Source organism: Alicyclobacillus tolerans (assembly GCF_900142255.1).
GTDB lineage: Bacteria > Bacillota > Bacilli > Alicyclobacillales > Alicyclobacillaceae > Alicyclobacillus_I > Alicyclobacillus_I tolerans.
In genome coordinates, this window is record NZ_FRAF01000017.1 from 1 (window position 1) to 57,337 (window position 57,337).

Annotated in this window: 67 protein-coding genes (1 of these 67 cut by a window edge); 55 read left to right on the forward strand and 12 right to left on the reverse strand. The window is 45.7% G+C overall.

Annotation, left to right across the window (positions count from 1 at the left end; all coding sequences use genetic code 11):
- The 3 genes from BUA75_RS10095 to BUA75_RS10105 form a co-directional block, all read right to left on the reverse strand.
- The coding region (locus BUA75_RS10095; protein WP_072874488.1) for an RNA polymerase sigma factor at positions 1-420 on the reverse strand (420 nt) is incomplete at its 3' end.
- Between the two features lie 148 nt (positions 421-568).
- Complete coding sequence (locus tag BUA75_RS10100; protein WP_072874489.1) at positions 569-790, reverse strand: hypothetical protein; 222 nt, start codon at positions 788-790, stop codon at positions 569-571.
- Complete coding sequence (locus BUA75_RS10105; RefSeq protein ID WP_072874490.1) at positions 784-1,113, reverse strand: hypothetical protein; 330 nt, start codon at positions 1,111-1,113, stop codon at positions 784-786. Before BUA75_RS10105 ends, BUA75_RS10100 begins: the two co-directional genes overlap by 7 nt.
- Positions 1,114-1,452: 339 nt before the next feature.
- Here BUA75_RS10105 and BUA75_RS10110 point away from each other — a divergent pair, with 339 nt between their 5' ends.
- The 6 genes from BUA75_RS10110 (at position 1,453) to BUA75_RS10135 (ending at position 4,419) form a co-directional block, all read left to right on the forward strand.
- Positions 1,453-2,034: a methyltransferase family protein gene (locus BUA75_RS10110; protein WP_072874491.1), complete on the forward strand. Its 582-nt coding sequence runs from the start codon at positions 1,453-1,455 to the stop codon at positions 2,032-2,034.
- Positions 2,035-2,078: 44 nt separating this feature from the next.
- Complete coding sequence (locus BUA75_RS10115; protein WP_072874492.1) at positions 2,079-2,609, forward strand: hypothetical protein; 531 nt, start codon at positions 2,079-2,081, stop codon at positions 2,607-2,609.
- A 106-nt stretch (positions 2,610-2,715) separates the two neighbouring features.
- On the forward strand, positions 2,716-3,156 hold the full coding sequence (locus BUA75_RS10120) for a hypothetical protein (RefSeq protein WP_072874493.1): 441 nt from the start codon (positions 2,716-2,718) through the stop codon (positions 3,154-3,156).
- A gap of 89 nt (positions 3,157-3,245) precedes the next feature.
- Positions 3,246-3,452 (forward strand): hypothetical protein, encoded by a 207-nt coding sequence (locus tag BUA75_RS10125; RefSeq protein WP_072874494.1) that lies wholly within the window; start codon positions 3,246-3,248, stop codon positions 3,450-3,452.
- A 45-nt stretch (positions 3,453-3,497) separates the two neighbouring features.
- Complete coding sequence (locus tag BUA75_RS10130) at positions 3,498-3,953, forward strand: hypothetical protein (protein WP_072874495.1); 456 nt, start codon at positions 3,498-3,500, stop codon at positions 3,951-3,953.
- A gap of 67 nt (positions 3,954-4,020) precedes the next feature.
- Positions 4,021-4,419: a VOC family protein gene (locus BUA75_RS10135; protein ID WP_072874496.1), complete on the forward strand. Its 399-nt coding sequence runs from the start codon at positions 4,021-4,023 to the stop codon at positions 4,417-4,419.
- A 63-nt stretch (positions 4,420-4,482) separates the two neighbouring features.
- Here BUA75_RS10135 and BUA75_RS10140 read toward each other — a convergent pair whose 3' ends face one another.
- Both BUA75_RS10140 and BUA75_RS10145 read right to left on the reverse strand, forming a co-directional pair.
- The gene (locus BUA75_RS10140; RefSeq protein ID WP_072874497.1) at positions 4,483-4,878 is read right to left on the reverse strand and encodes a hypothetical protein; all 396 of its coding nucleotides are present in this window, start codon (positions 4,876-4,878) and stop codon (positions 4,483-4,485) included.
- Positions 4,879-5,038: 160 nt separating this feature from the next.
- The gene (locus BUA75_RS10145) at positions 5,039-5,266 is read right to left on the reverse strand and encodes a hypothetical protein (RefSeq protein ID WP_072874498.1); all 228 of its coding nucleotides are present in this window, start codon (positions 5,264-5,266) and stop codon (positions 5,039-5,041) included.
- Positions 5,267-5,921: 655 nt separating this feature from the next.
- Between BUA75_RS10145 and BUA75_RS10155 the strand changes: the two genes are divergently transcribed.
- From BUA75_RS10155 to BUA75_RS10210, 12 genes are all read left to right on the forward strand, one after another.
- Positions 5,922-6,368, forward strand: a complete 447-nt coding sequence (locus tag BUA75_RS10155) for a helix-turn-helix domain-containing protein (protein WP_072874500.1) — start codon at positions 5,922-5,924, stop codon at positions 6,366-6,368.
- A 62-nt stretch (positions 6,369-6,430) separates the two neighbouring features.
- Positions 6,431-6,991: a GIY-YIG nuclease family protein gene (locus tag BUA75_RS10160; RefSeq protein WP_072874501.1), complete on the forward strand. Its 561-nt coding sequence runs from the start codon at positions 6,431-6,433 to the stop codon at positions 6,989-6,991.
- A 45-nt stretch (positions 6,992-7,036) separates the two neighbouring features.
- Positions 7,037-7,228 carry a DUF7669 domain-containing protein gene (locus BUA75_RS16535; RefSeq protein ID WP_423219873.1) on the forward strand — a complete coding sequence of 64 codons (192 nt, stop codon included), beginning with the start codon at positions 7,037-7,039 and terminating at the stop codon, positions 7,226-7,228.
- A gap of 114 nt (positions 7,229-7,342) precedes the next feature.
- Positions 7,343-8,038 (forward strand): nuclease-related domain-containing protein, encoded by a 696-nt coding sequence (locus BUA75_RS10165; RefSeq protein ID WP_072874502.1) that lies wholly within the window; start codon positions 7,343-7,345, stop codon positions 8,036-8,038.
- Positions 8,039-8,120: 82 nt separating this feature from the next.
- Positions 8,121-10,073: an ATP-dependent nuclease gene (locus tag BUA75_RS10170; protein WP_006446616.1), complete on the forward strand. Its 1,953-nt coding sequence runs from the start codon at positions 8,121-8,123 to the stop codon at positions 10,071-10,073.
- Positions 10,066-11,850, forward strand: coding sequence for a UvrD-helicase domain-containing protein (locus BUA75_RS10175; RefSeq protein WP_072874503.1), 1,785 nt, complete (start codon positions 10,066-10,068; stop codon positions 11,848-11,850). Before BUA75_RS10170 ends, BUA75_RS10175 begins: the two co-directional genes overlap by 8 nt.
- Positions 11,851-12,151: 301 nt before the next feature.
- Positions 12,152-12,598: a putative iron-sulfur cluster-binding metallochaperone gene (locus tag BUA75_RS16540; RefSeq protein WP_040289969.1), complete on the forward strand. Its 447-nt coding sequence runs from the start codon at positions 12,152-12,154 to the stop codon at positions 12,596-12,598.
- A 42-nt stretch (positions 12,599-12,640) separates the two neighbouring features.
- Positions 12,641-13,144: a DUF5946 family protein gene (locus BUA75_RS10185; RefSeq protein WP_278247864.1), complete on the forward strand. Its 504-nt coding sequence runs from the start codon at positions 12,641-12,643 to the stop codon at positions 13,142-13,144.
- A gap of 102 nt (positions 13,145-13,246) precedes the next feature.
- Positions 13,247-13,393, forward strand: coding sequence for a hypothetical protein (locus BUA75_RS15895; protein WP_165611992.1), 147 nt, complete (start codon positions 13,247-13,249; stop codon positions 13,391-13,393).
- A gap of 1,216 nt (positions 13,394-14,609) precedes the next feature.
- A complete protein-coding gene (locus BUA75_RS10200; protein ID WP_072874506.1) occupies positions 14,610-15,668 on the forward strand; it encodes a DUF262 domain-containing protein in 1,059 nt (352 codons plus the stop codon).
- A gap of 197 nt (positions 15,669-15,865) precedes the next feature.
- On the forward strand, positions 15,866-16,498 hold the full coding sequence (locus tag BUA75_RS10205; protein WP_072874507.1) for a YdeI/OmpD-associated family protein: 633 nt from the start codon (positions 15,866-15,868) through the stop codon (positions 16,496-16,498).
- 182 nt (positions 16,499-16,680) lie between these two features.
- Positions 16,681-16,938, forward strand: a complete 258-nt coding sequence (locus BUA75_RS10210; protein ID WP_165611993.1) for a hypothetical protein — start codon at positions 16,681-16,683, stop codon at positions 16,936-16,938.
- Positions 16,939-17,743: 805 nt separating this feature from the next.
- On the opposite strand, the gene BUA75_RS15640 is transcribed toward BUA75_RS10210, so the two are convergent.
- Complete coding sequence (locus BUA75_RS15640) at positions 17,744-18,022, reverse strand: hypothetical protein (RefSeq protein ID WP_165611994.1); 279 nt, start codon at positions 18,020-18,022, stop codon at positions 17,744-17,746.
- Positions 18,023-18,253: 231 nt separating this feature from the next.
- Complete coding sequence (locus BUA75_RS10220) at positions 18,254-18,619, reverse strand: hypothetical protein (protein WP_072874510.1); 366 nt, start codon at positions 18,617-18,619, stop codon at positions 18,254-18,256.
- Between BUA75_RS10220 and BUA75_RS10225 the strand changes: the two genes are divergently transcribed.
- From BUA75_RS10225 to BUA75_RS10265, 7 genes are all read left to right on the forward strand, one after another.
- A complete protein-coding gene (locus BUA75_RS10225) occupies positions 18,607-18,891 on the forward strand; it encodes a hypothetical protein (RefSeq protein WP_207549746.1) in 285 nt (94 codons plus the stop codon). The two genes, BUA75_RS10220 and BUA75_RS10225, sit on opposite strands and share 13 nt — an antisense overlap.
- 433 nt (positions 18,892-19,324) lie before the next feature.
- Positions 19,325-20,026, forward strand: coding sequence for a class I SAM-dependent methyltransferase (locus BUA75_RS10230; RefSeq protein WP_341350432.1), 702 nt, complete (start codon positions 19,325-19,327; stop codon positions 20,024-20,026).
- Between the two features lie 167 nt (positions 20,027-20,193).
- Positions 20,194-20,478 carry a YbaK/EbsC family protein gene (locus BUA75_RS16280; protein ID WP_242650301.1) on the forward strand — a complete coding sequence of 95 codons (285 nt, stop codon included), beginning with the start codon at positions 20,194-20,196 and terminating at the stop codon, positions 20,476-20,478.
- A gap of 429 nt (positions 20,479-20,907) precedes the next feature.
- Complete coding sequence (locus tag BUA75_RS15645) at positions 20,908-21,180, forward strand: hypothetical protein (RefSeq protein WP_129583605.1); 273 nt, start codon at positions 20,908-20,910, stop codon at positions 21,178-21,180.
- 143 nt (positions 21,181-21,323) lie between these two features.
- Complete coding sequence (locus BUA75_RS10245) at positions 21,324-21,551, forward strand: hypothetical protein (protein ID WP_072874513.1); 228 nt, start codon at positions 21,324-21,326, stop codon at positions 21,549-21,551.
- Between the two features lie 695 nt (positions 21,552-22,246).
- A complete protein-coding gene (locus BUA75_RS10255) occupies positions 22,247-22,816 on the forward strand; it encodes a RelB antitoxin-like protein (RefSeq protein WP_072874515.1) in 570 nt (189 codons plus the stop codon).
- A gap of 587 nt (positions 22,817-23,403) precedes the next feature.
- Positions 23,404-23,925, forward strand: a complete 522-nt coding sequence (locus BUA75_RS10265) for a hypothetical protein (RefSeq protein WP_129583606.1) — start codon at positions 23,404-23,406, stop codon at positions 23,923-23,925.
- On the opposite strand, the gene BUA75_RS16115 is transcribed toward BUA75_RS10265, so the two are convergent.
- Positions 23,889-24,176 carry a hypothetical protein gene (locus BUA75_RS16115; protein WP_129583607.1) on the reverse strand — a complete coding sequence of 96 codons (288 nt, stop codon included), beginning with the start codon at positions 24,174-24,176 and terminating at the stop codon, positions 23,889-23,891. The two genes, BUA75_RS10265 and BUA75_RS16115, sit on opposite strands and share 37 nt — an antisense overlap.
- Before the next feature lie 330 nt (positions 24,177-24,506).
- Complete coding sequence (locus tag BUA75_RS10270; protein ID WP_072874518.1) at positions 24,507-24,926, reverse strand: hypothetical protein; 420 nt, start codon at positions 24,924-24,926, stop codon at positions 24,507-24,509.
- 362 nt (positions 24,927-25,288) lie between these two features.
- Here BUA75_RS10270 and BUA75_RS10275 point away from each other — a divergent pair, with 362 nt between their 5' ends.
- From BUA75_RS10275 to BUA75_RS10350, 16 genes are all read left to right on the forward strand, one after another.
- The gene (locus BUA75_RS10275) at positions 25,289-25,681 is read left to right on the forward strand and encodes a hypothetical protein (RefSeq protein ID WP_072874519.1); all 393 of its coding nucleotides are present in this window, start codon (positions 25,289-25,291) and stop codon (positions 25,679-25,681) included.
- A gap of 465 nt (positions 25,682-26,146) precedes the next feature.
- Positions 26,147-26,593, forward strand: coding sequence for a helix-turn-helix domain-containing protein (locus tag BUA75_RS10280; RefSeq protein WP_072874520.1), 447 nt, complete (start codon positions 26,147-26,149; stop codon positions 26,591-26,593).
- An 80-nt stretch (positions 26,594-26,673) separates the two neighbouring features.
- Positions 26,674-27,642 (forward strand): hypothetical protein, encoded by a 969-nt coding sequence (locus tag BUA75_RS10285; RefSeq protein ID WP_072874521.1) that lies wholly within the window; start codon positions 26,674-26,676, stop codon positions 27,640-27,642.
- Positions 27,643-27,881: 239 nt separating this feature from the next.
- Complete coding sequence (locus tag BUA75_RS10290; protein WP_072874522.1) at positions 27,882-28,463, forward strand: restriction endonuclease subunit S; 582 nt, start codon at positions 27,882-27,884, stop codon at positions 28,461-28,463.
- A gap of 11 nt (positions 28,464-28,474) precedes the next feature.
- The gene (locus BUA75_RS10295) at positions 28,475-30,013 is read left to right on the forward strand and encodes a type I restriction-modification system subunit M (protein WP_072874523.1); all 1,539 of its coding nucleotides are present in this window, start codon (positions 28,475-28,477) and stop codon (positions 30,011-30,013) included.
- Positions 30,014-30,022: 9 nt separating this feature from the next.
- Complete coding sequence (locus tag BUA75_RS10300) at positions 30,023-31,300, forward strand: restriction endonuclease subunit S (RefSeq protein ID WP_072874524.1); 1,278 nt, start codon at positions 30,023-30,025, stop codon at positions 31,298-31,300.
- Positions 31,301-31,347: 47 nt separating this feature from the next.
- A complete protein-coding gene (locus BUA75_RS10305; protein ID WP_072874525.1) occupies positions 31,348-34,449 on the forward strand; it encodes a type I restriction endonuclease subunit R in 3,102 nt (1,033 codons plus the stop codon).
- Positions 34,430-35,185 carry a M48 family metallopeptidase gene (locus BUA75_RS10310; protein WP_242650302.1) on the forward strand — a complete coding sequence of 252 codons (756 nt, stop codon included), beginning with the start codon at positions 34,430-34,432 and terminating at the stop codon, positions 35,183-35,185. Before BUA75_RS10305 ends, BUA75_RS10310 begins: the two co-directional genes overlap by 20 nt.
- A gap of 71 nt (positions 35,186-35,256) precedes the next feature.
- On the forward strand, positions 35,257-36,039 hold the full coding sequence (locus BUA75_RS10315; RefSeq protein WP_072874526.1) for an adenylate/guanylate cyclase domain-containing protein: 783 nt from the start codon (positions 35,257-35,259) through the stop codon (positions 36,037-36,039).
- 5 nt (positions 36,040-36,044) lie between these two features.
- The gene (locus BUA75_RS10320; protein ID WP_072874527.1) at positions 36,045-36,563 is read left to right on the forward strand and encodes a Pycsar system effector family protein; all 519 of its coding nucleotides are present in this window, start codon (positions 36,045-36,047) and stop codon (positions 36,561-36,563) included.
- A 13-nt stretch (positions 36,564-36,576) separates the two neighbouring features.
- Entirely contained in the window at positions 36,577-37,326 is a 750-nt protein-coding gene (locus BUA75_RS10325; RefSeq protein WP_072874528.1) for an adenylate/guanylate cyclase domain-containing protein, read from the forward strand.
- A gap of 32 nt (positions 37,327-37,358) precedes the next feature.
- Complete coding sequence (locus BUA75_RS10330) at positions 37,359-37,733, forward strand: hypothetical protein (protein WP_072874529.1); 375 nt, start codon at positions 37,359-37,361, stop codon at positions 37,731-37,733.
- Entirely contained in the window at positions 37,723-38,670 is a 948-nt protein-coding gene (locus tag BUA75_RS10335; RefSeq protein ID WP_072874530.1) for a hypothetical protein, read from the forward strand. The genes BUA75_RS10330 and BUA75_RS10335 overlap by 11 nt, the downstream gene beginning before the upstream one ends.
- A gap of 12 nt (positions 38,671-38,682) precedes the next feature.
- On the forward strand, positions 38,683-39,222 hold the full coding sequence (locus tag BUA75_RS10340) for a hypothetical protein (RefSeq protein ID WP_129583608.1): 540 nt from the start codon (positions 38,683-38,685) through the stop codon (positions 39,220-39,222).
- Positions 39,223-39,560: 338 nt separating this feature from the next.
- Complete coding sequence (locus tag BUA75_RS10345; protein ID WP_083574276.1) at positions 39,561-41,075, forward strand: SIR2 family NAD-dependent protein deacylase; 1,515 nt, start codon at positions 39,561-39,563, stop codon at positions 41,073-41,075.
- 238 nt (positions 41,076-41,313) lie between these two features.
- The gene (locus BUA75_RS10350; protein ID WP_083574277.1) at positions 41,314-41,691 is read left to right on the forward strand and encodes a hypothetical protein; all 378 of its coding nucleotides are present in this window, start codon (positions 41,314-41,316) and stop codon (positions 41,689-41,691) included.
- Between the two features lie 207 nt (positions 41,692-41,898).
- Here the strand turns inward: BUA75_RS10350 and BUA75_RS15900 are convergent, their stop codons facing one another.
- Entirely contained in the window at positions 41,899-42,057 is a 159-nt protein-coding gene (locus BUA75_RS15900) for a hypothetical protein (RefSeq protein ID WP_165611996.1), read from the reverse strand.
- 273 nt (positions 42,058-42,330) lie between these two features.
- Here BUA75_RS15900 and BUA75_RS10355 point away from each other — a divergent pair, with 273 nt between their 5' ends.
- Positions 42,331-42,570, forward strand: a complete 240-nt coding sequence (locus BUA75_RS10355; protein ID WP_072874532.1) for a hypothetical protein — start codon at positions 42,331-42,333, stop codon at positions 42,568-42,570.
- Positions 42,571-42,828: 258 nt separating this feature from the next.
- Positions 42,829-42,960 (forward strand): aspartyl-phosphate phosphatase Spo0E family protein, encoded by a 132-nt coding sequence (locus BUA75_RS10360; RefSeq protein ID WP_083574278.1) that lies wholly within the window; start codon positions 42,829-42,831, stop codon positions 42,958-42,960.
- A 406-nt stretch (positions 42,961-43,366) separates the two neighbouring features.
- Here BUA75_RS10360 and BUA75_RS10365 read toward each other — a convergent pair whose 3' ends face one another.
- Both BUA75_RS10365 and BUA75_RS10370 read right to left on the reverse strand, forming a co-directional pair.
- On the reverse strand, positions 43,367-43,654 hold the full coding sequence (locus tag BUA75_RS10365) for a hypothetical protein (RefSeq protein WP_072874533.1): 288 nt from the start codon (positions 43,652-43,654) through the stop codon (positions 43,367-43,369).
- Positions 43,647-44,630 carry a ParM/StbA family protein gene (locus BUA75_RS10370; protein ID WP_072874534.1) on the reverse strand — a complete coding sequence of 328 codons (984 nt, stop codon included), beginning with the start codon at positions 44,628-44,630 and terminating at the stop codon, positions 43,647-43,649. Before BUA75_RS10370 ends, BUA75_RS10365 begins: the two co-directional genes overlap by 8 nt.
- A 546-nt stretch (positions 44,631-45,176) precedes the next feature.
- On the opposite strand from BUA75_RS10370, the gene BUA75_RS10375 reads away from it, so the two are divergent.
- From BUA75_RS10375 to BUA75_RS10430, 12 genes are all read left to right on the forward strand, one after another.
- Complete coding sequence (locus BUA75_RS10375; protein WP_072874535.1) at positions 45,177-45,935, forward strand: hypothetical protein; 759 nt, start codon at positions 45,177-45,179, stop codon at positions 45,933-45,935.
- Positions 45,936-45,972: 37 nt separating this feature from the next.
- Positions 45,973-47,175 (forward strand): hypothetical protein, encoded by a 1,203-nt coding sequence (locus tag BUA75_RS10380; protein ID WP_072874536.1) that lies wholly within the window; start codon positions 45,973-45,975, stop codon positions 47,173-47,175.
- Positions 47,176-48,556: 1,381 nt separating this feature from the next.
- Entirely contained in the window at positions 48,557-48,874 is a 318-nt protein-coding gene (locus tag BUA75_RS10385) for a magnesium transporter CorA family protein (RefSeq protein ID WP_072874537.1), read from the forward strand.
- On the forward strand, positions 48,871-49,266 hold the full coding sequence (locus tag BUA75_RS10390) for a four helix bundle protein (protein WP_083574279.1): 396 nt from the start codon (positions 48,871-48,873) through the stop codon (positions 49,264-49,266). The genes BUA75_RS10385 and BUA75_RS10390 overlap by 4 nt, the downstream gene beginning before the upstream one ends.
- A gap of 88 nt (positions 49,267-49,354) precedes the next feature.
- A complete protein-coding gene (locus tag BUA75_RS10395) occupies positions 49,355-49,549 on the forward strand; it encodes a hypothetical protein (RefSeq protein WP_072874538.1) in 195 nt (64 codons plus the stop codon).
- 373 nt (positions 49,550-49,922) lie between these two features.
- Positions 49,923-50,561 carry a hypothetical protein gene (locus BUA75_RS10400; protein WP_129583610.1) on the forward strand — a complete coding sequence of 213 codons (639 nt, stop codon included), beginning with the start codon at positions 49,923-49,925 and terminating at the stop codon, positions 50,559-50,561.
- A gap of 251 nt (positions 50,562-50,812) precedes the next feature.
- Positions 50,813-51,310 carry a hypothetical protein gene (locus BUA75_RS10405; RefSeq protein WP_072874540.1) on the forward strand — a complete coding sequence of 166 codons (498 nt, stop codon included), beginning with the start codon at positions 50,813-50,815 and terminating at the stop codon, positions 51,308-51,310.
- Between the two features lie 236 nt (positions 51,311-51,546).
- The gene (locus BUA75_RS10410; protein ID WP_207549747.1) at positions 51,547-52,401 is read left to right on the forward strand and encodes a tyrosine-type recombinase/integrase; all 855 of its coding nucleotides are present in this window, start codon (positions 51,547-51,549) and stop codon (positions 52,399-52,401) included.
- 163 nt (positions 52,402-52,564) lie between these two features.
- The gene (locus tag BUA75_RS10415) at positions 52,565-53,422 is read left to right on the forward strand and encodes a heteromeric transposase endonuclease subunit TnsA (protein ID WP_072874541.1); all 858 of its coding nucleotides are present in this window, start codon (positions 52,565-52,567) and stop codon (positions 53,420-53,422) included.
- Entirely contained in the window at positions 53,406-55,577 is a 2,172-nt protein-coding gene (locus BUA75_RS10420; protein ID WP_072874542.1) for a TnsB C-terminal domain-containing protein, read from the forward strand. Before BUA75_RS10415 ends, BUA75_RS10420 begins: the two co-directional genes overlap by 17 nt.
- A complete protein-coding gene (locus BUA75_RS10425; RefSeq protein ID WP_072874543.1) occupies positions 55,567-57,225 on the forward strand; it encodes an ATP-binding protein in 1,659 nt (552 codons plus the stop codon). The genes BUA75_RS10420 and BUA75_RS10425 overlap by 11 nt, the downstream gene beginning before the upstream one ends.
- A 4-nt stretch (positions 57,226-57,229) precedes the next feature.
- Positions 57,230-57,337, forward strand: the start of a protein-coding gene (locus BUA75_RS10430) for a TnsD family Tn7-like transposition protein (RefSeq protein WP_072874544.1). 1,815 nt of this gene lie beyond the right edge of the window; only the first 108 of its 1,923 coding nucleotides appear in the window; its start codon is at positions 57,230-57,232; its stop codon lies beyond the right edge, outside the window.

Below are 57,337 nucleotides of genomic sequence, written 5' to 3' on the forward strand. Positions count from 1 at the left end.
TTCATTGACCGTCCATTGATGGATACCCGCGAGAAGAAACACTTGCTGAAGATCCAGGGGCAGTTTTGAATACGCCTTCTCAAACTCTATTTTCAGGAGGACATCTGCCTCAACATTGCTGTTGTCCGAGATTTCGACCATGGATTCCGTCTTTCGCTTGTTCTCTTTATTTAAGAAACGGAACGCTTGGGTCTTCACGATTTGAAAAAACCAACTTTCAAACGCCTGCGGATTACGCAGTTCAGACAAATGACGCGCCGCCAATAGTAAGCTGTCCTGCACAACATCTTCTGCGGTGTGCCGATCTCTACAGAACTGATGTACCCAATTGACCGCCTTTGGTCGAAACAAATTGACTAAGGCAGTCCAAGCTTCGCGGTTCCCATTACGACAATCAAGTACCAACTCTGATACGCTCATGCTTCACACCTCTTTCTCGGTATTCACCCTTTATGATTCGAGATGAGGTGATTTGGTTCTCGCCAATGTTGCAACTTGTACTTTGGGCATAGCATAACATCCCAAAGTCATGTGTGTTCCTCTGACCTCCAGCTCCGTATTTGCGGGACTATTTAGGTTTCTTTTCGTCCTGTGTTCCGTCCTTGGTCGGATAAACAAGAAACTGTTTCATCACTTCTGGGGGCAAGCGTTGAATATCTGACAGCGGGATTCCATGTTCTTTACAATAATCGACCAGTTTACGAACCATTAAACGAGGCGAGTTCGGGTCTGGGGATACGGCGTATACGCCATCGGGAAAGTGGTCATCCCAATCCTTATCATTTACCACTCAGCATCTCTCCGTTTTTGCAGGTATCGTTTCAGTTTGTCTGTCGCCTCTTTGTGCCTCTGTAGCACATGTTTTGTACTCAGAGCCATGGGGACGGTTGTCTTGGCAATGGGTTCGTCGAGGAGCATTCGGCGTGGTCTCTCTTGTTCGGGCAGTCCCGCCTTTACACGCAAGTGCTCAACTTGGCTGACTGTTAATTGGCAGACCTGCGCGATGACGTGAACGGGAAGACTGTTCATCAATCGCGATGCTACCATTTCGAGGGTCTCCCGTCTAACCTGTTGCCGAAACTCGTCAATGAACCGTTCCATATCGTCCGTCACTGGTAAGCCATCTCCTTCTACCCACGCGGTAGTCTGACGTAAAGTTGCTTTCCCCGTTCCCGTCCAAACCTAACAACCGCATCACAAACTATTCATCCACTCAGCTTTAAACATCATAACGCAAGAACAAGAATATGTAAAAAGATGGAATAAGAGAGTTGGTTTCATAACTCTATTTGACAGATAGGATGGGTAGGGTGATCGGAAGAGTGAACCAGGTCATATTCGTGCTGTCATTCTCTGAAAGAAGCATTTAACGACATTTCGCCAATTTAGGGCAATTTGTACTCTATAATGATGACGTTGTTGACACGATGCGATAGAGTGTGAGGTTTATCAATGAATGTCTACTCATATGAGGGCGCATGGTTCTGGATATTGTTTTATTTGTGGGTCGTTTTAGAGACTATATCCTGGGTGCGTGCCCGAATGCTTCGACGCGGACAGCCAAGGAAGCAGAACGATGACCGTGGTTCAGCCGCGTTAATCATGATCGGGATGTATGTGCTTTTGTTCATATCGATTACTTTCTCGATACGTCACCTGGGGATTCTACCACGATGGACGCAGTATATAAGCTACGTTTTGATGATTGCGGGCATGATCATTCGATTCACTGCGATCATCCAACTTGGACGGTTCTTCTCCCCTGTTGTCGGGGTGGTTTCAAACCAAGAGATCGTGCAATCAGGGCTATACCGTCGGATTCGACATCCCGCTTATACGGGTGGGTTTATTACAGCCGTGGGCATAGGGCTTGGTCTTCGAACCTGGTGGGGAGTCCTGTTGTGTGGCATCGGCTTGTTGCTGATCTATGCGTACAGAATTCGGGTTGAGGAGAAAGTCCTGGTTCAACATTTCGGGGAGAAATACTTAGAGTATCGGAAGCGGACGTGGAGAATGTTTCCTGGAATATGGTGATGAAGTGATGGGACTAAGTGCGGGCAAAAAGGGGGGTACCCAGGATGTATTTCATGTATCAAGAAGAGACGAATGGACTATCTACGACCTTTGAAAGACGAAACCAAGTCGCACTGGCTGGGAATAGATCGGGCTTAATAGTCCAATATCTTAGGCAAAAACTGAGTAGCGGTTCAACTGAACCGTTTGAATGGTATGTACACGTTTCGGATCTCATCCGAACCCTGAGTTTAGATGGGAATGCATTGGTGATTGACGTAAAGCCGAACAGTAAAGAGCTACTGACGCTGTTCAAGATTCAAGAAATCGTGGGATTGTCGTCGAATGGTTGGACACCGATTCTACTGAAACTACAGGAGATTTTAGTGGACGAAGATGTAAGTCGTTATGACAGAACCAACTTTACACTGAATGACTATCAAGGCTCAACGGTGTATACGTTTTTATACCTGATGGGAACGGTCAAGAATGGAGAGATAATAGGTCAGTGGACTTTTCCTCGACCTGGATCAACAAATTCGGTTTTACTGTGGCGGGAAACCTGGGAGTATTTCAACAAACACATGACGTGGTAACTGTAATCGTTTCTTGTCTTACAGCGTATCCCGCAGTTTAGAAATGTAGAAAAACGCGGCGGTCAGTTATGCATGGATATTAGTTGTTATTGTGGGAGTAAGGGGGATGATGCCATTGAGAAGATGGGTAACGCTTGTAATCTTGGTTGTTGTGGTAATCGTGGGTGTTACGTGGCTACGAAACGAGAATGCGTTGAACACACCTAAACCCCAGCCATCTGTTGCAGTAAATGGGTGGAGCAGTGGAATTGGAGCGGTGAGTTCAAGTGATACGGGTTTTGACAAACAAAAGATGTCTTTTTCAGCGACCATATGGAATAACACGAACCGCACCGTGTATGTCACAAACGTAAGAGTAAAGTTGCCGAGTTCGTTACTGAACCATGTTCTTTCAGGTAGCACCCTGATTACCGTAAACAAGTCTTTGGCACCAAACGCTACTTATAAGATAACAGGACAATTCATCCTTGATACCAAAGGGATGACAAAAGAACAAATCGTAAAACTTGGGAATATTGAAGGGTTTGTAGTGAACACCAAATCTTGAAGAACGATAAAGTGTTTTGCGTGGTTACATCAAAATAACGAACACTCCCTCATATCCCTGAAACCAGAAGTTCCATTGGAGGATTGTGCATGGTCACTCCTTCAGATGATTTATCTGTAGCGCACTGGCTGGTCAACAGGCTATTTCCGTTTGAAAGCTACTTAGCTGGTTCCGTCGTTCCGCGAGGATATGAAGCCTATGCGCGAATCCTGCATCCAGCACAAAGTATATCAGGTTACGTGTCCTGGGCTGAAATTGCCACATGGGCAGGACGCACCTATCATCTTGCTATGTAATTTGAGTCCATTGCAACACCAGTGCACGGAAGCAGGGGTGCCCCAATGCCATGGGATGGTCAAGTACCCTATCACATGCCACTCAGTCATGCGGATACGCTTTCACATACACTTCGCCCCTTCACGACAACTCCAGAGAAGATATGGTATCTGGTGTGGGATGGATATGGGAGCATACTCCCAACGTCGCAACCTCGCGTACAGAGACCCCATCGCAATTATCTGCCGTACTATGGCGGTATTGATGATACACGGGATCTGGGTATTGACGAACATCGGGAACCACCTGAATATTGGTTTCCTGACGACAAGTCCTGGTGTGTTGCCACGGATGTTGATTTGTGCTGGACATATGTTGGAGGTTCAAAGGCTTGCATCGACGCAATATTGAACAGTTCGGAATTAGAATCCGTTCCAGCGGAACTCAGTCACGGGTTAACCGTTGATTCTGACATATTTAACAGGCTTTCTCCTGACGAGAAGAAGCAGTGGGGATACTGATTTGTGTGCGAATGAGGGGTTCAACCGTTGATAACAACGGACGGGACGAGTGGGAGGAGTGTTCCCTATGGCAAAAATCACGACCTTTTTAATGTTTGAAGGCAAGGCAGAGGAAGCGATGAACTTCTACACCTCCGTGTTTGATGACGCACAAATAACAAGCATTTCACGTTATGGAGCCAATGAGGATGGGGTAGAGGGAACGGTTAAACAAGCTACATTTTCAATACATGGTCAAGAGTTTATGTGCATTGACAGTTACGTGAAACATAATTTCAGCTTCACCCCGTCGATCTCCATATATGTAACGTGTGATTCAGATAATGAGATTGAAAGGCTATTTACGGCTCTTGCTCAAGATGGGAAGATTTTGATGCCCTTGACGACGTACCCTTTCAGTAGGAATTTTGGGTGGGTGGCTGACAAGTTCGGTGTGTCATGGCAATTGAATTTGGCGAATGGTTGAGAGAGCGGCGACGGCGCACCTCTCGTGTCCCGTCCCGCATGGCATCCGAACAGAGAATTGCGCCTAAATTTGCTGGTCAGGTGCGTAGATCGATATTTGCCCCTTTTCGTCAACGAAAATAACGTATAGCCCGATGGATTGCTTTAACCACAGGGGTACTTTGCGGCATTCCCTGACCATTTGTGGGGTTTCAGGGACGGCGATTGCATACTTCTTGTTCCTGTCGGTCATTCGTTTAAGGATTTGACCAAGTGCTGTGTTGTGGTCGGTGGTTATGCTGGCGGTATGTCCTTTGGCTTCAATCGTCCAATAATCACTTCTATCCTCTTCATTTACAGCGATTAAGTCTGGTTCGAAGTTGTTCTGTGCGAATGCAGTTCTGTAGCTGTGGGTGGTGAAGTAATCGGCAACAGATTCAACAACAAATGCTTCATTGGGATAGATGGAGGCTTTCTTCATTGATTTTCACCCCTTCGGTGTTTTCCATGGCTCACTTTACAAGCATTATCGCCCTGTAATGCCTGGTGTTCTTTAATTGACCGCGAGAATCAAGCGACGGAACGTCGGCTTGCAAGGGACAATACTGCCCACCCTGTACTCAATACTAAAATCGATACCCCTACACGCAAGTGATAAGAGCCTGACAAAGATGGTCCCGATAAGATTCCAACGAAGTTGATGTACCACAGCGTTTTGTCCAAAATGGAACCTTTACTCTCGCCAAAGCGAAAGTGAGCATAAAGTTCAGACCGACCAAAACCGCAACAATCGGCGTATGAATAAGTAGAAAATACTCAGCCAAGCCCGCAAGTGCTCCGAAAACGATTGAGATAACCCAACGCACCAAAATGTTCACCTCCAACGATAGACAAAACCGAAGTGACTATATTAGAAAATATGCGATCAAGAAATAAACAACGAAGGCTGTTTCAAAAACACCAACGACAGTCGAAAACGTGTTTCTTGCAGGGGATAGTTGCTTGGCGTTTCCATCGTGATCGAATGCGTCGATCAGAAAGACCCACAAACGCGACACGAAAAGGATACAAGCAGTAATGATGGTGAAAAGATTTGGCAGGAGGATGCAGGCAATAAAAAACAGAAACCACCGAACTACAAAGAGACCAAAAAGAGAAACGAATATTAGGCTTGGTGTTGCATGTAAATCGGGCTTGATGACCTGTCTACGTTTCTTTCGCAGTCCCTCGTATAAGGCTTGAATTTGGATCACCACAACAAACAGGGTGTATATAAGAATCCATATGTGACTTGACACTAAAACACCTTCTGTCAGCGCAGGAGAAGAATTCCCTGCTTTGAGAATTAAGTCGATAACCCCTGCAGAACTCCCTTATTCATGTTAAATACGTTGTATCAGAGTACGCACAACCCTATCAAATCTCCCTTTCCAGGTTATGCTACCATAGAAATAGATGGAATTGGCAGAGTGCAAGAGTTGTGTTGGTGCAGGTGAGAGCAGTCAGTTTGGAAGGGGACTTCAAGTGCACGAACTGGACTTTGAGCAAATACCCGCAAAGTTTCGTGAGTTTCTGAAACCGATGATGGAACGAGATGCACTTGACCAAAAAATCATCGATGTTATGGCGGCGAAGTCGGATGCGGACGGATTCGCACGACTATCTCAATACTACATCGCAGAAATTGTTGGAACCAATCAACCGATGGTTTCAAACCACATTAAGCGGTTAATTAAGCATGGTTTCATTCGGCAGGAAGGTAGAGGAGCGTACACTGTTCTGAAGCGAGATGTATGGCAAAATGGTGCAACTACCTCGGTCGTAAAGTACCTTCATAGCGTGAATGAGGATGGCTCCATTATAAACCTCACGCTAAAGGAACAAGCGGAGCGAACAGGACTAACCGTGGAACAGATTCAAGTGGCGCAAGGCTATATTTCGGCATTTGCTCCAAGAACGCAATCCAAGTGATGCGAATGAGGAGTTAAAGTCGTCTGACGCATGATTACGAGACAATACGAGGAGGTGTTTTCGTGGAGAATCTCTATGTGGACAACCTCCGATTTGATCATATTCGCGACATCGTACCTGATAAAGTCGATGGAAAGGTGAGGACGTTCTTTCCCCAGCAGGCATATGAAAATCGGGAGAACCTGCCGTTACATCAATATGGAACAGGTCCCTTTTGCCGATTCACAATTCCCAGGCTCTCCGTAGAAGGGGTATACCTCATTCGTGTTAACGGTGCAGTTAAGTATGTAGGTGAATGTGAGAACCTGGGTCATCGGTTCAACATGGGATACGGAAACATTTCGCCGAGAAATTGTTTCGTAGGCGGTCAGCCGACGAACTGTAGGATCAACCACCACATCTATATGGCGGCTAATGAAAGTGCCGATATCAAGCTGTATTTCCATGAAACAAAAGACAGGTTCGAGGTCGAGAGGACACTGATTGAGACGTTGAATTCCGAATGGAATATCGCGAGGGGGAAGAACGGGGCTACAGACAGAGCGGTCAACGAAGGGGCAAGGAGCAGTAAGCCAGAATCATCCGATGTACGGAGTGGCTTACCACGAAACTCGTCCTGCTGAGACGAAGTTTTAACAGCCGCTCGGTTTATTATCGAGCGGCGAGGGATAAATCGTTTTACGGTACAAGAGGTCGTTGATTTTATGAAGGAAAGACAAACCATGTACCCAGAGTCAACTATCCGAACACACGTTACTTCGCGTTGTTGTCTAAACGCTCCGAGTCATCATGGGACTGTTTACAATGACTTCGAAAGGATTGAACGCGGAGTATATAAATTGCATCGGGATGAGATGTAGTCAGCAGATATCATTCAGGGAGCTGAGGATTCAAGGTATTGTCCAAATGGGAAATCCAATTGATTACAGCAGTCCATTCGAAGAGTTTATGAGGGTAACGTTGGGGGATAATCGATGTTTTGGGCTAAATTAGCATCACTATTTAGAAGATCGGATAAACAAGACAAGGCAAGAGCGAAAGGCACCGTAGCGAATACCAAACAACAAAAGAGAAGAGTAGACCCTTCACACATTGGTGAGTTGGGAGAGTACAAGATTGATGTCCAGCTTCGCCAAATGCCAAAAGAAATTAGGTACATCAGCGACGTGCTGATTCGTAATCCCAAGTCCAGGACGGGATATTCTCAAATCGACCATGTTGTTATCACGCCATATGGTCTGTTTGTGATTGAGACAAAGAATTATAAGGGCGAAATCAAAGGGAAGCGAACTGATAAACGTTGGAATGTCAGCGGCAGATTTAATCCATACAATCCACTGCGGCAAAATTACGGGCACATCAAGGTATTAGAAAACATCTTATCTGAATTCAAGAACCTTACTTTCGTGTCCATAATATCGTTCACGCTTCGATGTCGGTTTAGCGTAGACCCAGAATTACGGAAAATCCAGTCGAACGAACTGGTGATTTATGATGTGGAACTGTCCAACTACATCGAGAGGAAGCTACTGAGATTTAGATCTGAAATGTCAGAGCCGATTTTGTCTGATTCAGACATCAACCGTGTTTACGAATTGATCAATAACGCGAATATCAGTGACCCGCAGATTCGATTTGTACATAATCGATTGGCGGCAAGAAAGAAGTAGTCATATTGATAGTGCGTCATTTTTCTGAAGGCGGAAAATAGGAGAATGTAACCAAGAGTGTATGTGGAGGTGAGGTGGTCTCATGTATATATCCAAGGTACGCATTCAGAACTTTAGATGTTTCAAGGACTGCACTATCGAATTTAATGATGGTTTGAACGTGTTAATTGGAAGCAATAACGCAGGGAAAACCACGGTAATTAAGGCGTTGGAGTTGGTCTTTAAGCGGGGAACTACCAAATCTAACTCTGTAGATGATTTTTATAAAGGAGTTGATTTGTCAACGCCTCCAGAGGTTAATATTACAGCAACCTTACGGTCCTCGAAAACGGATACGGTTGATGATAAAGCAATCGTTGCAAGTTGGCTGACGAAGTTGGAGTCGCCTTGGGAGGCTGAATTAACTTACAGATTTTTTCTTCCAGAGCAATACCATGCGTCTTACCTCGAAGAATACGATAAGACATCGAATCAGAAAGAACGCTGGAGATTGGTTGAACGAACTCTAAAGCGTTATGTTAGCAGGATTTATGGTGGAAATATAGTCAATAACATTCGTGCGGAAGCTGATTATCTGGATAAAATCCATTGCGAAACGTTAGACGCTCTTCGGGATGTTGAGAGTAAATTATCTACGGGGAAAAATAGTTTGTTAAGGCAACTGCTTGAGTATTTCAAAGATAACCACACAGAATCAACGGATACGAATACAGGCAATGATGATGATTTTGCTGAGCACTCTGAAATTTTGGTACGTAATCTGATTGGTCGCGTCAATCAAAAGGAGATTTTAGACTTCGCCGAGAAGACAGGTGCATCAGTAGGAGGGGTACCCACATTAGACGGCAGTTTGGAGGAAAGTGACGTATTATCGACTCTACGGCTCATTGTTAAAGATCAGACAGGGATTGAGATTCCCATTGTTAACAACGGGATGGGGTATAATAATCTGATTTATATTTCCATGATTCTATCTAAGTTTACAGTGATTACTTCTAACGATTACGGTGACAACGCGAAGACATTTCCGATATTACTAATTGAAGAACCTGAAGCGCACCTTCATCCAGCCCTGCAATACAATTTCTTGAAGTTTCTCAAGGAGGAAGTTACGCGTCAAAACGTCAGCAGGCAAATCTTTATTACAACTCATTCTACCCAAATCACTTCTGCTGTCGGATTAGATCCGATTATTTGTTTGGAACGAAGCGACGGTTCACAGCCGACTCCCAAGTACCCAGGCAGGGTGTTTTCCGATGAGGACCAACAATCAAAAAAATATGTTGAGCGATTTCTTGATGCAACGAAGTCGGCGATGTTATTTGCAACGTCAGTCTTGTTGGTAGAAGGAATGGCGGAGCTAATTTTACTCCCTGTATTGGCTGAAAGAATAGACTGTGATTTGGACAAACATCATGTCTCGCTGGTCAGAGTAGATGCATTGACTTTCAAGCATTTTATTAAGCTGTTTGGAGCAGGTGTCAAGCCCGAATATCAACAATATGCGTTGGAGAAGCGAGTAGGTTGTATCGTAGACACAGATCCTATGAAGAAGAGAACTGACAGAGAAGATGGAAAAATGCGGAGATGGGAACAGTGTTGGCCATTCGAAATACGTAACGATAATACCTCCTATGAATACAAAGGAAGATCAAGCGCAATAGAAAACCTTCTACTTCAAACAGGTGAGCGATCAAATGTTGGTATCTACTTCAAAGGGGAAAGAGGAAAGACGTTTGAGTATGACTTGGCGTGGGAGAATCCAAGTAACGAGCTTCTCTTCACCAAGGAAGTCGAAATTACGGAGGTAGATGAACTTAACGATTGCGACTGGGAGCAAGAGGACAAAGAAAAGGCAAAATATGCCTCAAGTTTCCTTCTCTATGCCGAGGGGCGAAAAGGTGAACTTGCATTTGACTTAGCAAGTCGAATGAAGGAGCGAACAGCAATCGAAGTAAAAGTTCCAGTTCACATTTGTAAAGCTCTTGAATGGGTATGCCACAAAGACTCCAGTACGGGTGACAATCATGAATAACGTGATAACCATCGCCTCTGATGAAAGAATAACTGATATGTATAACCATTTCAAAGTTATTGCTGGTCCAGGGGCAGGTAAGACGCATTGGCTTGTAGAGCACATCAAGAATGTACTTCAAAATGCCACGACCCTGCATAAGACCTCAAGGATTGCCTGTATTACATACACGACTATCGGTGCAGAAGAGATTAGAAAACGGTTAGGGGGATACCAGGACAAAGTAGAGGTCTCAACAATTCACAGTTTTCTTTATACAAACGTAGTGAAGCCGTACCTTTATCTTTTGAATGATGATGAAAACGGGATATCAGTTGATGTAAAAGCCATGGATGGTCATTCCGATAATGTCGCGAGTAAATGGGCGTTACGTAAATGGCATGAAAAGGCTAATAATTGGCATATCGGGGATAGTCTAAAGGTTAAGAAATATCTGGAGGGTTTACAATGGCAACTCGATGGTAATAACATCGCTCTCCGTCCAAGACCAGAGGACAAGCAGGGACTAAAGATTCGGTACTCAGACTTACCCCTGTATAAACAAGCGTTCTGGGAACGGGGAATAATTCATCATGAAGACGTGCTTTATTTTTCTCATACGATTTTAAACAAGTACCCGATCATCCTCAGTCATTTGGTCGGAAAGTATCCATTTTTATTCTTGGATGAGTTTCAAGACACAAATACAATTCAAGTAGAAATTGTAAAATGGTTCGCCAATGCTGGGAGTATAGTAGGCGTTATTGGCGATCCAGCACAGTCTATTTATAGCTTTCAAGGAGCCTCTCGCGAAGCCTTCGTTAATTTCACACTTCCAAATCAATCTACATACGTGATTGAGAACAATCGGAGAAGTGGAACCAGGATTGTAGAATTGCTGAACTTCTTGCGTGACGCGGATGATGTAACCCAATCGACTATTAGGCATAACAGTGTCCATGAGGTGTACTTCTTGGAGGAGGATGGGAATCCAACGCAGATCGTTCAGTGTTTTCATGAATTGCGGAGACATTTAGGGATGGATTCCGATTATTGCATACTGGCTCGAAAAAATGAAACTGTAAAGCTACTCCGTAATTCTAATTCGGTTGATGTCTGGAGGGTCTTTGAGGAGGCTGATTCCTCCGAACGTGAACCTTTCATCCGAGGCATTCTAACGGGTTACAAGTTGGCGATGGATAACAGACAGGAACTTGCCATTAAGGAGATCGTACGAGCACTTAGATCAAATAGGGATAGAATGCTAAGAAATCCGTTTAAGGAGAATCAACTCATCAGCTCGCTGATAAAGAGGAGTTTGGCAGTGGATCTGCTTGAATATATGGTTGGGGAACTGAACAACCTGGAAGACATTGTATTCACGGATTTCTATGAATCTCTGCGCCAATTCTTTGAGGTAAGGAATTACGGATTGAAGAAGATTACCAGCGGAAAAATCAAACAGTTTTCAGATGAAACGACCTTGACAGTGTTATTGGATAATCTAACTTTGCCTGAAGAGAAGAGTGCCAATGTAAGGACGATTCATAAGGCAAAGGGGGCAGAATTTCAATCGGTTCTGCTATACCTAACAGATTTAGATGATGTCAAAAAACTTGTTAAACCCGACATCGACTCAAAGAACGATGATACGCGGCTTTTGTATGTAGCATTAAGTCGAGCAAAGGATTTGTTATGTATCGCTTGCCCTCCGTTAGATACACAACTTAGGAACAAACTCAGATCCATGAACTTGATTCAATACACAACGGATAAAGCTCCTGTAGGCACTGCGTAACATCTGAGAAAAGCTGTATCCAGATCAGGTAGTCATGGGGATGAAGGAGACACTTGAACTGAAAACTTAGTTCGGAGATGAATCGGGTTAAGCAGATGGAGCGAGACGGCATGTGTTGAAGAAATGTCCAGGGTGTGGAAGAATGATGTGAAAGACAGGGACATGTGTTAACTTACGGGATGAGGAGCCGTCCCGCACGTTTTAGCTCATTTACATTGCTATTCGCTTTCATGATCTCCGTGTCGTTGCTCACCCTGGGCGATAGTAATTGAGAAATATCGTTTTTCGTGGAGGATTTCCAATGGATGATTGTTGCCAAATACCAGACATCAAATCTGATCCTTTAAACTGCCCAGCATGCCATCAAAATGGGAAGCGCGTTCAACTTATTACGCTCAAAGCCTTACTTACACCAAACGCCCTTCCCAACCTTAACCCAGTACTTTCTTACGCATTTTGCCTGAATTCAGACTGCTCAGTTGTTTATTTCTCCGAGGGACAGACATTCAACAAAGATGATCTTAAAATGCCTGTGTTTCAGAAAGATGGGGCGATGGATGTTCCTGTGTGCTATTGCTTTGGGTGGACGAGGGAGCGGATCGTGGAAGCAGTTCACAACAATCAGAATCCCGTCCAATACGTCACTGAACAGGTGCAGGCAGATCGCTGTGGGTGTGAAGTCAATAATCCGCAGGGAAGTTGTTGTTTGGGGAATGTGACGACATTCGTCCGCTCCATAGACGCCTGAAACCAATTTCTCGGCAGTTGCGTTGGGGTATGCACTGAAATGATGGATGCCAACCTACAGACCGCCCATTGTCCAGGGTGCGGACTGACAATGCCAAAACAGCAGATTTTGCAGAGGAATAGCTACAACGCTTCGCTGGAGTGTTATGAAAAATACAGTGAACTGACGGCTTACACGCTGAGCCATAGGGCAGACGACTTCATCCATCAGCATGTTGTGGATGCCTACGCCGCCCAGCATTCAGGTAATGGTATGAAAAATATCACCACCGCGTTCGCGTTAATTGGGTTGTATTACGCTGTGGAACATGGATACAACGGAAAACAGGTTCAGCGTGTCCACACATTGTTGGGGCGTTTGAAATACCCTTGGGACACATTATCTCTACCCCAGAGATCCTATTCCGTGACGGTCATGGATGTTTTGCACGAACCGTCTGGGGACAAGCGTGATGCCATGATTCGCGAATGGATGATCGATGTTTGGGGCTGTTGGAGACATCAGCATGAGTGGGTCAGGAGCGTTTGTCGGGGATTGTTGGGCTAAGAGGAGTTGTTTTTGAAGGGTATGGAAAGGCTCGCGCCTCACCAAGACCCTCGACCCGACAAGCACTGTCTGTTTATTCTGACTCGTCAGGAGGCTGATACCATGATTGATCAAGGCAACGGAGCAAAACCAAGCAACATAAAGAAGTGGATTCTCGAACGTCCAGATGATATGAACACGATCCGTATCATCGGAAACGTATACACCACGGTATCTGAAGATGAATTCACGGATGCATTCATCGAATGACTGGAGAGCAAAGGGTGGAGATTCTTCGGACGGACAGTTCAATTGACCGAAGAGGATGACGACAGCGACATTCTGCATGGCATTCTTTCAGACGAAGCCATGAAGGATAGGGAAACAGAGTAGATGTGGCTAAGCACATGAAAAACAGGGCGTTCAAGCTTTCTTGCGGGTCATCAGTGCGCTATGACTTAGCTTTGCGAAAGCCCTCACATATTGTAATGGGTGACCCCTGGAAATGCCATAGCCACGGGTATCACACTTCGGTGAAGCCTTTGTCCCTTACTACTGAATCCTATCCTTCGCTGATTGAGGTGGTCTTTAGGGGTTTCGCCAATCGCATTAGTCGTCATTGGGATAGGATGCCCATCCTTCCTGAAGACTTGAGCGTTTTGGTTGCACGACGACCAGACTCCCACAATCCAGAGAAGTTGAATCGTATGCACAGAGTCACATGTCCCCTATACCGCAGGGCATTGTTGAAAACCATCCACACAAGCCTCGCCAACGATAGGAATAACATTTCGCAAAAAGAGCCTTGCTGACCTGATGAGCCATCTTTTGAGCGTTTTTCCGCAGAACGTTGAAATGCAACTTTAGACTTTGCGACCACACAATGTAGAGATACGCGCATTCAGAAAATCAGAGTTCATTATGGGGAACCAAAAAGTTGTTCTGCTTGAGAACCTCCACTATATATAAAACGATTGAAGAACAACTTTTCGGTTCGATTCTATCATAATTGGATTCTGATTTACCTCAATGGACGCCCAGGAACAACTTTTGGTCTACACACGAGGTCACGTCCTCATGCTGATCCGTCCACCATCTACGTATAACGCCGCGATTAGGCATACCCTGATACCGCTACCGACGGTTTCGTGAAAGCGTGGAGAAAGGTATCGAAGGGAAAATAAGCATACGTGTCTATGAACGCCTCTTGACTTACCGAACACAAGAGAAGCTGTGCCGTTATCTCCGCCCGTGAATTTCCGCCCTTGGCGTTCTACCTCTGCCGCGATACAGCCTGCATGTACTTCAAACTGTGCCCTGTTAGGAATCAAAATATTTTCTCTAATGTCCCTCAAATAAAATACCCTTGTCCCTGAACTTTTGCGTTATAATACCGATGAAAAATGTTTAGAACGTAACTGTATTGGTTTTGTCCTTTCATCGTGAGGGCACAAAAGAAGCAGGATTTCGCCAGGGAGTGACGCAGATGAAGGCATCGAAAGTCAAACACAAGGTTTCGCAACTGCAACGGATGTATAAGGGGAAAAAGCTGTCCTTTGATTTGGCGATACAAAGAAAGGGGAACATCTGGGACGTGAAACGCCAGTCGATGTTTATCCACAGTGTTCTGGCTGGTTATCCGATTCCGAATCTATTCGCCACCAAGGACGAGAACGTATTTTACCTTCTGGACGGTAAGCAACGCCTGTCCAGCATTTTTGCTTTTCTCAATGACGAATTTGCGCTCTCTTTCGCGCAAACACCTAAGCCCAGTGTGGATGGTATTGATGTAGAGGGACTGACATTTAAGCAGTTGTCGGATGAGTTCCAACAGAGAATTAAGGAGTACCAATTTGAGATCGACGTTGTAGATGAAATCAGTCAGTCGGAGATCGAAGACATCTTTTGCCGACTCAACAATGGTGTCCCACTTCGCCCCATTGAGACGACGAGGGCATTACTCGGCAAGTCGGCTTTAGAATTCGTGGAGAACTTGGCGAAAGTTCCATTCTTCACGGATAAGATCAATTTGTCAAAAGCGGCGAGAAATCACTTCGTCGATCAGGAGTTGGTTCTGCAAATCCTCGCTCTACTCAACGACCCTCTAACGGGATTTAGCAAGAAGGAAATGAAGGACTTTGTTCAGAAGTTGCGCGATGACCATCAGCGTGATCGATTCAAATCACAATTCAATAATGTTTGCTTCTACCTGAATGAAGCCTTCCCCAGCGAGAAAGAAAAGCTCTTGCGGAAAGTGCATATCCCAATGCTCTTCAAGTTGACGCTCGACATGCAACACAGAGGGATAGAGATTCCTGCGGAGACGTTTGGAGAATGGGCGAGAGGCTTTTTGGAGGCTCCGCCTGAATCGTATGTCGAAGCGTGCAGTTCAGGAAGCGCGAAAAAGGAAAATGTCCAGAAACGCCTCAGAATCATGACCGAGGAATTCGAGAAGCATTTCAATGTCAAAGTCCGCGATGAAGTGCCGAATGCGAATGACGAAGTAGCGGCGAGCGTGGAGACGGTGGAAGAGCAGGGCGAATGAGCGGATAGATTGAGAAACGATTCAACGACGAGGGGGATGGTAAGCTCCCCCTCGATTGTGTTTAGCGTTCTGATTTATATACACACTACCGCAAATACTACGCATGTTAGGCGGATATAAATGCCGTTACTCGATGGCGCGGGTGGGCTGATCCAATAAGATGTGGTTTGACGAGGATGTAAAAGAGGGAGGATTTAATGACACACAAAGCGATGAATCCTAAAGTTGATGCATATCTCACTCAGGGTTGCATGCGTTGCAAACTGGGAGGCACTCCAGACTGCAAAGTCCATAAATGGGAGGATGAATTGAAAAGATTGAGAGCGATCCTCCTTGACTGTGGGCTAACGGAGGAATTGAAGTGGTCTCAGCCTTGTTACACATACCAGAAGCGAAACGTCGTGATGATGAGTGCATTTAAAGAATACTGTTCGTTGAACTTTATGAAAGGTTCCTTGTTGAAGGATGCCTATGGTATCCTCGTCAAACCTGGAGAGAATACGCAGGTGGGTCGTCAGATTCGCTTCACCAATGTAGAGGATATCATCAAGATGGAACCTATCTTGAAAGAGTATATACATGAAGCCATTGAAGTCGAGAAATCAGGCGAGAGACCGAAGATTAAAGGGAACCATGAACCAATGCCTGCGGAGTTTCAACGGAAGTTGGATGAAATGCCTGACTTGAAAACCGCTTTTGAGGCATTGACCCCAGGACGGAAAAGAGCATACATTTTGTATTTTTCAGTACCCAAGCAATCCAAAACTCGTGAGTCAAGAATAGAAAAATGTATGCAGAAGATTCTCGATGGAAAGGGATTGAATGATTAGGTCAATCTGTTTTAACCACCAGTACGAATCTTTAAAACGAATGATAACCAAACTGCATAAACACCCATAACAATGGATAACCATGTGATTCTCGGTATTCTACACACCTCTTTTTTCTTGAGGATGTGACTGTACGAATGATCATCAACCGCATTCATGGGTGTTACAAAGAAGGTAGCCGAGTGTTCGACTCCGCGTGGGAAGCGGAGGAATGGACGGATTCCCTGTACCCCGATACCGTAGGTGAGGGATTCGTCAATGTCGGTTATGCCACGCCAGATCAAAAGGTCGTAGATTTTCTGATCCGACAGATACCGCGCTGGGCGGAGTTCCTCAGAAGCCACAACCCATCCATGCCAGCCGTGATCGTACATTCATTGATTGATGTGGTAGATGGACAGCCACGATACAAAGTCTGGATTGAACCTCAGAATGATTGAGCCCCACTCGTTGAAAAGATGGACTGTCGTTTCCAGGCAGACAGCGAATCCCTTCCGTCCGCCGCGTTATTCCCTTCATTCCTGAACAGTACAGAACTCTTTCTTGAAGTGTACGGACACATAGGTCATACGCCATTCCTAACAAGGAGATGTTATTTGGTGTAATATGGTTGGACTTCATGCCGCAAAGGTGGTCGAGGTTTGTAGCGTATTTGACTTTTGTTATGTTGTTCTCGGACGGCTTTGAACTATTAACCGTGTGGTCTGGCTATAGTACGGTTCACAAATGGAACATTGTGTATTCCAGCGTAGTTTATCTCCTTGGCATGTTATTTCTCCGCTGGCATATCCATTTCATTCGGTCACAACCACTGCGGTGAACCCCGAAAAGTCTCAGATGATGAAAAACGAATCCAGGGTAGTTGTGTCTGCTTCAAGTTCCTCCTTCCTCACATCTCCTGTGACATAGAAAGAACGGAAACTATGGCAGTTGTGCCTGTTGAACATGTTGAACAGATGACATGAACATCACGAGATACGGTACTAAAAATGAGATCGCTATCAGCCCAACCCCCAGCATGCCCTTACCAACAAATGCGTTCCTATTGCTTCCGACTCTCAATTCCCACAAAGCCTGCAATAGCTGAAATATACCGCTTAAGAATAAAAGCAAGAATACTATCGCCAACACGAAGAGCATCAACGGAATCGACTACTTCCCAAAGCTATACTGTGTAAAGCAAGTAACGTTTTGCTATCGACTGCGTTCCCTTATTCACCACCGAGCCTATCTACCCTGAAAGTCTTAGGCATGGTGACGTGCTGTCGCCTGTATCGACGAGCTTGCCGAAGTTCCATGCGCTGTGACAGCCGAATAAACGGGACTCAGGGCTACGAGGATTCCGATGATCCAGGTTACTGTCCACAACCAGGAGGTGCTTCGTTTCCGATATAGGGTGACTCCAACGGCGATCAGCAGACTGATGAGAGCAGGAATGCGAGCCACCACACAGCTGATAAACGAGAACAGCAGTAACAGAACTGTTAATGTCCAGAGAATCGTCAGCAAAACCATTCGATACATCGGCATCACCTTTTATTGTCCCTGCCGTATCCTACATGCCCAAACCCTGTTCTTTATCAATTCCATATAAACCCAGCGACTCTTGTTCAACCTATGTTAAGATTGATAAAGGCACGGATGGGTACGGAATCGCTTACGTTTCAACTGATGTTTACATTTCTGTAACGGGTTAATGAAACATTGTGCTCCATTTCAGATTACATATAGTTCTAAACCAAAGTGCAGTTCCAATCAATGGTGGTCAAGCTTTGCTTCTATCATAGCCTTCATGTCTTGGTGGCTGTCCACACCGACAACGATGACTTTATACAGGCGATCTCCGATGTAGTAGTCGTTCAATGTGAGGGAAATCACCTTGTCAGGATGCTCATAAGAGAGGAAGTACCAATCCTCTCCGTGCCAGAAGTGTCCGTCCTGAATATCTCCGATGGAAGTGCCACCTAACCGAATGAGCGATTGTAAGTTTGGTGCGGCGGTATCCACGTTTGCGATGAACTTGTACGGAATCACGATTTTGCGCTTAAATGCCGCGATACTCGTCAATCCCGATAAACGAATCGTCAGTGCATCTTCGCCAAGTTCGATTGTACGAGGCATGGAATCGCTCCTTCTTCGGTTTGATTCCAATTTATCATGAAGTCAAGTTTTGGTCAGCTGTTTTTATGTCGGAGCATGTTCGAGGGCAGAGAGCGGTAAGGGCAGAAGATGGGGCTAAGTTAAACAGGGTTCAAGAAATGTATACAGAAATGTTTCAGGTTATGGATACGTTTGTGGTTCCATTTCAACAAACGCTTTCGGTTAAGTTTCTTGAACCTGATACGCATTTCGTCCTTCAAATCTTTCGCTCGAATCCCTTAATCAATCGTTGATCCAACGCAATCCATCTGCTATGTTCAACTTGCAAGGCTCCTCCCCGCGCGTCACGGAGAGGTTAATTGAGAATATGGCGCACAGGTGCGAATCAATGATGGGACAAGTGGGAACGGAAAAATAAGGAATTCCCTAAGCCTGTTTTACTGATCCCTGCCTCAAAAAGTCGTGTGACCTACCACCGTTAAGAGTAGGAACCCAGGTTGAATAATCTGGGAGCAATAGAAATGGAGACCCCCTGCCGTTGTGAAGTGGGGCTGAAAAAAGATTTGTCAGAGGGTGGCGAAATGCCGCCTTTTCGTCGTTTCGAGGCTAAGGTTACGCAGGACTGAGGGAACCCCTGCACCGTATTCCCACAAGCTTTGACCCAGTATATAGTGCAAAAAGGAGGGGAGCAGATTGGAAGTCATAAAGATCCTGACTGCCGAAGAATTGTATGGGATTCTCAACCAACCTGATGATGATGGAAGCTTTGTGCTGGATTTGGAGGCGGCAAGAGAAGAACGCGCGGAGGAAACTCTGAGGAAGAACTGGATGGTGGTGAATGTGGCACCGAGCAGTGATTTAAGAGTGGTAGTTGGATCTGGCGGAAGCAAGAACAACGTCGGTTGGGTGCACACAGAAGAGGACGAGTTAAATCTATTGAAACGTAGTGATTGGGAACGCATATTTACTCCAAATTCAATTTCCGCCATTCTCGCCGAACACGTTTGGGAACACTTGACGTATGAGGAGGGCATCGAAGCCGCTAAGACCTGCTATGATTTCTTAAAGCCAGGTGGATATGTAAGATGTGCAGTGCCTGATGGGTTCTTCAGAAACGAGTGGTATCAGAATCTTGTGAAGATAGGCGGTCCTGGCCCAGCCGATCACCCAGCGGCAGGTCATAAAATCGTTCATACATATCGGACACTACAAAGCATGTTCGAAGAGGCTGGATTCCAGGTGCGCCTCTTGGAATATTGCGATGAAGATGGCGAATTCCATTACAACGACTGGGACGAGAATGACGGGTTCATTTATCGCTCGAAGAGGTTCGACCACAGAAACCAGAACGGGGAACTTGAATTTGTTTCCTTGATTATTGACGCAATCAAGCCTGAGGAATGGTGCCCATCATGCAGAGGGGATTGACTGTGATGAGTCAGTTGAAAGACGCATAACAAAGTACAAAACAGGTTGTTAGGGCTGGGGTATACCAACAAGGTTGTAGAATTACCCGACAGCACACGAACCGCTTAGGAAGCGGCTGATGCATCGGATGTGAGGTTGCCCAGATTGCAAAATCCATCATCTTTCGTTTGAAGAACTCGGACTGCCCGTTATTGGAGGTTGCAAGCGGGGTCAATCTCGCCAACGATAAACTGCTGAAATCTGATGCAGATTTCGTCCGTGAACGTACAGGATTTGTCATAGGCGGAGTTCCGACGCTCGGTCACAAGGAAACCATCCCCAACATCATTGACGAAGATCTCTTCCAGTTCAAACCGATCTGGGAGGCGGCAGGGCATCTCAAAGCGGTTTTCGAATTAACGCCCGACCAACTGGTTGGAATGACCAAGGGAAGGGTGATGATGATAAAATGAGAGTTGGTTGGGACAAGTAAGTTAGGGCGAATTCCGACGTATCAAGGCATGTATATGTATGGTGTATGTCAAATGTGTTTTCTGCGTGGTACGCTTATTGCACAAATGGGCAGGAGTGTTCCATAGCGGCTCTATACGTTGTGCGATATAGCGTAAATGATTTGCGTTTACGGAAGGGTCGAGTGATAGAATGAAATAAACGATATAGGAAAGGAACACGATATGAAACTAAGTTTTAAGTACGTGCTGTTCAAAGCGCTTACCGCTTTGGTGTCCAGTTTACTTGTGGGGGTATATGTCCTCATAGGGGAATCGATTCGCTATTGGGGTACATGGCATGACCCTGTCATGGGATCAATCTGGATGTTTGCCCTCATTACGCAGTTCTATGCGATACCTGCATATTTATTAGGGGGAGTACCCTGCTCAATGCTAATTGATAGCGTCATATACAGAATAAAGTTGCATTCTTCCTTATCCAGATATTTAACGGAATTCATTCTGTATGCCCTTGCTGGCATCCTTCTCATCGTACTCATTAGGCATGTCTTTAAGTCAGGCACCGTGGTGGTTATTGTCAAAAAACCAACACCTGTTGCCGATGCATTACGATTGGCTTTCGCTGGCGGTCTTCCAGCGTTGTTGTTCTATCACACCTCGATATTACTGCGATGGGTAACCCGTCAAAGAGTGTTGCACTAAATACTGTCGTTAAGGTTAGTTTATTGTCGCTAACGGGTGCAAATGTTTAAGAAGCTTGACCCATCCAAACTGTTAAGACGGTGTATTGCACGTCTTGTTTGTACTTTTAAATTGCGAAAAATGCGGTAAGGGAACACTACGATATGACGAACCCACACGAGTCTCTTCCGCCAGCACCCCCTGCTGAATATGATCGTTTTGTTCGGGAACTTGAAGAGCGGCTCTATGACGGTTGCAGTGTGACATTCGCAGTTCCTCATCAAATTAGCACCTCATTACTGCCGATTGGACTTGAAAGCGGCAAGAGAAGAACAGGCGGAAGAACTTCTGAGGAAACACTGGATGATGAAAGAGCAGGGCCTAAAGGTTAACAGACAGGGCATAAGGTTGAAACGGCACAGAACCCCTTTCCGACATCCGCCTTTGCTGTGGACAACAAAAAAGTTTCAGGATTGATGGAATCAACGTGTCGGATATTATCAAAGTCTCTTGATGCTTGGAACATAACCACATTACTTAATCCCGTATGATATGCTAAAACGAAAAGCTGTATCACGGTAAACTGACTCAAAAATGCTACGATGACGCCCATTGGGGATAGATGAGTGGAGGATAGCATGGACAGACATTGTAGGGCTTGCGGTGAATCGCTTGTCAAGGTGTGGGTGAATTCTGGTTCAGGAACGATCATTTTGGAGGAATCGAAGAAGGGTGGACCTTTTACTAACAGAAGGTCTTCGGCAGTTGATGCTTACCTTTGTCCGAAGTGCGGACGTGTTGAACTTTTTGCACAAAATCCGAAGGTTTTTATGGATGCAAACGATCACGATGGACGGGCTTGAATGATTGAGTAAAAAGCGAAATGAATTCCTCACAAGCGCATTGGACAAACCATATGCGTGTTAGGGGCGTAGCATGACCCATGTGACCTATGCGTTTGTCGGCAGTGATCCAGCTTTAATGCGGACACGTTGGGCAGACCGTCATCAGGCATTTTATAGGTTCGCCGTTGAGTTGAAGGTCCCAGAATGAACGTGTCTTCACAGGGATTGGAGGGGGAAGGGCTATGCTACTGCGAGGCGTAGTGAGTACGATGAACGTTGTGTCGAATTTTGACGAGTTTTTCGACGCGACAGTTAGCGGTCAACCTCAGGTGGTGAAACGGGATGGAGATATCATCATCGTCACATCCCTGAATCAGATGCGGGAGCTACTAACCGCCTATCCCCTCAATTACGAATATGAAGTTGATGAAGATGGACGTTTCGCAGGTTCTATTTGCAAAATCGAGTTAATCGTGGCGGATGGAGCGACAGTGGAAGAACTTCGACTCAATCTGGCGAATCAACTGATTGAATATGCGAACGACTACATGAGCGATTTCTCTCGGTATTTTAACGCACCTAATACTCGACCCCATTTCCCATATGCGCTCCGTGTTTTGCTCGAAGACGACATCGAGGCTGTTGCCTCCGCGTTACGTAGCGTTGCTGAGGATAGCGGGGAAACAGAGAGTGGTGGGAATAGTTCGCTTGGATGTGTGGTGGATTACGTCGAGAAGAACAAGGCACGGCACTTCGGAAAAGTTGTCAAGGATAACAACGCTATCTTAAAAGCACAGAAGGACAAAAACTGAGTCGGTTCAAAAAAGGAAGGGGTTTGACGACTTCTTCAGGTGACAGACGGTTGTCGCGACGCACACGGAAGGAGGGGGATAACATGGGGAATTTTGAACAGCTCATATTTATTAGTTTGGTATATTTGCCTTACGTATTGGCTCTTGTGGGAATCATTTCTTTAATCGTAGGTCTCTATTTCAAAAAGCGTAAGAGAAGTGGAAAAATGTATTTTCTTACTTCGATAGTACTAATGTCAATCGCCTTATTTACATTTTTGGTTCCAGGATTCCTTGTGCTACTCGTGCCGCATTGACAGTAGTCAACCTGTGTGCTGTTCAACTAACGGGTGGGAATGCTCAAGAAAGAAGCTTGGTGCGTCTAAACTGTAAGCGCGGTATATTGGGACGCCGAGTTTTTAACGTTTATAAGATGCGGAAAACATCATACGAGGTGAATACTACACATGGATAACGATATGGCGTCCTCTCACGAGGGCATTGTACCCTCACCGCCTCCTCAGTATGACTGTTTTTTACGGGAGCTTGAAGAGCGGCTATATGACGGTTGCAGTGTGACATTCGCAGTTCCTCATCATAGGAGCACCTTGTTAGCGCGCGGTGTTTTGAGCAGGCTGGAAGCGCGGGGATGTTACACAGCGGAGATTGACCTGTCTGACGTCTCAACGATTGAGGCACTGATATTTCGCTTGCTAACAGGGATTCTTCAATTACGGATTGTAATTACCTCCCTACCGAACTCCTCCCTTAGCGACTTGATAGAGAGCCTGTCCCGACCTGAGATCCGTGCAAAAATCCAAGACCTTGTTGACATACCATATTTGCAAAGGGTCAAGGAACATTCTTTAGAACTCCTGGACGAAAGCATAAGCCTCATGCAACGCATCCCTGAGCAATCCAACAGGCGGCTGGTCGTCTGGTTCCACGAGTTTCAGGTGATCCACAAGATTGACGACCTCTTGCTGAAGCGGCTCCGCGCTCTCTTCCAATATCAGTCCCATGTAACCTATGCATTTGTTGGAACCGACCTTTTCATGATGCGAACCCTGTTTGCTGACCGACACCAGGCGTTTTATCGGCTTGCGGTGATGGTGAAGTATCCAGGGTGAATACAGGGAACGGATAGTAGGGCTTCAGTAATGGTGTTTGGACAGCAACACGGCACATCGTGGAACTTGAAGTTTGGTGAAATGTAGATCATACGTACCGCGTCAATTTTACTTATCGTTACATTACGATGATCAGCTTGGACAGGGCTGGCTCTTACTCTTTGTTGGCACTTTGGAGCGTCAGCACCGCCAACCGCACCCGCACGACGAATGCCTGCACGACCGCCACTCGTCCATATCACAAGACCCATCGCATCCACAGGACTGGGGGAGATGGTACTTCTCATCCAGTTTGGGAGGGGTATGGGGGTGTTTGTTGACCTATAGGGGAAAACGTGAAAGAGATAGAAGTAAAACAGCAAAAATGGCAAGGGATTTGAGATAACCCCTCCATACACCTCCCACTTTCTGAATACAAGCCATCCCCCTCCGCGTGGATGTTGTGGTGTCGGCTGAGAAGACGGGAAGTCATGGAGCGGAGTTCACACACAATGATGCGACTGTACTGGTGTAGGATCTGTTCGGGGTATGCAACGTAGAGGACTGGTACGCCCTCAGACCCGAAGCCCATATACCAAACATCACCTTTTCCGCCGTCGTGGTGCCAACTCCAGAGTCACCTCATTTCGCCACGCCCAGCCTCGAAGTTCCTGAATCACTTTGTCCGTATCCACAAGACTGAACGAAATCGAAAGCGGGTATTTACGCTTCTTGAAATACAATAAGAACGTGGAACTTCGCTCAAGCACCCGAATTTTCCTTACGTCTTCTGCTGTATACGTCGTTTTGGAGAATATCAGTTCACTATCCGTTATGCTGAGTCTCCGATACTTAAATGCAAGATAGAAGGCGAATCCGACCCAGGCAAGCAGATGAGCTGAACCAATTATCCATACGATTTCCTTGTACGGATTGGGTAGGCTGTTTCCAAGAGGAACCCAGATTATAACCAACGCACCGAACGGCGCAACGGTGGGTACGGCGTTCACTTTATATCCCACTGGAATCACCTCCAACAAAGCAGATTCTATTTGATTCTGAGCTTGCAATCCATTCCTATGTTTACGTTTAAATATCTGTAACCATTTTTGTTTACTGATTTGGAACTTGCAACGTTTGTTTATCCCGTCGAACCTATCTCCTCGTTCAACTTTTCCCTGTAAGCAAGATCGACCCAAACAACATTCGGAAAACATAAACCTATATATACGAGAAAAACAGGTGGAAAATTACTGGGAACAGGGAGACCAAACCATTGAGTTTTCTTCCAAAGTGGAAGGGCAGGCAAGTGTAACGGGTTCATCTCCAATTTCGGAGGTAGTAAAACTGCAGTGGTATTGATATCTGCGGTAAGGGGAAAGACGTGCCTCAATCAACGCAAATGGGACATGAGAGCATTGCGGAAGGGAGTGGAGTCGATAGTACCCTTCTGGCGAGCGGAGGTCTAAAAGCGCAGAAAACTCAAAGGGTTGACTACTGGCACCAAGGTACCCTCATTGCCCTGGATGGTTTGCCTGTGATTAAGGATAAAACCGTTTATCAATCAACGCCTTCGCGGTGGGGAGAACGGAATTGGTCAACAGGAACGTACTCAACTGCAGGTATGCAGGTCTGCAAAATGACAACAACGCAAGTGAATCTGCACCAATGTAGGATGCTCAGGGATCTTGTGGTTTGCGGAGAGCTTACAGCCGCCGTAGGTAATCTACGCATCAGTTGCACCGCTCGTGAACCACCGTCAGGCGCACCGTGTTAGAGATATCGACGTCCAATAAGCCAAGTGGTCGTAAAATTTTCATACACTCACGACTTCCCTGTGTAGGCGGTGTCGCGGCAGTTAATATGTGAGCCGCATAGAATCGTAAGCTTTAAAGTGAACAGCGTCATATCTATTCGTGGGAAGGATGCAAACCACAATCCCATGTGGTTTACGGATATGGTTGTTGTTACACAAATGTAAATATTTATTGTTCCATTTGTGTAAACATTTTTGGTTCAACTGATTGATAAGGTTATGTCTCATCTTACATAGGCGTTTCTTGATGCCGAAAGACAATTGATGTTGCACCAGTCCTCCGAACTGCCTGCCTCTATCTCGCCCTGATTCCGTCCTTCTTGCGCCTTTGTGACTGAATAACTTCTATGCCTCTTGAGTAAAAGAAATAGATTCGAAAATACACCAGGATTCCCACTTGGGAAACATTGCAGGAGGCGAACAGATGTGGGCAATGATCACGGTAAGCGTGAAATCCCTGATTCAGTAGGGGCGCGGATTCGGTACTTGCGTAAGCAACTCAACCTCTCACTCAAGGACTTGGAACGTATGACGGGGGTGTCGCCGAGCTACATCAATCGGCTGGAGAAGAATCATAGAAAGGCTCCGAGCGTGCCAATCATCTACAAGCTGGCACCTGCCCTTGGCGTCTCACCTCAGGAACTTATGGAGATGAGCGAAGAGGAGCAGAGGGAAAAAGATGTGATCGAGCTGGTTCTCACACATCATTACACCATCTGTAATGGTATCCCAGCGACGCAACCCATGAAGGACGGTCTCGCCGAATTGTTGCAAACGGTGATGAGTAGCGACCTTGACGGAGCGAACAAGGTGCGTGACAGCATCGTGATTATCGAAAAGGTACGGGAATTACTTCGATTGATTCGGGAATAACCGTAGAGCAGGCAGGGAGGACTCCTTGATAGGGGGTCTCTCTGCTTTGTTACAGGAAGAGCATAAAGGAGGCGTGTTTTGTGAGTTTGAAAGGAAGCGAACGTGAGTTCATTTTCTCGCTGTACTTGAAGGAGCACAAATCCATTTTGGAGGAAGTCATGGGGCGAGGGATAACCGAACCGTTGCTCGAATCATACTGGAAGGGATATAAGCTGGATCTGTTCGGTTATGACAGGGTTATGGGAACATCCGTTATTGCAGAACTGTGGCTTGGTAAATCGGACAGCTACCACCAGGAGCGGCTGTTGAAGCTCATCGATGTACTGGATGAAGGGACGACGTTGCTTTACCTCGCATTTGGTTTCCAGGTCGCGCATGTTCGAGAATTGGAGCAACAAGTGGGTTGCGGTGGAAAACCTATTAAACTGCTGTTGGTTCGGATCACGGATGAGATTATGGAACCACTTGAAACGCTCAACTCCAAGCATAAGCTGGAGGTATATGGATCATTGGGGGCGTTGCGTGAAGTTCCAAATCTCCTTCGGGTTGTCAAAACGATTGAACATCCAGGATTCAAGCACCTGAGCCTGAAGCCTGTTCCAACCAATCAAGAGTTCGACTTTACCAAGCGTGTAGACGTGAATCGATACCTGTTGTATCGCTTGCGGGAGGCGGTACCCAACTTCCTGCCACTCCAACGAGAGAAGCACTTTGTCGAGGACAATGCCACGCTTATCCTTGGCGGCGGGCGTACAGGGATACAGTTCTACATCTCGGCGCGGAACAGGCGCAACCTGGCGTTTGTAGAGTTGAGATTTGACGAAGCGAATCGTGAGTTATTTCGATTGTTTGCGGCAAAACCGTGGTTGTTGCGGGAAAAGATTGATGAGAGGGTGAAGGTTCAAGACAACAGAATCGGGTGCTACTTTAAGGTATTGGACTCGGTGGAAGCCACTGTGGATGAATTGGCGCGGATTTTCGGCAGGATGATCAAACACATTGGTTATCCGTTGTTCGATATCTTGCAGTATGAGCGTCAGATGGCGTGATAGAGCAGAGAGGAGGGCAAAGGCGTTGGGAAACCAACGCCAATACATAAAGAACAAGTTTCAGATGCCCGTTTCTGCGATCTTGCCCACCATTCTCGGCTCTTCTTCCTCCCTACATGTTGATCCCCTCGCAAGCTTGGTAAATTATACTTGACTACGAAAAAATAATGTTATATTGTTTATTTAACAACAACATCGACGATGCAAAATTGTATATTTAACATGAGAGGAGGCGGCGGATGAAACTTGGTCAAGTAGCGGGGATTAAGACAGGGCTGGTGCTTACCAGAAAGAAGGCGGAAGTGGACTACGATGTAAAAGCACAATATCGGTTGGTCACACTGAGGAACATCAATCTCGATGGAACGTTCTCCGATGAGCCATTTGAGCTGTTTCAAAGCAACGACGAATTGGGTGCGGACTATTTCACTCACCTTGGTGACATATTGGTTCGATTGAGCTATCCGTATACGGCGGTTTACATACAAGAGGGACATGATGGACTACTGATCCCGTCGTACTTTGCGGTGATTCGGTTAGAGTCCAGTGGTATCATCGTACCCGCTTTCGTAGCCTGGTATTTGAATACCGAACCTGTGAAAAATGAACTGCGCCGACACCAAACGGGGACGAACATCCCGACCACCAACAAGAGTGCTCTTGCACAGTTGGATATCCCCCGTGTGCCGATTGAGAAACAGCGCATAATTATTGAGCTAAATGCTTTGCACCAAAAGGAAATATGGCTTTACCAACAATTGATTGTGGAGAAACAGAAACTCAATACGTTAGTGGCTTATAAGATTGCGAACATACGTTGAGGAGGATTTCTATGGCGGACCAGCAAGAGAATATTCAAGGTAAGATTAACAACATTCTTTGGCAAGCCTGTGACACATTCAGGGGCAAGATTGATTCCAGTATCTACAAAGACTACATCCTTGTCATGCTGTTCGTGAAATACCTAAGTGACACCTATAAAGAGCGGTTGGATGAGTACAAGAAGCGTTACAAGGGTGACGAGGAGCGGGTCAATAGGGCAATGTCGCGAGAGCGGTTCGTCTTGGACGAGATTTCGACATTTGACTATCTTTACGCCCAAAGAAATAACTCTGAAATTGGCATGATTATCAACAAGGCATTAGAGCACCTGGAAAATGAGAACACGGGTAAATTGCGTGGCGTGTTCAGGAACATCGACTTCAACTCAGAGCCGATTTTAGGTAAGCCCAAAGAACGCAATGCTATGCTTAAAACGCTCTTGGAGGATTTCAACAAACTCGATCTGAGACCCTCGGTAGTCGGTCACGACGATATCATTGGCAACTCGTATCAGTATATGATTGAGCGGTTCGCCAGCGATGCGGGTAAGAAGGGGGGAGAGTTCTTTACTCCCTCTATGGTATCAGAACTGTTGGCGCGATTAGTGAATCCGCAGGAGAATGATCGGATTTACGATCCGACGTGCGGATCGGGTTCGCTCTTGATTCGCGTAGTCAATCAAGTACCAAATCGGAAAGTGGCTGTCTACGGACAGGAACGCAACGGTCAGACTCACTCGTTGGCGTTGATGAATATGTACCTTCACGGTATTGATGATGCAAAGATCCTCTGGGGAGACACGTTGTCGAACCCGCTTCATCTTGAGGACGGTAAGCTCATGAAATTCCAGGTGATTGTCGCTAATCCTCCTTTTTCTCTCGATAAGTGGGCAATGGGCTTTAGTGGCGACGGAACTGACGGCGACAAACCCTTTAAGATGGAGGCAAGTCTCGACCCGTATCGTAGATTCGAATGGGGGGTTCCGCCAAGTTCAAAGGGGGATTATGCGTTTGTCCAACACATGCTTTACTCTCTGGCGGAAAATGGGCGGATGGCAGTTATACTGCCGCACGGTGTCTTGTTTAGGGGCGGAACTGAGTTGAAGATTCGCCAGGCAATTATTGATCTAAATTTACTCGATGCAGTGATTGGACTACCCCCAGGATTGTTTTTTGGAACAAGTATTCCAGCATGTGTGATGGTGTTCAAGAAGAATAGGGCGACACGGGACATTCTGTTCATCGATGCCTCAGGTGAAGGATGTTATGAGAAAGGAAAAAATCAGAACTTCCTAAGAGAAGCTGATATCAACCGAATCGTCGATTCCTACGAAGTATACCAAACACAAGAAAAGTTTTCGTATGTTGCAACCATCGATGAGATCATGGCAAATGACTACAACCTGAACATACCACGATATGTAGACTCTTTTGAGGAAGAAGCGGAAATCGATATGGAGCAAGTAAAGAGGACTATTGCAAGTATCAAGAAGCAGATTGGGGATTTAGAGGTTCAAATGGAACAACACTTAAAAACCTTGGGTTTTTGAGGGGCGCAAATGAAGATGGAGTTGATCAACTTGACCTACGATCCATCCGACAAAGCGAAAGTACCTCCTGGATGGGAAGCTAAGAGTCTACAAGATATCTGTGTTCAGAAGGGGCTTATAAGAGGTCCGTTCGGAGGGGCATTAAAGAAAGAGTCATTCGTCCGAACGGGTTATAAAGTGTACGAGCAAAAGAATGCGATTTATCAAGATGCCCAATTGGGAGACTATTTTATTGATGCACAGAAATATGAGGAGCTAAAGAGGTTTGCAGTCGGAGCGGGAGACTTTATTGTGAGTTGCTCAGGCACTATAGGTCGTATCTTCAGAATACCTGAAGGTTCTCCGATGGGCATTATCAATCAGGCACTTCTTCTGATTAAAACTGACGATCAAATAATTGACAGCGATTATTTTTACCAGTATTTCCAGTGGGAGAGTTTCCAACGGCGAATTATTGATAATACACAGGGCGGAGCAATGGCTAATTTAGTCGCGATGAATATATTCAAGAAAACGACTATTGACGTACCTCCCCTCGAAGAGCAACGAAGAATTGCTGAAATTCTCTTGACTTGGGATAAGGTGATTAAACTAAAGCAGACGTTAATTGAGCAAATTGGATTGCAGAAAATTGGGTTGATGCAAAATTTATTAACAGGAAAGATCAGGTTGTCATCAGCAAAGGGGGAATGGAAGGAGGTCGAGTTAAGACATGTTGGGTCATTTTTGAAAGGCAAAGGTATTTCAAAGGACCAAGTGGTAGAGAATGGTTTCGGCTGTGTCTTATATGGTGAGATTTATACTCGGCATCATGTTTTCATCAGGAAATTTTATTCATTTATCAATGACGAGGATGCCACGGGTAGTACGCAAATAAGAAAGAACGATATTCTGTTCGCTGGTTCTGGAGAAACTGCAGAGGAGATAGGTAAGTGCGTTGCATATTTAGGGGATGAGTCAGCTTATGCTGGTGGAGACATCATCATCTTGAGACCAGAAGTGAAGGTCGATAGCTTATTTCTGTCATACGCGTTAAATACGGGTAAGGCGGCTATCCAGCGTGCAAAGCTTGGTCAAGGACACTCTGTTGTTCATATTTATCCGTCTACCTTGGCTGAAATAAAAGTACCCTTGCCAGACTATGATGAGCAATGTGAAATAGCAAAGCTTTTGCGAGTTTACGATGAATGCATTGATTTACTCGAAGAGGAACTAACCGCGTTGAAACAACAGAAAAGTGGACTCATGCAACTTCTCTTGACAGGTAAGGTCAGGGTTCAGGTTTGAATTTGGATTGAGTTTCAACTCTGTGCAACACATAGGAGGATGGTAAGATGCCATCGGCAGAGGATCTGAATGAAGAGAATATTAGCCAAATACCAGCGATCGAAGTCTTACGAAGGCTGAAATACACGTATTTACCTGCGAAAGAAGCAGAAAAGATGCGGGGCAACTTGCATCAAGTTCTCTTGCGGGCAGTTCTGGAACAGCAACTCCGAAAGAACTCTTACGAGTACAAGGGTAATACTTACAAGTTTAGCGAGAAGAACATTCAGCAGGCAATTCGCGATTTAGACGAACCGTTGACGGATGGACTTGTCAAAACCAACGAGAAGATTTACGAGTCGTTGATGTTAGGGAGGAGCTATTCGGAGAATCTACCTGATGGCTCCAAAAAGTCATTTACCCTTCAGTACATCGATTGGGATCATTGGGATAATAACGTATTTCATGTTGTTGAGGAATTCTCGGTCGAAAGAATGGGCGGGCGAGAGACGGTTCGTCCTGACATTGTATTGTTTGTCAACGGGATTCCGTTTGCCGTTATAGAGTGCAAAAAGGCTTCCATCTCGATGGATCAGGGAATCAGCCAAATGCTTCGCAATCACGGTAAGGATTATGCCCCGCAACTCTTTAAGTTCGTTCAGATTATCATGTCAACCAACAAGAATGAGACGAAATATGCCACATGTGCTACTCCGAAGAAATTCTGGACTGTGTGGCAGGAGCAAGATGAAGCATGGCTCCAGGAACAGCTGAGCCAAACGGTTCATGACCGTCTTCCTACTACGCAGGACAAGAACATCATCTCGTTGTTCCATCCTGAACGGTTACTGGAACTGGCTAAATATTTCATCGTCTATGATAAGGATGTCAAGAAGATCGCACGGTATCAGCAGTATTTCGTCATTAAGGAGATCATTGACACCATTCTTCACGAGACGGATGAACATGGGAATCGTCAAGGTGGGGTGATTTGGCACACCCAAGGTGTTGGGAAGAGCCTGACCATGGTGATGCTGGCGAAATACATTCTGTCTGAACTGACCCAGTATAACCCGAAGGTGATATTGGTTACTGACCGAAAGAACCTGGACAAACAAATTCATCGTACTTTCAATCATTCCAGGCTTAAGGCAAGTCGTGCGACGACTGGAAAACACCTGGTCAGCCTGATCAACGATAACAGCGCGGATATCGTTACCACACTTGTCCACAAGTTTGACACCGCATCAGGGCAACAGCAAAAAATCCTATCCAGGGACGTGTTCGTACTCGTCGATGAGTCTCATCGGACACAGTATGGTGAGTTACACTTAAAAATGAAACAGGTGTTCCCGAACGCTTGCTATTTAGGCTTTACAGGGACACCTCTGTTGCGGAAAGAGAAAAATACCATCGTGAAATTCGGGAAGATGTTCCGACCATATACCATGGCAGACGGTGTTCGGGACAAGATTATTGCTCCATTACTTTATGAGGGCAAGATGGTTGATCAGACGGTTAACCGAAAAGCCATCGACCTCCGTCTGGATATGATCACCCGTCACTTGAACGATAAGCAAAAAGAAGAGGTCATGAAAAAGTGGTCGCAGTTTGAACGGATTGCGTCATCGGATCAGCGGATTAAGTTGATCGCGTTTGATATCAACGGGCACTTTCTAAAGCACTACAAAACGAAGGACATCCACTATACTGCGATGTTAGCCACAAACAGCAAGCTCGAAGCCATTCGCTATTTAGAAGCCTTTGAAGAACTCGGTGATTTGAACTGTGCTGTTGTCATTTCACCTCCCGATCAGCGTGAAGGTTACAGTGAAGTCGATGAAGCATCGGAGGACAAGGTTCAGCAGTTCTGGAAGAAGATGATGGACAAGTATGGCGACGAGGACAATTACGAAGATAGCATCAAGGATGAGTTCGTAAACGGGGATGAGCTTGATCTGTTAATCGTCGTAGATAAGCTCCTTACTGGCTTTGATGCGCCAAATGTCTGCGTCTTGTACGTGGATAAACCTCTCAAGGAGCATAATCTTCTACAAGCCATCGCAAGAGCAAACAGGTTGTATGAAGGAAAAGACTACGGTTTGATTATCGACTATCGCGGGTTGTTGACTAAGCTGGACGAAGCGATGGAAATGTATGCTGGAGCGGGATTGGAGAATTTCGACCCCAAAGACTTGAAAGGTGCCATTTATGATGTCATCACGATTATCGGGGATCTGCGCCACTACTATACGGAGCTTGTGAATATCTTCATTCCAGTGAAGAACAAGAACGATGTAGAAGAGTACGAGGTTCTACTTGCAAATGATGAACTGCGACAGCACTTCTATTCCGTGTTAAGTTCGTTCGGGCGGAATCTTGGTATCGCATTGGAGTCCGAAGCCATTTATAACGCTCTCGGCGCGGACGAACTCAATCGATACAAACGTGACTTAAAGTTCTACCAGGAACTCAGAAAGAGCGTGAAGCTCCGCTACAGCGATACCATCGATCATAAAGAATATGAAGCCAAGATGCAGATGCTCATGGATAACTATATCTCGGCGGAGGAAATCATTCGCATCACAAACCCCGTGGACATTATGGATGAGAAGGGCTTTGAGGAAGAATTGAAGCGTCTCAAATCGCCCAGGGCGAGGGCAGATGCCATCCGAACCAGGTTGTCCAAACGGATTAACGCCAAGTGGGATGAGAACCCAGTTTATTACAAGAAATTCTCACAGCGCATCGAAGAAACCATCAAAGCCTATAAAGAACAGCGGATTAGTGAAGCTGAATACTGGTCAAGAATGCAGGATATCATGAGGGACTTTCGCAAGGGCACTTCGGGCGTTAGTTATCCCTCTAACCTACGAAGTAATGTCAATGCCCAAGCTTTCTACGGCGTTGTACTGGAGGTGTTCCAAGAATCCAATGACGTGAACGACAAGCAGGAATTACTGGGTGAGTTGGCACTTAAAATTGACCAAATCATTGAAAGCCATAGCAAGGTTGACTGGCATGACAACATCGAGGTGCATAATCGAATCGCTCAAGAATTGGACGATTTGCTCTATGACTTCGCGGCAGAGCATCACTTTGAGTTGAATTTTAACCAGATCGATAAACTGATCGAGAGCGTGAAGACCGTTGCCTTACGAAGATACTAACAAGTCAAGCGGTGTGGAGGTTCATCAGGTTGAGTATGGGGAACAGGTAATCAGGTTCACGTTGGAGAGGAAAAACGTCAAACACGTGAACCTCCACATCAAGCCAGACATGACCGTTGCGGTCTCAGCCAATCCGAGTGTACCTCTTGAGTTTATTCTGGGCTTTGTGGAGCGCAAGGCTCCGTGGATCGTGAAAAATGTTCACTACTTCAGAGACGTGCAACCAGAGAGTGAACGAAAACGGGAGTTCGTCAGCGGTGAGTCCTTTCAGTACCTTGGTAAGCAATATCGACTGCGAGTGGAAGAAGCACAAGATGAAGGAGTAACGCTTGATGGTGGCTTCATTTATCTGAGGGTAAAGAACGTAACCGATACCGTTAGGAAGAAGAATCTCTTTGACCAGTGGATGAGGGAACAGGCTAATGTTGTCTTTTCTGAGTCTCTGGAGAAAGTGTACTCGTCACTACAAAAATACGACATTTCAAAGCCACAGATACAGATTCGCACGATGAAGGCAAGGTGGGGGTCGTGCTTAAGGGACTCCCACGCCATTCTTCTCAATTTCGAGTTGATCAAGGCTCCAAAATACTGCATCGAATACGTTGTTCTGCACGAATTGACCCACTTTCTTCACAAGAACCACAACGAGAGATTTTACGGCTTTCTAAGTGCGTTGATGCCTGATTGGGAAAAGCGAAAAGCCATCCTGGACGAAGAAATAGTTCGTGACTTGTAGGCGGGAACTGATGCAGTGGACAAGCAGTGTTTGCCGCGAACCAGGTCACTTTCACGCGGGGAGGGGTTTGAATGGGGTTAAAGGAATACTACGAGGAGAGCAAGCAACGAGTATCTGACCGTTTTGCGGAGGATTTTGAATTGATTGATGTCATCACTGTCCCATCGGTGAATGACAAATCGCTCACCTTTGACAACGTTGGCTATGTTCTGGAATCTACGGTGTTGTATATCGACATTCGCCGTTCTACGAGTTTATCCGACAAGCATCAAAAGGGTACAACAGGGAAACTCTATTCATCCTTTGTTGAAGAGATGATTCGAGCGGCAAGATACCATGGTGGGCATGTGAGGGGAATAGTTGGGGATCGTGTGATGGTGGTTTATGACAGAGAGAAAAACGGAAAGGATTGTTTTACGAATGCCGTGAATACGGCATACTTGATGAACTCTATTATGTCCTATGTTATAAAGCCCTATTTCAAGAAACGTTACAATAATACAATCGAATGCGGGATAGGCATCGACTACGGCTCGATGCTCGTGACCAAAGTCGGAACAATCAGTCGTACCGAAGACCACGGGAATTACAAGGATCTGGTGTGGTTAGGACGTCCAGCGAATCGGGCATCAAAACTGACTGACCAAGCCAATAAAGATGGGTACGACGCAATTATTATTACCGAGAAGGTTTTTGACGAGTACAAGAGGCGCAACCCAACCAGTTCAAGAGATATCACGGAGAACTTATGGAAGCCCGTACAAGTTGGAGTTGGGGATAAGAAACTTTCGTGCTACACAGCGGATATCGTTATGACAGCCATTTCCGATGCTCATGATGCTGAAGGTGGATAAGAGGGATGAAAGACGAGTTAAAGTATTTGTTCGATAAAGTTAATGATTGGCTGAAGTTTGCGGAAGCAAAGCACGTTGCCATCATCACATTTGATACTGCGGCACTGTTTGGATTGATTAGTTTGCTGACAAACAGTTCGATTGCGACGGCGATTAAAGTACCCGTCACCATCTTTGTGATGGGAATAGCAATAAGTTTGCTCATCTCACTATTTTCATTTTCCCCTATCACAAATTCCAGCAAGATAATTCGAACAGAAGGCGGGATCGCCAAGAACGACAATCTACTGTATTTCGGTGACATCTCTAAATACGAGTCACCCCAGTACAAGGAAGCTCTGAAAGAAAAATTCAAATGCCAGCTTTCAGAATGGGAAGGACAATTGGCAGACCAAATCCTGATAAACTCCAAGATTGTTATGCGAAAGTTCAAGCTGTTCAACTGGAGCGTATGGGTTGTGTTAACGTTTGTGGGACTTTCCGTATTGGTCTGTATATCGATGAAGCTATGGGCATTTGGGTGAAGGGGGTAGTTGTATGCCGAATCTAAATGAAAATGGTAAGTTGTTCAGAAAATACGGGGCGGGGCGGAAAGTCGCATACACTCAGAAGTCGTTGGGAACGGTTGTTGTAACGGACAGCTTTGACTATCAAAGGGTGTATTTGAATCCTGAGTTCGCTCGCGAGTTTGACCAGAGGAGAAAATACGAAGTCGTTCTGACCTTTATCGATATATCGGGTTTCTCCAAACAGACGAAGGACATGAGTGCGGATGAGATTGCCGCAGTTTTGGATATGTATTATGCCAACGTGATTCCCTTAATCTACGAATACGACGGCGTTGTTGAAAAGATTATTGGTGATGGCATCATCGCAATTTTCGGAGAACCATTTATCCAGAATGAAAACTTGTATTACTATTTGAGGCGAGCAGAGAATTTCTGTCGCGATGCAATTCTGACGCTTAACGACTTGGATATTCCCTCCAAATGTGCCTTGCATCACGGAGAAGTGATGTATTACTCAACCGTTGGGGTGTCGGATGATTACCTGGATTTAACAATCATCGGCGAACCCATCACGGAACTCTTTCGGCTGGAGAGTGTCAGTCAAGACGGGTGTTTGAATTACTATTCGGACACGGTATACAGACAGATGGTAGAAAGTGACGTAAAAAAGCCAAAGCCTGCCGATGCTCCAATTGGATTCTGGTCAGACGAAACCATCGTTACGCATAATTTGCAAGGTATTGGTGAACGAGGGGTTATGACCTTGCGCCCTGAATAAAGGGATGAAGAGGCTGATGGTGGGAAAATACAGTGGGGGAGTGTGAAGGACGCATGGATACTTTACATAAGTCAGTTACCTATGACGTAGTGAAAAAGTCGGACGGTGCTTATGTTATTGCTATGTATCGCGGGAACGAACTGGTTGAGCAGGTGTTGTCATTTAAGTCCAGGGATTTTGCAGAACAGGTTGCTCTATCACTTCGAACAGCATACTTGGCAAGGCAAAGTGGCAGGTCCATGAATTGGAGGGTCAATGACGAAACTCCAGGATCAATTGACATTGATGTCTATGAAGGCAATCAGTTTATTGGGACACAGTTCACAGTCAAGTCATTGCGTGCGGCGCAACAGATTGCCATGGAATTGAACAATGCCTTTAAGGTGGGTAGTAGCGATGAGTTTTAGGCGATTGCCAGTTAATTTCTCATCATATCTGTTTTCTGATAGAGAACGGTTACTTAGCTCCATCGAGTATTTCGATATCCCAGAGCACCGTGCCAAGTCTTTACGCGATGGTACATGGGACACGATTCGAGCGAAAGTGAAAAGGTCGTGTCTGAAGTATGATGTGGACATGCCAGACTGGGCACTGACTGTCGCGGTGAACAAGTCCCGAAGATGCACTGAATGTGGTCAACACTTCACTGAAATCCCCTACATAACCCCATCGGGAACATATTGCAGTAAAGACTGTGTTCCATCAGAAGAGCAGGAGCAGGAAGGGTTCTGGGACTACTCGGAGTTTGCTGAAAAGAATCGTGCGGTTTATCGGAAGTACAACGAAATGGTATCGTATGATGACAAGGATGACCTTTCGGAAGTCGTAGAGGATTTACTAAGCTGGCGCGACTGGTGGTTTGATGGGCAGGAGCTGGACCCTGACCTGTTCTTTGCACGTATGGGACAACGCTTAGTCTGCGATTTGAAGGCTCTACTCGTCATGATACAGGACTGGCATCCTCCAATTGTTGATGTTCCTGGCATGGTTGTGTACTGGGAGGATATGAAACCACAGGTCAACGACATACTGGAGGAACTCCTGGAATCCGAATTGAAGGCACTGTATCGCACGAACGAAGGTGGTATTTATACAGAGAGCCGCCAACTCCTGATTTTTGATACTGAACAGGATAGACAGCGGTGCTATGATTCATTGATGCCTGTTATCAAGCAATATGAACACTTGGGATATGAGGATTCGGCAGAAGGCTGTCTGATAACAGACTCCGTTACAGTGTGTCCACGGTGCCAAAGCGGACTCTGGGCTGGGTGGAGCCAGGAACTATGGTTCGATGACAAATTAAATCAGTGGATCTGTGAGTTCTGTAGTGAATGGGAGTAGGGAGTGATGGGATTGAAGGGCATTGTGGCAGAAAATGCGCGGGAATTAGCAGTAATGATCAACGAGTCCCTGAAAACAAGAGAGCGGCGTTACACTCTGCGTCCATTTAATCGCTTCGATATCGAACGCTCTATGTGGTGGATTGTCCCGTCAGCCGATTATCCCGCGTTCCGTTTTGGGAAGTTCTTCGTGGACGAGGTTAATGGCAAATTTGAGGTTGGGTTACATATTGAAAAAGGCTTAATCCAATCGATTGATAATAAGCCTGAACTTGTACTAAACGACACATGGGCATGGTATGTGTTCATCGATGCATTGGCGAATAGGGAGGTGGGAGAGAGGTTAACAACGATACAGGAGTCAGTGGGGAACGACATCGGAATTGCAGTCAGAGTTGAAATACCTGATCTCATCGAGGCAGGGGATGAACGCGGGAAACGACTAATCCAGCTACGCCAGGGTCAATGGTGGGATGAACAGCGTAAGGAGCCTGCGGATTTAAGGATTCTCCTCGATTGGATTGGCTCAATTGAAGGCATTAGCTGGTATTAGGTGGATGTGTTCGTGACGTTCACACTTGGCAAGATCACAGAGGAAGGGCAGGATGACTTATCTGCATACGATATTGTTCGGCGGCTGTTGGAGCCGCTTGAACCGTGGGTTCGTTGATGAAGTTCGAATCTGAAGACAGTTTCCAACGAGTATAGGAGAAAGGGTTGAGGAAAGATGGTGTTGAGTGGTTTCGGTTGTTTGATTTGCAAGTGATGCCGCCGACGTTGCCCATTAAAGTTCAGCCCATCTTTACTTCGACCCAACGGATGCGGTGTTCAAGGTTTGGGAGAAGTTGAAAAAGGCAAAGGAAACTCTGTTTTGATGAAGGTGACTAATGAATGATTGCGACATCTCCTATGGTTTCAGTTTTAGCTCCTCTTGCCGCAAGACACAAACTGGTTCCGTTTTTGGGTGCTGGATGTTCCGTTCCTATCTTGCACGTAGATTGGGATGGAATTCGCGATGAAATGGCTTACGCTCTTGGTGTCGAACCTGGTGATCACCTTGTCATAGCACAGCAGTATGTGGACAGTTATGGAAAGAGCGGGCTGTGCGACTTTTTAAAACCGAAGCTACTGGTCGATGGTTTCGATGCGGAGCGCGGGACAACTCAGTTACAAATAATGAGCCTGGGTCTTGGTATTATTTATACCACCAACCAAGATAACATTCTTGAGAAGTGCTTTGAGCAGTTTGGACGTAATTATAAGCCAGTTATTGAACTTGAGGATTTAGCAGAGTCAGTACCTGCAGATCGCTTGCTGTTTAAGTATCATGGAGATTTATCCAACCCTGACTCGGTAGTGTTTACAAGTGAAGACTACCAGAAACGAATTGACGATCCCGATCATTTTCTCAATATCCGTCTCCGTTCCGACTTGTTAGCAAAAAATCTACTATTTATTGGGTATAGCCTTCGAGATAAGAACATCCAGCTATTGTTGTCAGGGCTACACAACGCATTTCGTGGCAAACTACCGAGTGCTTACTTAATTGCGTTTGAATACAGCAATGAACTGGAATCGCTATGTAATTCCTATGGGGTTACTGTCATTGATCCGATGAAGGAGTTCCCTGGTTCAAAAACTCATCAAGAAGCATTTGAATCATTCTTATCAGCACTTGCCGAAGAAACTATTAAACAGAAACATGATGATGAAATTTCCGATATATTGACTCCGAGAATTCCTCCGTCCCGAAAGGTTCTTACGATTCACGAAGTAAATGCGATTGAGAGAATCGTAGATGACGAGCCATTCCCGCAAGCATTACACAAGTTTCGCGCCACTATGGATACGGCAGTTATACCGAGTCAATTTGAGGCAAGGGTTGTAAATGCATTATTGACCTTAGCTCAGAAATGTTCATCCGATGAGGAATCCGATCAATTTATACCTGTCACACTCCACTTGTATTTAAATGAACCGCAAAATCGGTTAATCGCTCAAGCAAGCGTTATGGCTGTGGCTAACGTTCGGCAAGCGAGGAAAGGATTACATTTGGACACCTTTCTCCCTCAAACAAGGGATTTTCCGAGAGAGGCAAACATTATCGCAGGTGCCTATGCCATCGAACTACTACAATCGTGGGGAAGAACGATCACCGACGTTTTTCGAAGCCATCTTACACATTGGATTGATTCCAGTGCGAGTATCGACTCTTTGCCTCCGTCATTACAATCATGGATAACAGAACGTATTGATGCCGCCTGGAATGTGCCAACCACGTATGAGAACCCGATACAACGACAGAGAAAACTTGCTCAAATGGGACTTCAGTTTGTTAAGAACAGCGTAAGAAGGGACATTTTCGAATCGATTCCCAAGACATTTTTTAAGCCATATCAAGAATGACATTACTGGGCGCAGGTGATTGGGTCTTTTTCGGAGAGTAGGGTGCGACACACCGCTTGGCGTTTACAACATAACGATAAGCGAAGTCCCCTAAATCCAAAGTTCGTACTCATTTTATGTAAAGGCTCTTTTCGTATAGATTGTTGCTCTGCGATTAGTTAAACAATGGTTGTACCCTAAAACTTTGTATAATAACTCTATCAACAAATATTTAGAAATCGCTAAAAGGGGAGTCCTGATGATAACGGCATGGATTGGAAGCATTACCCTCTTAGGAATCGCTATTCTATATGTATTATTAGCATTTGGGTTGCCATACGGAGAATTTGCCATGGGTGGAAAATATAGAATCATGCCGAAACGAATCAGAGTGGCGTGTGTAGTTTCGGTACTCATACAAATTATTGGAATATTAGATCTACTGCAATCGGGAAATGTGATTTCTATTGGATTTCCACACGGAATAGAAAAGGGCGTATGTTATTTATTTGCGGTTTACTTACTGCTGAATACGGTCATAAATTTTTTGTCGAAAAGTAAAAAAGAAAGGCTTACCATGACACCGTTGTCGCTATTAACGGCAATATGTTTTGGGCTGACCGCAATGAATGGCTAAAGTCCAACAATTAAACTTTCCGTCTTACCCACTGAAATCACTCCTTGGATGTCTACTCATATGATGTATCCGTCATTATATCAGTATCGTCCAAAGAGCAACAATCTATACGAAAAGAGCCTATGTAAAACATGGTGCAGTAGGTAGGTTACTGCAAGTGATTGAGATGTTGGATGTTTGTGGGGTAGTCGCCAGACAGCGCTCCTGTTACTTGGCTGTGGAGTGTGGAGCGAATAAGCTCCGCATATTTCCAGATTCATTCAGCTTCATTCCAATATTCGTATTGTCCATAGCCTGCAACGCAATGGCACACGGGTAGAGTCGGCTGAACCGACTCTGCTTGTTGTTCACGGATTCCAGTTTCACACTCACAACCTCTCCTGTCAGGACCCCTGTTTTCCTGCTTGACCCTTACAACTCCCAACGCTATGATGACGGTAACAAGAGTACAGACAAAGGACGAGAACCGATGAGGAAGTTTGGGCTACCCAGCAAACTTCATATGGATTTCAGAACCGCTCAGTCGTAAAGACTGGGCGCTTTTGTTTGACCTTGACTAAAGTCAGCGAGGGATAGGGCGGAGATTAAAGGCTACAAAGTTGATCTGGGGTGGAGCAGAAAAGGGGCGGAGGTAAAATGATGGACGATGAGATAAAAGAGTTTCTCGCGGAGGTAGAAGATCACATCAGATATGATATCCACGAGGTTTCGAATCAACTGAAAGACATGCAAATAGAGGTCAACATATTGAAACAGCAAGTCAGCAATCTTGAGAAAATCATACGCATCGTAGATGAACATGTCGCGGGAGGCTTGTCTGGCATTCGGATCGATGTAGCGTTGATGAAGGATGAATTGGAAAAGCAGGGAGGGCATTGAGAGAAGAAAGTATTTCGGTGGATGACAAGGAGCGGAAAGTGTGACCAGGGTCACGCCAAGTGAGAAACAGTCCCATTATACTGACTTTGGAGTAATAGAAATCGAGAGGAATTCTGGGACTGAGTTTTAGCAATGTTGAGGCATGGAATTCTGTTTGCCCGCAAAAGGGTTCAAACGGACTATTGACTCCGCAATCCAAAAGATTGATTGTAATTCCATACAAATATATACCTAAGGCTTGTGGTGGGGAGAATCATCATGTCTGGGTGCATTGATATCGTCGAATTTGTACGGAACAAGATGGTACATATGGCGGAAGCACGCCGCGACTTGGGGAATCCTGATGTTGTGCGTATTAGTCAACGCTTGGATCTGTTTATCGTGCAATAACAAAAACAGAGAATGGCAGGCAGTGGCCATGGAATGGCAGGGCAGGCTGTGCATGACGTGGAGTCAAGCGTGAAGTTGGCGAGAGGATAGAAACAGGGGGTAGGACTAAGGTTTTACAGGAAAAACCTTTTAACCTACCTTCCACTGCTAAGATTCCCGATTCATATCCGCAAAGCCTTCAATGCATCGCTGTCGTTATGAACTCAACGGCTTTGAATACCTTGTGTAAAAGGTTAAGCTCTCAACTTTGTGGTTCAACATCAGGAAAATGGGCAAACGTGCGGCGTAAAATTGTACAAAGTTGCTGAAATGTGAGCACGAAAACGCAAAAGAGAGCCATTTATCGGCTCCCTTATTGGCGGTTTTGGTTACTGTGTGTTTGACCCTATTTCCCGTGATTCGTCCGTTAGAATAGCGAGTTAATTAAATCCTTCTCTTCGCTGGACAAGGACTCCAGTTTATCCCTTTCAACCTCGATTCCGTCGTCCTTCTCAATCAAGTTCCTGTTTTTCAGCAATTTCAGCAGAATTGTTTCCACTTTTGCCTCGAAATCGTCCGAATGTGCCCCGTTTTTCATGTCCGCAATGACCAAGCGACAGATATACAGGCTAATATTTTCTTTGCCCTTCAGCCATTCGTAAACGGGGAGGTACTCTTCCCTAAAACTGATGCTTATCTTCGGAGACTTAGGCAAGGTTTTTCGCCTTCATGATGGCAAGGTACGACAGCACATTTCCAAAAGAGCCATTGGGATCGAGGATTGCGTTGGGATACCCCTGCTGGATAACTTGCTGAAGCATGACACTACCTCCCCCAGTAAAAACCATCTCGTCAATGTTCGTAAATGTGATGCCACGGCTTTTTGCAAAACTGATGATCTCGTTCAGGTGAGTTTTGAGAATACGATGGATGATCATTGGGCTATTTTCAAACCTTTTCCCATTCACGGATAAGTAGCCGCGTTTTAGGATTACCTCCGCATCGTCCACCCCAATGCTGACTCCATATTCCGAGGTCAACGTCTCCGCCACTTTCGCTCTGAGCATGGCTATACCTTGATTGGAGAGAAACATCCCCGTTAACGACGGTCGAAGAGAATCTGTCTGGCAGAAATTCACGTTCAAACTGCCAATGTCGAAGATGACACAACGTTTATCTCGGTACAAGCTGGGGTTTGCAAACATCGGCATGCCTTCGGGAAGTGCCAACACAGTTTCAATCCGAAGTAGAATTGCAGGGCGGTTGTTAATTTTGAGAGAGACAACCCGTTGGTCGTTCTGGATGAACTGCTCAAAGCTGGTCTTTAGCTTATTGTTTTTGTAAATCGATACGGGCGCATTAACGGAAAGTCTCAGATTCACAACGCCTTGGCTGGCGAGACCAGCACGTTCAATCGCAAGCCCACACGCAAGCAATATACAGGTGCGATGGATGGGATTTTGTTTAGTCAGGTCATAGTCGAATTTCTCCTCGCTAATCATATCTCCCACGAGAAAGGTCTGACCTCCAAGTTCCAACAGATAGTTATTGGGCTGAAGCTCCATCCCGAAATGTTCCACCTCCTGAACCAAGGTTCGAAAGCTCATCTTCTGCAATTCCCCGTTGACGTAGAAAGCGAATTTGGTTGAACTCTTCCCAGAATCAATTGCCAAGCTAAGTTGTGTTGTCATATAAAACCTCCTTTGAATTTTGGTCTTATATCATAGATGGCTCGTCGAATTTGATTCGCGTAGACGCGGCGTATCGCGTTCGAGCAAGGCGAAAGGCGCGAAAGTTCGTGTTTTAGGTTGATAGGGCAGAAAGTGTGATGCGTGTTGTCTTGGCGTTAAAAACAAAACGCTATTGGGACTGAGTGAGGATAATGCTAAAAAGTAGTTGACAATGGGCAACGACCGCATTATTCTGAGTGTACACTTTCTATGTGACTTCCTACCTGGAAGTCTCTTTCCCCCATCGTTAACCGAAGTTGGTTACGTTGTTGGGGTGCCTGTAAGTTTCTTCCTTCGAAGCCCTGGGGCAACTATGCCCTTTGGGTGGAAGAAACACGGGTACCTTGACAACTGAAACCAGCTTTTTTGTGTTGTGCCTGAAAGAGAATCCAACTGTGGTTTCGTGACAGGGTTAAGCGGCATTCGACTGAATCTCGCTTTGGGATAATCGCGTACTGCGTACCATATCCAGTGTGCTTCAAACTCAAAACTTTAGGAGGGGTTCCGTTGCTGGATACCAGCTTGGTCACAAATATCAACCGTAAGAAATATTACTTTAGTCGCTACCGCCTTAAAGAGTTCCTGAGTGACGCGCTCGAACAAGGGCGTGGTTTACGAATGGAACTTGTCAAAATTACCGCGTGTTACGACCGCAAGGTTGATTTTACTAATACAAGGGAAACCGCCCGTTTCCTCAATGAATGCATTCTGCGAGAGAACAGAATCGTGGGGACAGCACTCTCAAATAAGTTGCTACTTGAATTGTTCGTAGAAACAGGAGACCCCTTCTTTCAACTACTTGCGGAATATCGGAAGTGTGCTGATCGATACAAAAAGGTTGCCAACGTTATCAACACAGCCATAGATCCAACCTTCGATCCGATGAATGGAGAATCAGTAAGAGAATTCATAAAGGAGTCAAGAGCGGGTGTCAGTACCCCGATTTACCCAACGTTCATCCTAAATCGTGCAGGACAGGTTAGCATGGTTCGACCCGTTCTCCCGTTTGATCGGGAGGATGTCAAGAAACTGTTTAGGTTCAATGTGGCGATTATCAAGGGAATTGGCGTAGATGGCGAGGATGTTACCTCGGAATTGGTTCGTATAAAAGAGAGATACCGTAGTTTGATGATACAGTTCGATGGTGACTGTTACTGCATGATTCTTGGGAATACCCTCTATGCAAAAGTAGACCTTGATCAATTCGAAGCAGTTGTTCGCAATGACATTGAATCCGAGACACTACGCAGTGTTAGTCTCGCGTGACCGTGTCTCGCGATTACCCTGGGAGGAGGAAAAGAAAATGGGGCGATACAAAGAACTATTCGTTAACTACGAAATAATGACAAAGGATGAAATTGCGGCGCATCAGGCGGGACTCACGGCGAGTGGCAGATCAACACAAGGCGCGAAGGATAAAGGGAGCCAGGACAAGCTGGGTTGTATGTTCCGTTACTCGAACAAGTATCGAGAGATTTGGCAGGAAAATCTCAACAACAACCGCTTTGTGATTTACCATCTTACACATGAAAACGAAATCAGAAATGAACTTTCAGTCGGTTTAAGTGTAAAGGAGTATGCCCTTGCCAGTAATGTGCTCAGAAAAGTGAATCTTCTACGCTTCCTTGGGTTGGAAGTTGGTCGCGGCAAGAACTTCGACTGCCCACTCATTCCTGAAAATATCGCATCGGTGAATTACGATGACGATGGGAACTGGAAATACTTCAGCCGAAACAGGGAATATACGGTGTGCTACACGTTTGGGATAATCGATCTCATGCAACTGTTCTATGACTTAAACTACTATGATGCGGTTGATAAGCTGTGCGAAATGTTGCTAATCACGGTGGAAGAAGCACAGTGGAGATATGCCCAAAAGGGGAAATACGCCAGCAATCTCGCCGACATTCGAGACGCGGATACCGTTTGGACTATCCGTTACCCAGATTTATACAAGTACATCAAGCGACATCTATATCTACTTGAAGAGGTAAATCAAATTGGAGCCGCTAATATCCTCACAGAATCTGAATCCATTGCTGGAGAGAGTGTGTTCTTCAGTTCAACACGGCATATATCAGAAAGACTAAGGAGTCGGGGAGTTAGCAAAGACCACACCATGGTCTGCAAACTGGTGAACATGTTTGCATCCTTGGGACTGGTCGAAAAAGTGTATACGGATCAGCCTCCCATCGATTTAAGTTTGATGGAGAAGGCTAAAACACATAAGTTTACGGTGACTATCTATCGTATTCCTGCCATGACCACCGAAGTGTTGATGGAGGCGAATCGAAGAGCCGCCCTACTCAAAAAAGCAGGCATCAAGGCAACAGGCATCACCATGGACAATCTTGGCAAGGCTTTAGGAGCAGAAGTCGTTGATGCGGTTTACGGCGATGGAGACAGAAAGGATATCATTCATGGCATCAAACGAATTAGGACGATATATAGGCAAATGTGTGGTGACATGGATGACCTGTTTGATGAATCTAATTTCCCATTTTGAACAGAACATCCTGTACGAACACATCGATGGGTTTCCGTCATGCAATAGTTAAGGGTATCCCACCTTCTGAAACAGCGGGTACAGTGCGTAGGGGGTGATGTCCTATCCTGTCTACTTTGAGTCATGTCGCAATGTGATCGTTGATGATTGTTCATTGGAGGAGTGCATGTATCTCATGACAACTGACATTGTCAACAGAGCACTTGTCCAATGAATTTGTTCGCCCTTGTTGCGGATTCATGGTGTTGTAGTAATTGCGAACTCACATGGTTGATATGTACTCTGGAGAGGCGACAATTTCGTTATCTCTCCTGCTTGCAAGCGATTTAAAGATACGACCAGGATTCAGCAAATGATGCCCGAGACCGATTGGTGAAACAGCAACCCTGTGACTGTGAGTAACATCGAATTTGCTGTAAATCAGGTGGAGCAAATGTATTGATGGCACCCGCCGAGTAGCCGCCGATCTGTCTGCTCGTGATACTTGGGTTTGCTGTGGTAACACAGCGTCTTCCGTCTACTGTCGAAGTGTGTAAAATGTGGAAGTCCTCCACCTTGCATGTTATTTGATTGTTGAAATGTTTTTGTTGCTATGGAATGTGTAACCTGGGGACTTTTGATCGTAAAAGCCGTAAGGGTGCATAACGAGGTACTGGTGGTCATGTGTCTTGAATCATTGAGAACGATGACCGCTATTGCACTTTTTGACTCCATGCAACAGAGTGCCGTTGCGGAAGGGTGATGTTAACGCACTGTGACATGACGTATTGCTATGATTCCCGTGGCTCAGGATTATTGCATTTCCATGAAGGCAGTGTCTTTCATATCGTCATCAGAGTATGCAGAACATAGCTGTCTCCCTCATCCAACAGCATTTGATTGATAGATCCTTTTTCCAATTACTACGGCATAATATCCTATAACTTTGGTGCATTCAAGCCCGTAAGGGCGAAAAGGAGACTCAGGAAGCTAATGCTTTTCAAGGCAATAGATCGATGGTTTCTGTTGCACTTTTTGACACTATAACGTCACCAGCGTTTTCTCAAAAAACTTACTCCGAAATGTCTGCGACGCTCATGTGATCCTCTCGTTGCCGCTGTTGAGGTTGTGTTTGGATCGAATTCAGTTTGAAAAACCCAGCCGCTAATAAAGGGCAATGAGCAACCACACGCAAACTTTTTTTCGCGTTTCTCCATAAAATCCTCGACCCAATTCCGACTGTTTTCAAATTCAACATATAACAGACCAAAACTGAAAGCCCTGATTCCCAATTGCCTGCTTCGTGCTCAGACGAGGTAGAACACCTTTTACGTGGTTGACCTACTTGACACCGACTATCATTGCATTAAGGCAACAAAGGTGATGAAAGGTGTGTGATCGATTGACGAAAATGGAAGAGCTAAAGGCAAGAGTGGAGCGGGTTGAGAGGGGTGTGTTCGAACATTCAGTATGTCGAAAAGCACTCGATGAATTACTCGATATGCAAAGCGAGATTACGGACATCAGAGAGGCTTTCCTCAGTCACCCCTTCATTGGAACCACAGTAGAAGAGCTTGAAGATTTGCGGTTCCGCATCTTGGAGAGTGAATTCAACGTCCACATTTTCGCCAGTGAGGCTATGTATCAGGACACCGAGGAACACATGCGAAGATTAACTGAGCTTTACGAATCTGTGTCAGAGGGGGGAGGGAACCAGTGAACCATAACGACAACGACGACTTTATCGCAAGAGATTATCGGGTACTGACAGTTTGGCAACGATCCATGAGACTCTGCGAGGATATCTACGCCCTGACAAAAAAATTCCCTAAACATGAACTGTACGCTCTGGGATCTCAGGGTCAGCGATCCAGTAGCAGTGTGCCGCTGAATATCAGCGAGTCCAACGCCTTCCAGTTATACCCACGTAAACAGATGATGTTCCTTTCTAATGCACTTGGTTCCCTTCAAGAAACAAGATGTTTCCTGGAGCTGTCTTTACGTCTCGGCTATATCGACGCAGAAACTCACACCAAGCTGGACAATGAATCAGAAGAACTAATTCGAATGCTGGTGGGCATGATCAAGAGAGTCAAATCGAAAATCGCTTAATCCCGTGTCCTTAACCTCCTCAATCCCTGCCTGGTTCTCTCGACTTTCTCGAACATATGTTCCATAATCGGAGCAGGAGGGATCGGGAGTGGGGAAAAACAGTGGATATGATACGGAGAGCATCTATTTTGACGACGACGTTTTGTTCCATGAGATTATTATGGAGTCCATTGCGCGAGTGAAAGAAGAAAAACTTCGATGCACGGAATATGGGGCGTGTTTGCCAGATGTCATGACCGAAGATTCGTTCAGATTGCTGATGGAGACAGTAGGTGGGGAGTAAATCAACTTGCCGATGTATTATGGGCATCGAAGAATAGGGTATTGACAGTTGGCAATATTCGTGATAGAGTGCCCTCAAAGATTGCAACACCGAAAGCAATAACGGTTATACCTCTCTATAGCAAGGGCTGATGCCGCTGGAGAGGTGCTAATTTACTTGGACATATTCAACAGTTCTGTGGGTAGTGGGTACCCGCAATACGTTGTGACTCCGAGTAAACATAAAGCACCTTTTGGCGGATCAGCCTTTTTGATTTGTCCAAAGGCGTGGAAACTGTAAATAACTGGATGGTTTCCAAGGCGAAAGGACGCAATCTATTCAACAATGTGCAAGAGTTCAACACTCAGACTAATGGAAAAGGAGCGTTTTAATGATGAGCATGGACATTAAAGAAGTCGAAGCAAGGAAGATGGAGGAATTGCTGGTTTCGGACAAGCCAATTGTAACACCTGGGCTGGTGTATGCACATCTCGAACGGATTCAACCTGGAGTTGCTTTCATGGACGTTTTCATTGACGGAGAGTTTGTTGGAATGTTTGGGACTTATGACACCGATCTTCCATATGCTCTTCATGTTGGTGAAGAGTACGCTTCGATAGAGAGGAAGAGCAAGACCCTCAAAATCGTTCTCGCCAATGGTACCGAGTTGGAAGTTCGTCCGCTGGACTTGATCTACATGCACAAGGACAAGGCATACGACATGGTGATGAACCAAATCGAGGACTGGTTGGACACCCGCACACTCGTGATTATGAACATTCTGAAATGCACTACCGAGATGCATGGTATTGAAGCGCGTGAGAAGTGCGAAATAGAGTTCTATGAAGCAGTCTACGTCAGCAACAAACAGCGGATTTCAGAATTGGTTACACAGTTCATCAACGAGGCATACAAAGGCAGTTTTACTACTTCGAACATTATCGCTGAAATTTCGCATGAGGGGATAGCCTTTGATAGCGTTGCAAGAGGTCATGTCTGGACGCGATACAGAATCTTTCCCAGTCAATCGTAAGTAACAGGAGTGGGTAGGCATATGGAAATAGGCTTACCCACCTGCCTCCTAACCAACGATTACTGAATTGACCAAATTGGAGATATGAAACATGCGGCGGAAAAACTCATTCCCCTTCGGTCAATACCTTGCCTCTTCAAGCAACCCTTGCAATGCTGATAGAACGTGGTCAGACCTCCAAGACTTATTGCTACGGGGATAGACCACATATTATATGAAGAATTGCAAAACCGAAGAAAGGAAGGATCTAAATGATAGATGAGTTCGTTACAGATGAGTTGATTCGACAAATCAATACGGAGCTCGAAAGGGAAAAGAGCAAGTTGAAGAAATGGGTTGGGAAACCATTAAGACGTAGTGAAATTGCCGAGACAATGATAAGGCATATCTACAAGAGCTATGCTTGTACTCCGACGCTTATGGTAGAGCACCTCATAAAAAAGGTTGCTCCATTTCTTGATGAACATGGTGTTCAGTTGTTTCTATGCGTTGGGAATATCCAAGAGGTGTACTGTTATAGCCCGTTTGTTAATTGGGATTGTAAAAGAACCATGCACATATGCTCCATCGACCTTAGCGGATACGACAAGTTTAACCAGGAACAGTGGGAACGGGTAAATCAGTTAACATGGGAACTAATGAATCTTTACGATCAACTGGATTTTCGCATGACCCTCTATCTTTCACAAGTCGCGGCTCCAGAGCCTTGGAAGGAAGAGAACTCTATCTATAGAATCGTCGCGGTTTGAGATGACAGGTTGGCTGGGGGAGGAAGAACGAGAACAGCAGATACTCCAACTAAGAGTTATCGGTTCGGGGTGTCTGCCACTCCCCATCACCTTATCAACAGAATGTGCATTCTGTTGCAAAGTCTTGCTCTTCAGATGTCTCTGGAGTTAGAATTTGGCTATGATTTGCAACAGAATTGCAAGAGTTCTAACGCAAGTCGAATGCAACAGAATTCCAGATGGTGAGGAGGAGGCGCATGGAAAAACTGATTGAAGAATTTTCAGCGTTCCTCGCTCAAGGAAAAAGTGAGAACACGGTCAAAACGTACACTCTCGATGTTAAGCAGTATTTTAGATGGTTTTCCGATACATACGGGATGGATTGCAAGCGGCTTTACCGCGAAAACGTCCTGGACTACAAGACTTATCTTCTGAACGTGAGAAAATTCAAAGGTAAGCACCTCAATGCAAAGACCGTCAACAGGTGCTTGAGTGCTTTGTCTTCTTTTAATCAGTTCCTCATAGATAGAGGAGTACAGAGTGATATTGTAGTTGAGAAGTCGGATCTCATTAAGGTTCAACACGATTTTACGAATCCTTGCATAATTGAAAAATCAGATGTGGAAAAGTTCCGTCAGCGAATTTTGGAATCAGGAGACAAACGACTCTACGCTTTAGTTACCCTTCTGGCATATGCGGGACCAAGGATTTCAGAAGCACTTGACCTCAAGCTTTCAGACTTGAGTTTGGAGACGAAAGAGCTTGTGGTTCGAAAGGGTAAGGGCGGTAAGCAGAGGACTGTTTACTTGAATACAAAAATTGTAACTGCTTTACGAGAGTATTTAAAGGTACGCAGTTCAGACAGCGAGTACCTCTTTTCATCGAGAAAAGGCGAGAGAGTAGATAGAACAGTGATGAACAAACTGTTCAAGCGGTTTAGTGATACCATTACCCCTCATGGGCTTCGTCATTTTTATGCCACGCTATGTTTGCAGAACGGTTTTTCCATACATGAGGTGGCGAGTCAATGTGGTCACAGGGATGTCCGAACAACGCTTATTTATGCCCATCCCAGTAGGAATGAAATGATACGCAAGGCAGAACTGCTGTAGGCTGTTCGGGATTTTGAGAGTTGTGAATTGAAATACGATACCATCGTGGTGGGGTTCCGTTATTAAAAAAAACGGAACCCCGTTGTTTTTTGTCAAAGAGTTTGCAAGGCGGGCATATAGACATCGATCAGATTACAAGTAGTCATATAACACGGAGGTTAACATGCCAAGAGCAAAATGGAACGACCAGACACTCAAGCGATATATAAGGGAAGGAAGAGGTCAGGGAGAACTCGACCAGTATCGACCTTGGCTCACAACGCAGGATTACGCCTCCAATGGACGTTCCAGTCGTATCAAGGGCTGGAAGACTGGTCGCATCCATTATTTTCTTAGCGATATTGAGACGCGCTACTTCTATCTGCTCGAATTTGATGGTGACACGGCGATTTGGGACATTCGAGAACATTACCCAACGGTGGACCTCGAAGTTACGCTTGGGGATTGCGACATTGAATTGAATAAATATCGGGATAAAGAAAGTGGCACACAATTTGTGTTTACTACCACCTTTCTTCTCACCCTGAAGGACACGGACGGGAAGAAGCGGTATATTGCTCGGAATGTAAAAGTTGCCGCCGAATTAGAGAAGCCGAAAGTCTTGGAGCGTTTTGAGTTGACAAGACGCTATTTTGCAGAAAAGCAGATCGACTGGGGCATTGTGACCGAACACGATATCAACGTCACCAGGGCGAAGAATATCGAATGGGTGCATTCAGCAAAGAACCTGGATGACGATGGTGGGCTTTCGGTTAAGGATGTTCCAAGACTAAAAGGCATTTTGCTTGGGTGGTTGGACGGGACTCGGAAATCGGTGAGGGATGTAACCAATGCTCTCGACAGTCAATTTAACCTCGAACCAGGGTCAGGCTTGTTGTTACTGCGTCATTTGATTGCGAATAAACAGGTGTTGGTTGATATGAATACCCGCATCGACTTGGGGAAGCCAGCGAAGGAAGTGATTCGAGGGATCGCAGTCATTCAGAGCGACGGAGGTGTTCGGAATGCAGTTGACGGTTAATATGCTAATTCAGTTTGTGAGCAAAGATGGCACACCCGATCTTATTGAGCGGGCGTTATGGATTGATGAACACCATAAGCAAGTTGTGACCATTGAGATTCAGGGGCGCACCAGCCTTCCGAAGTTCAGAGACGCAGGTGGCATCTTGACGTTGCTGTCTTTAGGACAAGCCTGCGTTCTGTCGGATGATCCGATGAAGCGAGTGATCAGCGAAGATGCCCTCACAGAAAACGAGCGTGTTATGAGGGACAAAGCGTGGGAGATTGTTCAGGTGATCGCTGGAGCGGAGAATCTGCCGAACTTGTTTTATCCGAGGCATCGGGCAGAGGCGATAAAGAAGGCGAGTGAGGTATTTGGGGTTAGTGACAAGACCATCCTCAAGTACCTACGCCGATTCTGGCAACGCGGACAACACAAAAATGCGCTTCTTCCTGATTACAAGTCGGGGGCATTAAATCGACGCTCTAATTCAATAGGAAAGAAAAGGGGTCGTCCCAGGAAGTTTGCAGATATCGTCGGGCACGGGGTCAACGTGGACGAGGAGACCAAACGGGTATTTCGAGTAGCCCTGAACCGCTTTTACTACGGGCAAGGACTGTCGCTTGTGCGCTCATACGAGTTGATGAGGCGTGAGTATTATTCCGTCGAAGGGCGGGGTGATGAGGGAACAGAGAAAAAGGAGCTGAAGTCGTCTGCGAAGACTCCGACTCTGGGGCAATTTAAGTATTACTTTTACAAAGAACGGGACTGGAAACGAGAAGTATCCGCTCGGCAAGGTAAAAAGAACTACCTTCAGAGTCATCGACCCCTTGTGGGGGATGGGACATCTCAGGCTTTCGGACCTGGTAGCATTTTTCAGATCGATGCCACGATTGCTGACGTGTATCTCGTTTCACGGTACAACCGTAACTGGGTCATCGGCAGACCCGTCGTTTATGGCATCGTCGATACGTTTTCACGCATGGTCTGCGGATTATATGTCGGACTGGAAGGACCCAGTTGGATAGGGGCTATGATGGCACTCGCCAATACCGTACAAAACAAGGTCGAATTCTGTAAGGAGTACGGCATCGAGATCGCCGAAGAAGATTTTCCAGTCCATCACTTGCCTGAAGCATTGTTAGCCGATCAAGGCGAGATTTCCAGTAGACTGGCAGAACCAATGATCAAGAATCTAAACATAAAGGTAATGACCACGCCTTCCTATAGACCAGAGTTGAAATCAATTGTCGAACGGTTCTTCAAGATCCTGAACGGATACGTAAAGCCGATATTACCTGGCGGAATTCAACCTGACTTTCGGGAACGCGGTTCCCATGACTACCGATTGGATGCAACGCTTGATCTCTATCAGTTCACCCAAATCATGATCCGCGCGGTTTTGCATCACAATAGCACTTGGATGAACTCGTATCAACGCGACCCGTTAATGATCGAAGACGGAGTTGAACCCATCCCGCTGAAACTATGGAACTGGGGGATAAAGAATCGGGCTGGAAAACTTCGCTCCATACCTGAAGATTTGATGCGGTTGCATCTGATGCCTACTTCTACAGCGAATATTACAGCGCGAGGAATTCGATTCAAAGGCATGTTTTTCTCATCCGAAAAGGCTCTGCGGGAGCGGTGGTTTGAGAAAGCGCGAAATGATGGCAGGAGTGTAAAGGTCACTGTATCCTACGACCCTCGAAACCTGAATTACATTTATATACCACGAGATGATGGTAAGGGATTTGATAAGTGCTATCTGCTTGACCATCAAGCCCGATATAGGGATAAAACCATGGAGGAGATTGAACATCTGTTCGAACAAGAGAAGTTCGACCAAAAGGCGAACCAGGATAAGGTCTTACAGCGCAAAGTGGATCTTTTATCTGAAATCGATGACATTATACGGGACGCTAAACGGATGACAAAACTGGAGAAAGCCACGGGCGAGAGTAAGCGTAAAAGGGTGAAAGACATCCGCATCAATCGCCATCTTGAGAAAGCCCTGAATCGCCAAAACGATGCATTTGAATTGGAGAAGCGGCAACCCGTGGAAACGAACGAAGGGCAAGTGATTCAACTGAACCCAACTACCGATGATGAACTCAATCCAGAACTGAGTTTACTTAGGAAGAAGCAGAGGGAGAGATTCGGAGATGACGAATAAGGTTCTCATTCCGAATGGTTGTGAAGCTGTCGTTGCGGAATACAGAGATCAGGATGTTGTGGATTACAGGTTCAATCCGTTTATCGAGGCACTTCCACCGATTCTGTCCCAGGAGGAAGTAATCGATCACTTAGCCGTATACCCGCCATTTGATCCGACTGAACGGCAGTTAGACACGCATATACGGTTTCATTTGGTTCAACGCCTTTTTCAATATTTCCAACCGCTATCCGTACACCTCGACTTGGAAAGCCGTATTTCACGCCTCATACGGCAGGGGTATTTGTATCGTAATGCGATTCAACCTGGCTTCCTGGAGCAAATAGACGGGGGACAAGAGTGGATGCGAAACCGCACTGTAGAGTTGAGTAGGAACCAGGCGTTTCGTTCAACCCAGTCAGCACTGACGATTATCGGACCGAGCGGATTGGGGAAGAGCACAGCAATCAACAGAATCCTGTCGCTCTATCCCCAGGTAATTGTTCACTCCGAATACAAAGGTACCCCATTCAGTGCGTATCAAATAACTTGGCTGAAACTCGATTGCCCCCATGACGGCTCGATCAAGGGTTTAACCATAGACTTCTTTCGCAATGTTGATTTGTTGTTGGGAACGCGGTATTACCGCCAATACGGATCTGCACGCTACCCAATCAGTGCACTTCAACCTGCCATGTCTCAGATTTCCCGTACATACGGATTGGGTTTGCTTGTCATAGACGAGATACAGCATTTGAGCACAGCCAAAAGCCAGGGTGCTGAGAAAATGCTCAATTACTTCGTGACACTGGTCAATACCATTGGAATCCCAGTCGTTCTAATCGGAACCAATAATGCGGCGGGGGTACTCCAGTCACAATTTCGGCAGGCAAGGCGCGGTAGTGGACAAGGAGACATGATTTGGGAGCGTTTGAACCAGGATGCCAGTTGGGATTTGTTGATTGAAGGACTTTGGGACTATCAATGGGTCCAAAAACCCGTGCCTTTAACACCTGAATTGAGTGCCGAATTGTATGATCTCAGCCAGGGTATCGTGGATATTGCGGTCAAGATTTTTGTCATGGCTCAGATTCGTGCCATGTCTTCTGGAAAAGAGACGTTGAGTGCGTCCTTGTTTCGGCAGGTGGCTAACGAACAACTGCGTTTGGTTCAGCCCATGCTTTCTTCGTTACGCTCTGGAGATATACGCGAACTCGCCAAATACGAGGACATTCAACCCATCGACATCGGTTCCTTCATCGAGAGGGAGTCGTCGTCCATTCGGGTGAGTGAGAAGATCAAGGAGCTACAGGTTGTGATGAAGAAACAGGTTGAACGCCAGGCAATGAATGTAGAGGAAGAGTCCATCATCAAGTTGGTAGAACTTGAGATTCCTCCTGCGACAGCCAAACGACTGGTCAAGAAGGTGATGGAGGGAAAGGGAACCGTAACTGTGCCGTCCGTTGTTAAAACTGCCTTGGCTCTTCACGCCCAAAGTGCGTCGGATAAAACTGATGGGCGATCCGATCTGAAGGGGCAGGCTGTCCAGGGCGATATCCGCGTCTTTGTTGCAGAGGGCAAGAAAAGCGGTAAGAGTGCGTATGAAGTTCTGAAAGAGCACGGGATCATCAAGCCCACGTCGGACGACCCTCTGTTTGTAGTGGGGTGAGGGAATGGTCGCTTTCTTTCCAACACCGTTCCACGATGAGATTTTCTATAGCGTGCTGGCTCGTTTTCACACCGCAAGCGGAAACATCAGTCCCAAAGCCACTGTGATGGAT

Excerpts from the sequence above, each read along its gene's own strand:
- BUA75_RS10110 (WP_072874491.1), top strand. The coding sequence starts at position 1,453 with ATGAATGTCTACTCATATGAGGGCGCATGGTTCTGGATATTGTTTTAT.
- BUA75_RS10115 (WP_072874492.1), top strand. The coding sequence starts at position 2,079 with ATGTATTTCATGTATCAAGAAGAGACGAATGGACTATCTACGACCTTT.
- BUA75_RS10120 (WP_072874493.1), top strand. The coding sequence starts at position 2,716 with ATGATGCCATTGAGAAGATGGGTAACGCTTGTAATCTTGGTTGTTGTG.
- BUA75_RS10125 (WP_072874494.1), top strand. The coding sequence starts at position 3,246 with ATGGTCACTCCTTCAGATGATTTATCTGTAGCGCACTGGCTGGTCAAC.
- BUA75_RS10130 (WP_072874495.1), top strand. The coding sequence starts at position 3,498 with ATGCCATGGGATGGTCAAGTACCCTATCACATGCCACTCAGTCATGCG.
- BUA75_RS10135 (WP_072874496.1), top strand. The coding sequence starts at position 4,021 with ATGGCAAAAATCACGACCTTTTTAATGTTTGAAGGCAAGGCAGAGGAA.
- BUA75_RS10140 (WP_072874497.1), bottom strand. The coding sequence starts at position 4,878 with ATGAAGAAAGCCTCCATCTATCCCAATGAAGCATTTGTTGTTGAATCT.
- BUA75_RS10165 (WP_072874502.1), top strand. The coding sequence starts at position 7,343 with ATGTTTTGGGCTAAATTAGCATCACTATTTAGAAGATCGGATAAACAA.
- BUA75_RS10170 (WP_006446616.1), top strand. The coding sequence starts at position 8,121 with ATGTATATATCCAAGGTACGCATTCAGAACTTTAGATGTTTCAAGGAC.
- BUA75_RS10175 (WP_072874503.1), top strand. The coding sequence starts at position 10,066 with ATGAATAACGTGATAACCATCGCCTCTGATGAAAGAATAACTGATATG.
- BUA75_RS16540 (WP_040289969.1), top strand. The coding sequence starts at position 12,152 with ATGGATGATTGTTGCCAAATACCAGACATCAAATCTGATCCTTTAAAC.
- BUA75_RS10185 (WP_278247864.1), top strand. The coding sequence starts at position 12,641 with ATGGATGCCAACCTACAGACCGCCCATTGTCCAGGGTGCGGACTGACA.
- BUA75_RS15895 (WP_165611992.1), top strand. The coding sequence starts at position 13,247 with ATGATTGATCAAGGCAACGGAGCAAAACCAAGCAACATAAAGAAGTGG.
- BUA75_RS10200 (WP_072874506.1), top strand. The coding sequence starts at position 14,610 with ATGAAGGCATCGAAAGTCAAACACAAGGTTTCGCAACTGCAACGGATG.
- BUA75_RS10205 (WP_072874507.1), top strand. The coding sequence starts at position 15,866 with ATGACACACAAAGCGATGAATCCTAAAGTTGATGCATATCTCACTCAG.
- BUA75_RS15640 (WP_165611994.1), bottom strand. The coding sequence starts at position 18,022 with ATGTATCGAATGGTTTTGCTGACGATTCTCTGGACATTAACAGTTCTG.
- BUA75_RS10220 (WP_072874510.1), bottom strand. The coding sequence starts at position 18,619 with ATGCCTCGTACAATCGAACTTGGCGAAGATGCACTGACGATTCGTTTA.
- BUA75_RS15645 (WP_129583605.1), top strand. The coding sequence starts at position 20,908 with ATGCTAATTGATAGCGTCATATACAGAATAAAGTTGCATTCTTCCTTA.
- BUA75_RS10245 (WP_072874513.1), top strand. The coding sequence starts at position 21,324 with ATGACGAACCCACACGAGTCTCTTCCGCCAGCACCCCCTGCTGAATAT.
- BUA75_RS10255 (WP_072874515.1), top strand. The coding sequence starts at position 22,247 with ATGCTACTGCGAGGCGTAGTGAGTACGATGAACGTTGTGTCGAATTTT.
- BUA75_RS16115 (WP_129583607.1), bottom strand. The coding sequence starts at position 24,176 with ATGGGTCTTGTGATATGGACGAGTGGCGGTCGTGCAGGCATTCGTCGT.
- BUA75_RS10290 (WP_072874522.1), top strand. The coding sequence starts at position 27,882 with ATGAAACTTGGTCAAGTAGCGGGGATTAAGACAGGGCTGGTGCTTACC.
- BUA75_RS10295 (WP_072874523.1), top strand. The coding sequence starts at position 28,475 with ATGGCGGACCAGCAAGAGAATATTCAAGGTAAGATTAACAACATTCTT.
- BUA75_RS10300 (WP_072874524.1), top strand. The coding sequence starts at position 30,023 with ATGAAGATGGAGTTGATCAACTTGACCTACGATCCATCCGACAAAGCG.
- BUA75_RS10305 (WP_072874525.1), top strand. The coding sequence starts at position 31,348 with ATGCCATCGGCAGAGGATCTGAATGAAGAGAATATTAGCCAAATACCA.
- BUA75_RS10315 (WP_072874526.1), top strand. The coding sequence starts at position 35,257 with ATGGGGTTAAAGGAATACTACGAGGAGAGCAAGCAACGAGTATCTGAC.
- BUA75_RS10320 (WP_072874527.1), top strand. The coding sequence starts at position 36,045 with ATGAAAGACGAGTTAAAGTATTTGTTCGATAAAGTTAATGATTGGCTG.
- BUA75_RS10325 (WP_072874528.1), top strand. The coding sequence starts at position 36,577 with ATGCCGAATCTAAATGAAAATGGTAAGTTGTTCAGAAAATACGGGGCG.
- BUA75_RS10335 (WP_072874530.1), top strand. The coding sequence starts at position 37,723 with ATGAGTTTTAGGCGATTGCCAGTTAATTTCTCATCATATCTGTTTTCT.
- BUA75_RS10345 (WP_083574276.1), top strand. The coding sequence starts at position 39,561 with ATGATTGCGACATCTCCTATGGTTTCAGTTTTAGCTCCTCTTGCCGCA.
- BUA75_RS10350 (WP_083574277.1), top strand. The coding sequence starts at position 41,314 with ATGATAACGGCATGGATTGGAAGCATTACCCTCTTAGGAATCGCTATT.
- BUA75_RS10355 (WP_072874532.1), top strand. The coding sequence starts at position 42,331 with ATGGACGATGAGATAAAAGAGTTTCTCGCGGAGGTAGAAGATCACATC.
- BUA75_RS10360 (WP_083574278.1), top strand. The coding sequence starts at position 42,829 with ATGTCTGGGTGCATTGATATCGTCGAATTTGTACGGAACAAGATGGTA.
- BUA75_RS10370 (WP_072874534.1), bottom strand. The coding sequence starts at position 44,630 with ATGACAACACAACTTAGCTTGGCAATTGATTCTGGGAAGAGTTCAACC.
- BUA75_RS10380 (WP_072874536.1), top strand. The coding sequence starts at position 45,973 with ATGGGGCGATACAAAGAACTATTCGTTAACTACGAAATAATGACAAAG.
- BUA75_RS10400 (WP_129583610.1), top strand. The coding sequence starts at position 49,923 with ATGAGCATGGACATTAAAGAAGTCGAAGCAAGGAAGATGGAGGAATTG.
- BUA75_RS10405 (WP_072874540.1), top strand. The coding sequence starts at position 50,813 with ATGATAGATGAGTTCGTTACAGATGAGTTGATTCGACAAATCAATACG.
- BUA75_RS10410 (WP_207549747.1), top strand. The coding sequence starts at position 51,547 with ATGGAAAAACTGATTGAAGAATTTTCAGCGTTCCTCGCTCAAGGAAAA.
- BUA75_RS10415 (WP_072874541.1), top strand. The coding sequence starts at position 52,565 with ATGCCAAGAGCAAAATGGAACGACCAGACACTCAAGCGATATATAAGG.
- BUA75_RS10420 (WP_072874542.1), top strand. The coding sequence starts at position 53,406 with ATGCAGTTGACGGTTAATATGCTAATTCAGTTTGTGAGCAAAGATGGC.
- BUA75_RS10425 (WP_072874543.1), top strand. The coding sequence starts at position 55,567 with ATGACGAATAAGGTTCTCATTCCGAATGGTTGTGAAGCTGTCGTTGCG.